Here is a 57,105-nt window from a genome sequence, read left to right as displayed (position 1 = left end):
ACCCGCCACCACAGCCGGCGGCGGACCGGCGGGCGGTTGCGGACGATGCCCAGCGGCTCGACGGTGATCCCGCGCTGCGCGAACAGGGTGACGAGCACGGCAGCGGCCGGAACGAGCACGGTGATCAGCGCGGCGGCGAGCGGACCTGGGGTCACATCGGCGGGGAAGACATTGATGTCCCACAGGGTGATGAGTGAGGCGCACTGCCGGCCGCCGAGGAACAGCGCGGCGCCGCCGAGCAGCCCCAGCAGGGAGCCGAACAGCGCCTCGCCGGAGGCGATCCGGCGGGTGGTCCGGACATCGGCGCCGACCAGGCGCAGCGCGGCCAGCCGGCGTTCGCGGCGCTCGTTGCCGAACCGTACGGACGTCCCGATGAAGACCATGACGGGCGTCAGCAGCGCCACACAGGTCATGACCACCAGCAGTACGGCCGGGGCCCGCATCGGCGCCGGCTCGAAGTCCTTGCCGAAGTGGTCGATGCGGTAGCTCCCGGAGTCGCTCAGGGTGGCGCTGTGGGCGAGGTAGGTGAGCTCCTTCGGGCCGAGCAGTCCGGCGTCGCCGAGGGTGCCGGCGATCTCGTAGTCGAGCCGCTTGCGCAGCAGGGCGCCTTCGGGGGAGTCGAGGAGTTCCCTGAGGGCCGGTGAGACCAGCATCCGCCCGGGGCCCGGGAGTTGGCGGACGCCGGGCGGCACCGGCGGACGGTCGCCGTCGGGGCGGACCAGCCGGCCGCGGACCGGGGCACCGTGGAAGACGGTGTCGGCCGAGGCGTAGCGCAGGGTGTGATCGCCCGGCCGGGGTTCATGGGCCTGGCCCAGGTTCTCGCGGGCCTTCTCCCGGCCGTGCCAGGAGTCCATCAGGGACGGTACGGAGGCGCCGAGGAGCAGGACCGCCACCCCCAGGGCGACGCCGGCCGCGGTCAGTGCCGTACGGATCCAGCCCTCCCGGCCGCCGCCGGCCGCGAACCGCATGCCCATCGCCAGGTCGCGGACCCAGACGGCGGGGCCGGTGCGCGCCCCGGCGAGCGGCCCTGGCCGGGCGTCGGCGGGGCGGCCGGAACCGTCACCGGAACCGTCACGGGGCCCCTTTCCCGCACGGCCCGCCGAGGAGCGCAGCAGGCTCATGCCATGCCCGCCAGCATGTCCTTCACCCTTCCGTCGCGGACCACGATCTCCCGGTCGGAGTAGGCGGCCACCCGCGCCTCGTGGGTGACCAGCACCACCGCGGCGCGGGTGTCGCGGGCGGCGTCGGTCAGCAGGGTCAGTACGCGTTCGCCGTTGAGGGAGTCCAGAGCGCCGGTGGGCTCGTCGGCGAAGACCATTCGCGGACGGGTGGCCAGTGCGCGGGCGACGGCGATGCGCTGGCCCTGTCCGCCGGAGAGCTCACCGGGCCGCTGGGCCGCGACCGTGTCCACCTCCAGACGCTCCAGCCACTCATGGGCCTGCCGTTCGGCGTCCTTGCGCTTGGCGCCGTTCAGCCGGAGCGGCAGTGCGACGTTCTCCAGGGCGGTCAACTCCGGTACCAGCTGGCCGAATTGGAAGACGAAGCCGAAGTCGGTGCGGCGCAGGGCGCTGCGCCGGGCGTCGCTGAGGGCGGTCAGTTCCTGGCCGTCGTAGTGGACGGTGCCGGAGTCGGGGGCGATGATGCCGGCCAGGCAGTGCAGCAGGGTCGATTTGCCGGAGCCGGAGGGGCCCATGACGGCGACGACCTCGCCGGGGTGGATGGAGAAGTCCGCACCGTCCAGCGCGGGCGTCGGGCCGTACGCCTTGTACAGCCCCTCCGCGGCCAGCAGGGAACCCTCCGGCGTCACCCGCGGACCGCTTCCGCCAGCTTGTCGAGCCGGGCGGCGGTCAGCTCCAGCCAGCGCAGATCGGCCTCGAGGTGGAAGAGGGCGTGGTCGCAGATCAGCTGGTCGGCGAGGTCGCCGCCGCGCTTGCGCTCGGTCAGTCCGCGCATCAGCCGCAGATGTTCGGTGCGCTGGGCGTCCAGCAGTTCGGCGGCGTTGCGGCCGGTCATCAGGGCCAGTACGACCTTGGTGTAGAGCGTCGACTGGAGGTACGGCTCGGGCTTCTCCGGGCGCGCCAGCCACTGGGCGACATCGGTGACACCGGCGTCGGTGATCGCGTACCGCTTGCGCTCCGGGCCGGCACCGGCCTCCACGGCGTCCACCTCGACCAGACCGTTCTTCAGCAGCCGGGACATCGTGGAGTAGACCTGGCCGTAGTGCAGCGGGCGGTCCTGGCCGAAGTGTTCGTCGAAGGTCCGCTTGAGGTCGTAGCCATGGCGGGGGCCGGACTCCAGGAGGCCCAGCAGCGTATGACCGATTGACATGCCGACCACCTTACTCATGACTCTGTCGCTCGTGTATACGCGCGATGTATAGAGGGGGTCTTCCCGTCTCCTCCGTGAGGCGTTCCGCGCCCGCCGTGGGGTGTCCGCCGGTCCGCCGCATGCCGTGCCGCGGGCACGCGACGTCAGTCCTCGTCGGGTTTCGGGGTCTTGGGCGGCCGCCCCCGTCGTGGGATCGCGCCCGCTCCCCGCGGCAGCCGCCCCGCGTCCGACAGTGCCTTGCGCAGCAGGAACTCGATCTGCGCATTGGCGCTGCGCAGTTCGTCCTCGGCCCAGCGCGCCAGTGCGTCATGGATCAACGGGTCGAGCCGCAGCAGCACCTGCTTGCGCTGCTGCGGCCGTCGCGCGGGGGTCCGCTCGCCGTCGGCGCCGGACCCCGCGGGGGTTTCGGCACTCACTGGTAGAGCGATCCGGTGTTCAGGACCGGCTGGGCGGCCCGGTCGCCGCACAGCACCACCATCAGATTGCTCACCATGGCCGCCTTGCGCTCCTCGTCCAGTTCGACGATGCCCTGCTCGCTGATCCGCTCCAGTGCCGATTCGACCATGCCGACCGCGCCCTCGACGATCTGCTTGCGGGCCGCGACCACCGCGCCGGCCTGCTGGCGCTGGAGCATCGCGGAGGCGATCTCCGGGGCGTAGGCGAGGTGGCTGAAGCGTGCCTCGATGATCCGCACGCCGGCGGCCTGGACCCGGGCGGTCAGCTCCAGGGCCAGCTTCTCGGTGATCTCCTCGGCGTTGCCGCGCAGCGACAGGGCGTTCTCGTCGTGGGCGTCGTAGGGGTACTCGATCGCGATGTGCCGTACGGCGGCCTCGGCCTGGGTGCCGACGAACTCCAGGAAGTCATCGACCTCGAACAGCGCCTGGGCGGTGTCCTCGACGTGCCAGACGACGATCGAGGCCAGCTCGATCGGGTTGCCGTAGGCGTCGTTGACCTTGAGGACCGCGGTCTCGTGGTTGCGCACCCGGGTGGAGATCTTCCGGGCGGTGGTCAGCGGGTTGACCCAGCGCAGTCCGTCGGTGCGGATGGTGCCGACGTACCGCCCGAAGAGCTGGATGACCCGCGCCTCACCGGGCGCGACCATCTTCACGCCGGTCATGCAGAAGAAGGAGCCGAGCAGCAGCAGGACGCCGGCGATGACCATCGGCACGGCGGCGGCGCTGTTGCCGCCATCGCCGAGTATGCCGCCGACGATGATCACGGCGATGCCCAGCGCCACACCGAGCACCGTCAGCAGCAGGGCGAGGCCGCCCGGGATGCTGTGCGCCGGCACCTCCCGGACCTGCGGACGGGGCATCTCGGGGGCGTCGACGGTGAGCTCGCCGTCGGTGCCGGTGGTGCGCTCGGCCGGTGTCTGATCGGTCATGGGGTCCCCGTTTCTCCAGGTACGGCGCGTGATGTCCGCCGCATTCGGTGCTTTCGCTGCTCTAGCAAAGTGCTATCACTTTAGCCCGGTGGCCGGCCTGGCGTCCAGTGCTCGTACGGGGTCCGATTTGCGGCATCTCCGCAGGTGGGGACGTGGCGACGCATAACACCCACCCCGGGGTTCCCTCGCCCCCGGGTGCTGTTTGTCACGTCGGGAAAAGCCTTGATCGATGAGTATTTGTTGACAGATGCGGTGTTAGCTTCAACAGCTGAGTTAGCTGGGGGCGGAACGACTGGAGTTGTCGAAGCGATGGGCCGAGCGGAAGCGAGACGGGCGCAACAGGGGAGCGCTCGCCGGGCCAAAACGAAACAGAAGAAGACCGGGATACGCCGCTTCTTCACCTGGAAGAAGCTCGTCGGGGCCTTCCTCGGGGTGTGCCTGCTGGGCATCCTCGGCTTCATCGGCCTGTATCTGTACGTGGACATCCCCAACGACGGCAACCGGGACGCGAAGCTCCAGAGCAACGTCTACAAGTACGCCGACGGCAAGGTCCTGGCGCGGGTCGGCCAGGTCAACCGGGAGAACGTCCCGCTCAACCGGATACCCAGGGCCGTCCAGCGGACCTTCGTCGCCGCCGAGAACAAGACCTTCTACCAGGACTCCGGCGTCGACCTGAAGGGCACCCTGCGCGGCATCCTCAACACCCTGCGGGGGCAGGGCAAGCAGGGTGGTTCGACGATCACCCAGCAGTACGTCAAGAACTACTACCTGAGCCAGGAGCAGACGGTCAGCCGCAAGCTCCAGGAGATCGTCATCTCGCTCAAGGTGGACAACAAGCTGGGCAAGGACAAGATCCTCGCCGGTTACATCAACACCAGTTACTACGGCCGCGGGGCCTACGGCATCCAGGCCGCGGCCCAGGCCTACTACCGCAAGGACGTCGAGAAGCTCACCGTCTCGGAGGGTGCCTACCTCGCGTCGCTGCTCCAGGCGCCGAACCAGTACGACTGGACCCTGGCGAGCAAGGCGGGCCAGAAGCGGGTCCAGGAGCGCTGGGCGTACACCCTCGACAACATGGTCGAGATGCACTGGCTCTCGGCGCAGGACCGCGCCAAGCAGAAGTTCGAGGTACCCAAGGACCCCAAGCCGCTGCCCGGTATGAGCGGCCAGGCCAGCTACCTGGTCACCGAGGCCAGGCGGGAGCTCTTCGCGCAGGGCGTCGACGCGAAGGACTTCGACAAGGGCGGCTGGACGGTCACCCTCGGCATCGAGAAGGACAAGCAGAAGGCGCTGGAGAAGGCCGTCAAGCGCAAGCTGACCGACGAGCTCGAGCCCAAGCGCCGCAAGGTCGACGGTGACGCCCAGCTCGGCGCCACCTCGGTGGACCCCAAGACCGGCCACATCGTCGCGATGTACGGCGGCGCGGGCTACCCGAAGCACTACACCAACAACGCCACGCGCTCGGACTACCAGCCGGCCTCCACCTTCAAGCCGCTGATCCTCGCCTCCGCGATGGAGAACAACGCGGTCACCCAGGACAGCCTGCCGATCAACCCGGACACGATCTACGACGGCCGTAACCGCCGTCCGGTCGTCGGCGGCACCATCCCCTTCGCGCCGCCCAACGAGGACGAGGAGCAGTTCGGGAAGATCAGCGTCCAGACGGCGACCAACAACTCCGTCAACGCGGTCTTCGCCCAGATGGGCCAGGACGTCGGCCTGGAGAAGGTCAAGCAGACCGCGGTCAGCCTGGGCATGGACGGCGCCAAGATGGACGTCAAGCCGGCCATGACCCTGGGCACCATGGGCGCCAGCCCGCTCCAGATGGCCGGCGCGTACGCCACCCTCGACAACCACGGCAAGAAGGTCACCCCGACCCTGGTGACCAAGGCCGTGCACAGCGTCAACGGTGTGGAAACCGAGCAGCCGGTGAAGAAGCCGATCGGCGAGCAGGTCCTCAGCCGGGAGACCGCCGACACCCTCACCTCCGTGCTGGCCGGCGTGGTCAACGACGGCACCGCCTCGGAGGCCGTACGGAACACCGCGTACCACGCGGTCGGCAAGACCGGCACCTCCGACGACAACAAGTCGGCGTGGTTCGTGGGCTACACGCCCAAGCTGGTCACCGCGGTCGGCATGTTCGGCGAGTCCCCCAAGGGCGGCGCCCAGGTGACCCTCAAGGGCACCGGTGGCGGCGGCCGGGTCAACGGCGGCGGCTACCCCGCCCGGGTGTGGGCGGACTACAACGAGCTGGTGCTCAACGGCAGCCCCGGTGCCGACTTCGACCTGGAGGCCGAGCGCGGCGCCGGAGTGCCGCCGACCGTCGCCCCGACGCCGTCCACCAGCCCGTCGCCGTCACCGTCCCCGTCCGACAAGCCGAGCGGGACCCCGTCGGCCCCCACGACACCGAGCGGCCGGCCGTCGAAGCCCGTGACCGAACCGCCGACGGATCCGACCACGCCGAGCGACCCGTCCTCGCCGCCGCCGGACGGTGGTACCACCGACGGCGGGGTGGACACCGGCGGCACCGATACCGGCGGTCCCAGCGACGGCACCGGCGGGCGCGGCAACAACAACCTGACCGGCTTCAACTAGGGCGCACAACCAGCGCGCACAGCACCGCGGCCCCCGCCATCGTGGCGGGGGCCGCGGTGCTGTGCGGGCGCGGCAGACGCTTGTGGCGTCTCAGCCGCCGTTCACCTTGTTGGCGATCCGGTCGCCCACGTTCTTGTCGATGTTGCGCCAGTACTGGAGCGCGCGGTCGAGCACCGGACGGCTGACACCGTTCAGCAGGTGCCCGGAGACGTTGTTGACCAGGCGGTCGCGGGCCGCGTCGTCCAGGACGTCGCGGACCATGGTGCCCGGCTGGCCGAAGTCGTCGTCGTCGCGGTGCAGCGTGTAGGCCTCGCGCACCATCTCACCGGCCGTCCGCCAGCCCGCCGGCTCCCCGTAGGTGAGGGTGTCGGCGGCCGGGCCGCCGTAGCCGTTCGGGGCGTACGGCCGGGCCACCCGGTTCGGCTCGAACCGCATCGGGCCGTCCTTCGCGTACGAGTGGACGGGCACATGCGGCCGGTTGGGCGGCAGCTGGGCGTAGTTCGGGCCGATGCGGTACCGGTGGGTGTCCGGGTAGGAGAACAGCCGGCCCAGCAGCATCTTGTCGGGGGAGGGCCCGATGCCCGGCACCATGTTGGACGGCTCGAAGGCCGCCTGCTCGATGTGGACGAAGAAGTCCTCGGGGTTCTTGTTCAGGGTCATCCGGCCGACCTCGATCAGCGGGTAGTCGCCGTGCGGCCACACCTTGGTCAGGTCGAACGGGTTGAACCGGTAGTCCGGGGCGTCCGCGAACGGCATGACCTGCACATACAGCGTCCACGACGGAGCATTTCCGCCGTCGATGGCCTCGTACAGATCGCGGCGGTGGCAGTCGCCGTCCTCGCCGGCGATCCGGTCCGCGTCCTCCTGGGTGAGGAAGTCGATGCCCTGGTCGGTCTTGAAGTGGTACTTGATCCAGAACCTCTCGCCGCCGGCGTTGACCCACATATAGGTGTGCGAGCCGTAGCCGTTCATGTGGCGGTAGGTCTTGGGGATGCCGCGGTCGCCCATCAGCCAGGTGACCTGGTGGGCCGACTCCGGCGACAGCGTCCAGAAGTCCCACTGCATGTCGTTGTCGCGCATCCCGTTGTCCGGGCGGCGCTTCTGCGAACGGATGAAGTCCTGGAACTTGATCGTGTCACGGACGAAGAAGACCGGGGTGTTGTTGCCGACCAGGTCGTAGTTGCCCTGTTCGGTGTAGAACTTCAGGGCGAAGCCACGGGGGTCGCGCCAGGTGTCGGGGGAGCCCTGCTCGCCCGCGACGGTCGAGAAGCGGGCCAGCATCTCGGTGGTCTTGCCCGGCTGGAAGAGGTCCGCCTTGGTGAACTGGCTGACGTCGTTGGTGACTTGGAAGAAGCCGTACGCGCCGCTGCCCTTGGCGTGCACCACCCGCTCGGGGACCCGTTCCCGGTTGAACTGGGCCATCTTCTCGATCAGGTAGTGGTCCTGGAGCAGGATGGGGCCGTCCGCACTCACGGTCAGTGAATGCTCGTCGCTCTCCACCGGAATGCCGGCGTTGTTCGTGGTGGGCGGAACGTTCTGCGCAGTGCTGGTCATGGAGGAGCGCCTCCTGGGTCGACGACGGGAGTAGGGGCCGGTCAGTCCCGTATTGGGGCGGTGAGTCCCTTACGTCCACCCAAGCAGTCAACATCGCCGACGGCACGTCGGCAAGAGTTGGACCCCGTCCGGTCCCAGACGGGGTCCAGCATGTGGGACACGGGCCCGGCCGCCCGCCGGACGTCAGCGGCGGTTGGCCCCCGGCGGCATCGACAGCTCGAACCAGACGACCTTTCCCATGCTCAGACGGGTCGCGCCCCAGCGCCGGGCCATCCGGTTGACGAGGTAGAGCCCCCGCCCGCCCTCGTCCGACGGCCGGGCCTGCCGCAGCCGCGGCAGCTGCGGAACGTCGTCGCCGACTTCGCAGCGCAGTACGTCCGTTCGTAGCAATCGCAGCGTGATCGGCCGCTCCGCATACCGCACCGCATTTGTCACCACCTCGCTGACCAGTAGCTCCAACTGGTCGGTCAGCTCGTCCAGACCCCAGCGCGCCAGCGCCCGCCGGGCCAGCCGGCGCGCCTGCCCGGCCGTCTGCGCCTTCGGGTCCAGGTACCAGTACGCGACATCGCTCGGCGCTATCCCGTCGAACCGGGCCGCCAGCAGCGCGATGTCGTCATCGCGGTCGCCGGGCCCGAGCATGTCCAGCACCTCGTCGCACAGCGGCTCCAGCGGCGGCGGATTGGGCCCGGTCAGCCGGGCGGTCTCCGCCAGCCGCTCCCGCAGCTGCTCGATACCGGTCCATACGTCCCGGATCCGCGACTCGACCAGCCCGTCGGTGTACAGCACGAGCGTGGCGCCCGCCGGGGCGTCCAGCTCCACGGCCTCGAAGTCCACCCCGCCGACACCGATCGGCGCACCCGACGGCACCCGCAGCACCTCCGCGCGCCCGCCGCGGTGCAGCATCACCGGCGGCGGATGCCCCGCGTTGGCGATGGTGATCCGGTGCGCGACCGGGTCGTAGACCGCGTACATACAGGTCGCCATGCGGTCCGTACCCAGCCGCTGGGCCTGCTCGTCGAGGTGGTGCAGCACCTCCTGCGGCGGCAGGTCCAGACCCGCCAGGGTCTGCGCGGTGGTCCGCAGCTGCCCCATGATCGCCGCCGAGGTCATCGAGTGCCCCATGACATCGCCGACCACCAGCGCCACCCGGCTGCCCGGCAGCGGGATCGCGTCGTACCAGTCACCGCCCACCCGGGCGGTCTCCGCGGCCGGCAGATAGCGGCTGGCCAGCCGCACCCCGGTCGGCTGCGGCAGCGAGTCCGGCAGCATCGTGCGCTGGAGCGCATCGGCGATGTACGCCTCGCGGCCGTAGAGCACCGCCTTGTCCACACCCAGCGCGGTGTGCGTCGCCAGCTGCGCCGCCACCAGCAGATCGTCCGGCTCGAACGCCGGCCGGTCCGGACGGCGCAGGAACACCGCCGCGCCGATCACCCGCCGCCGCCCGCGCAGCGGCGCCAGGATCACCCGATGGCCGCCGGGCAGCCGCGGATCCGGCCCCAGCAGCTCGGGCAGCGCGGTGCGCGCCGCCTGCGCCTCACCGAACAGCGGCCGCACGCCCCGCAGTACCTCGGCCAGCGGCCCGCCCGGCCGCACCTCGGCCAGCTCCGCCGCACTGCCGCCCATCGCCGGCCCGAGGTCCGGCTGCGCCGGCAGCATCGGAAGCCGCCCGCCGTTCGTGTCCGGCTCCTCCGGAATCCGGTCGGTACGCCGCAGCCGCAGCACCACCGGGCCGGTCGGCCGCTCGTCGCCCACCGGCAGCGGATCCCGCAGATAGACGAGGATCGCGTCGGCGAACGTCGGCACCGTCGCCCGGCACAGCCCGAGCACGATCTCGTCCAGGTCTATGCCGCGCGCGATCCGCCGGGTCGCCGCCCCGATGAACCGCAGCCGGTCACCGCCCGCCTGCCGGGCCGCCGCCACCTCACCGCTCTCGCCCGGATGCGCCGAGCGCGCCGGGGGAGCGGGCGGCAGCGGCAGCGAGGGCAGGCTCTCCGGAGGACCGGCCGGTGCCGGCACCCGGTCCCCGCCGCCACCCGGACCGCCGCCCTCGCGCGGCCGCCCGATGCCCTCACCGGCCGGCCGCGACCGCTGCCCGCGGTGCGGCTCCTCACCCGGCTCGGGCGCCTCGGCGCGGCCCACCGCACCCTGCGCCGTCCGCCGCCCGGCCCGGGCGGTCTCCTGCCCCGCATCCGGCGTGCCGCCCGGCCGACCGCTCGCCGGCATGGCCACCTCCCCGTATGAGTCACCGCCGTAAGGGTCCCCGTACGCCTCCCCGTACGGGAGGGCGGCATCGTCCCGTGCCGCGCCGTGGTCCGCGACGGGCTCGTCCCCGGAATGCCCGGCACAGCCGGCCGGCGGACCCGCCGAGGCCGTGACGGCGGCACCGGCCAGGCCGAGGTCGTCACCTCCGCGCACCGCGAAGCCGCTGCCCGGCACCGGGTTGTACCCGGTCGCGGGCTGATGCAGCGCGCTGCGCGGGTCGGGGACCGCGCCCAGCGGCGCCGTCCCGCCCGGCCCCCGCGCAGGGGACGCCGAGGGCGCGGCGGTCGAGGCCGACCGCCGCGATTCGTGGGAGGTGGGGTGCTCCGTCACGCGTGGGATTCCATCCGTCCGGGGCTGCGCGCCCGACGCGCCGCGTTCCGAGCGCGTCACCGGTACGGGACGCGCCCAACGCGCTGCGTCTCAGGCGCGTCGCAGGTGCAGAAAGAGCTGGATTTCGGGTGGTACGTCCGTACTCGCCGGGGCGTAGGCGTAGGCATCCTCCCCGACGACGTCGAAACCCGCGTCGTGCACGACCCGGCGCAGGTCGTCCCGCAGGTAACCCGATACCCGGATCGAGTTGCCCAGGAACGGAATCGTGAAGTCGTCCACATCCGCCTCGACCATCGACAGGGCCAGCAGCCCCTCGGGACGTAGCAGATCATGCAGCAGGCCCAGTGCGTAAGGGATTTCCGCACGGGGCAGCATCAGCAGGGAGAAATAAGCGGCGATTCCGTCGAAGGAGCCGGAGCCGCCGAGCCGGCCGCCCCGCAGATCGGCGAGGTCGAGCCGGTGGAATTCGGCGCCCGGGGCGTTGTCCCGGGCCAGTTTGATCATCGAGGGGGAGAGATCGATACCCACGACGCGGTGTCCGGCGTCGGACAGCTGACGGGCCGTCGGCAGTCCCGTCCCGCACCCGACGTCCAGGATGCGCGAGCCGGCGGGCAGGGCATCGGCCAGCCAGGCGCCGGAGGCGAGCTGCCCCTCCTTGTGCGGAAAGGCCTCGTCGTACCGGTCACCGATCGCGTCGAACGCCTCGGCCTGCCCGGCCCGGTCCAGCGCTAACCGCGTCAGACCTTCGTATTCGTCGTAGCTAGTCGCACTCACGACCTCGCCCCTCCTACGACCGCGGTCAAGTTCTTTTTCCAGTTCTGGAGTTGCGCCTGTGCAGTCTCGCGGAGGACGATCCTACGTTTGAAGACCGGGGGCGCAGCAAGGGGGCTCGGTCCCGCTCCTCGCCCCGCGAGGAACAGCTTTGCCCATAAGCGCACCTTTCCACGGTCGGCCTCCTTCACTCCCACCACACGTCCTCCGTTTCTTCACTCCCTCACGACCGCAAACGATCCGGTGCGCGGTCCCAGTTCTCCGGCAACCCCGGGACCTCCCAGGCCGGATCGGGCCGCCAGTCCTCCCAGCCGTCCGCGAAAGGCCCCCGCCAGGCGGAAATCTGTGCGATTGCGGCCCGGCCCGCGGACCTGACCTCCGCGGCCCGGGCCCGGCTCATCAGCCCGTCCCGCTGCGCCTGCGCGAACTCGTCCTCGTCCCGCCACTCCCAGTGCCGGTCCGGATAGACACAGATGTCGAGAAAGTGGTCCTCGGAGTCGATGCCGTCCGCCCAACGGCGGCGCGGCTCCTCCAGATTGACGTACCAGTTCTTGAACTGCCAGCCGCGCTCCCAGAACAGCCACACCGACCAGGGATCGCCCGGCCGGGCCAGCTTCAGCACCCCCGTACCGAACCACCGGTCGTGGGCGGTCCGCCGCGGCTTGGTGTAGCGGGTGGCCAGCGGTTCACGGTGCACGGGCGTCCCGTCGGCGAGCACCGGCTTGATGCACGGCGTACCCGGCGCCATCCACACCGCCAGCAGCTCCGTGGTGTCCTGTACGACGGTCATCGGCCGGCAGATGTGGAACTGCTCGGGATGGGCGTTGTCGCGATAGCGCCACAGGATGTGGTCCCCCGGCGCCCAGCGCCCCACCCCCCGCTGCGCCGGATTCCGCACCGCCCGCTGCGCCGGTTCCCGCACCGCCCGCCCGGCTTCGGCCGTTCCGCGTCCGCCGGCCGCCCCGCCTTCCGTCGTGTCCACCATGTCCGCTGTCATGCGCAGATCTTAGAGGCGCCGCATTACGACCGCCGTGACAGATGCCGCACCCGCCGTTACGGGCGCGGTAACGCGCGCCCCTGCGCCGTTACGTCCGCATGTGGGGTGCGGACGTTACGGATGTGTCATCTGTTACGGATGTGTCATCCGCAGCACATCCAGCGCCTCGTCCAGCTGTTCCTCGGTCAGCACCCCGCGCTCGACATAGCCGCCCTCGATGACCACCTGACGAATCGTCTTCCGCTCCGCGAGCGACGCCTTCGCGACCTTGGCGGCCTCCTCGTACCCGAGGTACTTGTTCAGCGGCGTCACGACCGACGGCGACGACTCCGCGTACTCCCGGGCCCGTTCGGCATTGGCCGTGATCCCGTCGACCGTCCGGTCCGCCAGCAGCCGCGCCACGTTCCCGATCAGACGCACCGACTCCAGCACGTTCCTGGCGATCACCGGCAGCATCACATTCAGCTCGAAATTGCCGGCAGCCCCCGCCGCCGCCACCGTCGCGTCATTTCCGGTGACCTGTGCCGCGACCATCAACACCGCCTCCGGAATCACCGGATTGACCTTCCCCGGCATGATCGACGACCCCGGCTGGAGATCAGGGAGATTGATCTCGGCCAGCCCGGTCCGCGGCCCCGAAGCCATCCACCGCACATCATTCGCAATCTTCGTCAGCCCCACCGCGACGGTCCGCAGCTGTCCGCTCGTCTCGACGATGCCGTCCCGCGCCCCCTGCGCCTCGAAGTGGTTACGGGCCTCCGTCAGCGGCAGGCCGGTCACCCGCGCCACCTCGGCGATCACCGCCGCCGAGAACCCGGGCGGGGTGTTGATCCCCGTCCCCACCGCCGTACCGCCCAGCGGCAGTTCCGCCAGCCGCGGCAGCGAACTCCGCAGCCGCTCGACGCCGTACCGCACCTGCGCGGCATACCCCCCGAATTCCTGACCCAGCGTCACCGGCGTCGCATCCATCAGATGCGTCCGCCCCGACTTCACGACGCTCGCGAATTCTTCCGCCTTGCGCTCGAAGGCCTCCGCAAGATGCTCCAGCGCCGGAATGAGGTCGTTCAGCACGGCCGAGGTCGCCGCGATATGAATCGACGACGGAAACACGTCATTCGACGACTGACTCGCATTGACGTGATCGTTCGGATGCACCGCCCGCCCCAGCCGCTCACTCGCCAGCGTCGCGATCACCTCATTGGCGTTCATGTTCGACGACGTCCCGGACCCCGTCTGGAACACATCGACCGGAAAGTGCTCGTCCCACCGCCCCTCGGCCACCTCGCCGGCCGCCTCCTGGACGGCCTCCGCGATGTCCTTGTCCAGCACCCCGAGCTCGGAATTCACCAGCGCTGCCGCGCTCTTGATCCGGGCCAGCGCCTCGATGTGCGCCCGCTCCAGCCGCTGTCCGGAAATGGGGAAATTCTCCACCGCACGCTGCGTCTGCGCCCGCCACTTGGCATGCGCGGGCACCCGCACCTCGCCCATGGAGTCGCGCTCGGTCCTGAACCCGTCCGCACCGCCGGATGCACTGTTGTCACTCATACCTATGACAGTGCCCGGGATCCCCGATCTGTTCCCGGGCACCGCCGCGATGTCACCTGCCTGCGGGGTGGTCATCCTTCAGACCCGCTATGAAGGCGCCCCAGGCGGCACGGGGGATGAGCAGGGCGGGGCCGTGGGGGTTCTTGCTGTCCCGGACGGGGACGAGGCCGGGGATGTTGTCGGCGATCTCGATGCACTCGCCCCCGTCGTCGTTGCTGTAGCTGCTCTTGCGCCAGCTGGCAGTGCTCAGGTCCCGCGTGGTCCGCATGGCGTCCAGTCCTCCATCGCCTCTCGGATCATCGCCTCGGAGTCGCGAGGCGAGAGGGCCATGGCCCTGAGCAGATCGTAGGAGTCGCGGCGTTTCGCGACAGCATCCGGGTCGTCGATGATCGTTCCGGACTGGCTTCCTTCCCAGTAGGCCAGCAGAGGCTGATGGGGCACCGTATAGAGCGTCAGGGAACCGCCTGCCTCCGGATGTTCACCAGCGGCGAACGGCAGGACCTGCAAGGTGATGTGCGGAGAGGTTGCCCGCTCGATCATGGCCGTCATCTGGTGATGCATCACCTCCGGTCCGCCGACCGGCCGACGCAGCACGGCCTCGTCGAGGATGAACCAGCAGCGGGGCGGCTTCGGGTCGTTGAGCCGCGCCTGCCGGTCCAGGCGAGCCTGCACCATGGCTTCGATCTCCGCATCAGGGGCATACGGGCGCCCACAGCGCAGCCGCCGCTCCGCCGTCCCCCGCGTCTGGAGCAGACCGGGCACGGTTGCCCCCATGTACTGCTCGATGACGGCGGCCTTCTGCTCGATCTCAATGACCCGCCGGTACTTCGCCGGAAACGACTCCTTCCGTGCCAGCGCGTACAGCCGGGCAAAGTGCCCGTCCGTGGCGAAGTAAGAATCCAGCTTCGCCGGTACATCCTCGTACGGCAGTTGTTCCGCGGTCTCGATCCGTGCCACGAACGACTTGCTGTAGTTCACGATGTCCGCCAGCTGTAGCAGCGACATGCCCGCCTTCTCGCGGTAGCGGCGGATCTCCGCCCCGAAGAAGTCGCGCGCGGAACGGTCCGGCTCGAGGTCGTTCGGCTGGAACTTCATGGGCCCATCCCTCCCCCGTCCCCGGAACTTGCGGGGGACGGCAACACTCTGTCGATCGTAGGCCGCACACAGCAACCATGAGGGCACAGACGGTAATTACTCCAGGAGCTTCCCCATGACAAACTCCGTGAGCGCCGACGACGGCACCCCGCCGGGCCCCGCGGGCGCCCGGCGGTCCCTGATGACCCTTCGGGTCTATACCGCGACCCGCGACGGCGTCGTGACCGAGGAGCGGGCGCCGGTGCACGTCACGGCGGGCGAACGGTGGGACGTCTACGGGCTTTCGCAGGTCTGGCCGCCCTGCGCCTGTCCGCGCCACCGTGACGGCCGCTGAAGGGTCAGGGGGCGAGGACCCCCGCGTGGGCGGAGGAGGGCAGCAGGGTGTCCGTGCCCGCGAACTTCGCGTCGTAGCCGCCGTTGGCGAGGATCAGGGGCAGGGTGAGGGTCTCGTCGAGCCGGGCGGTTCCCTGGGCGTCGGTGGTCGCCGTGCCCAGGACCTGGCTGCCGGTGCTGAAGGTGATGGTCCGGCCGGCCACGGGAAGTCCGGTGACCAGGTCGGTCAGTGTGGCGGTCAGGAAGGGGAAGTACACCTGCGGGGGCAACAGCTTGCTCAGGGCGGGGGTGGCGGTCAGCGATGTGGCGTGGCCGGTGACGAGGTAGGTGAAGCCGTTGACCAGGCTCGCGCTGCCACCGGGCGTGGTGACGGTGACGGTGGCCGGGCCGGCCAGTCCCGGCGGGGTGAGGGCGGTGAGCTGCGTACCGGTGGGATTGACGCTGACGCCGGTGGCCGGTTTGCCGCCGATGGTCACGCTCGCGCCGGTCAGATTGGTGCCGGTGAGGGTCACCACGGTGCCGCCCGCGGTGGTGCCTTGTGCGGGGGTGAGGCCGGACAGCGTGGGGGGATTCTGGATGACGCTGACCGAGTCCGACCCGTAGTTGGCGACGTAGATCTTCCCGTTGGGGGCCACCGCCACGCCGATCGGATTGCTGCCGACGGGGAGGGGGGAGCCCACGACGGTGTTGGTGCTGGTGTCGATCACCGTCACATCGTTCGTTCCCGAGTTGGCCACGTAGGCAAGGCCGTTGGGGGCGACCGCCAGCCCCTGCGGGTCGATGCCGACGGGGATGCTGGGGACCAGCACGGTGTTGGTGGCGGTGTCGATGACCGTCACGTCGTTGGAGAGGAAGTTGCCCACGTAGGCACGGCCGTTGGGGGCGATCGCCACCGGGTTGGGTTCGGTGCCGGCCGGGATGCCGGTGACGGTGACGGTGTTGGTGAGGGTGTTGAGCACCGTCACGTCGTTCGATGCGTCGTTGGTGATGTAGGCGTTGCCGTTGGGGGCGACGGCCACATAGGCCGGGTAGGTGCCGGGGAGGGGGATGCTGGGGATCAGGACGGTGTCGGCGGCGGTGTCGATGACCGTCAGGTCGTTGGTGACGAAGTTGGTGACGTAGGCGTTGCCGTTGGGCGCGATGGCCACGTCGACCGGATTGCTGCCGACGGGGATGCTGGGGACGAGGACGGTGTTGGTGACGGTGTCGATCACCGTCACATCGTCGGACGTCTGGTTGGCGATATAGGCCTTGCCGTTGGGGGCGATCGCCAAGTCGGTCGGGTTGGTGCCGGCCGGGATGCCGGGGACGAGGACGGTGTCGGTCGTGGTGTCGATCACCGCCACCGCGGCGGCGCCGAACCGGGTGACGTAGACGTTGCCGTTGGGGGCGACCGCCACGCCGACCGGCTGGCTGGGGACGGGAATCGACGTCACCGACAGGACCGCCGGTGCCGGTCCAGCGGCGGCAACTGCCCCTGCGGGCGCGGTGCGCCGCCGGAGGGGGAGGGGAGCGACCCATGGCGGCCCCTGTCGCCGGGCTTGCATGCTGGTACTCATGGAGACCCCTTCACATAGGGGCCGCCCTGGCCTGCCCCGCCGCCACACGGGCGTCGGCACCGGCCATGGATCCTCTCCGGGCACCACGACAACGGACCGCACGTCACCGGACGCACGGAGGCTGCCCACCCGGGAAAGGATGGGCAGCCCACCGGTTCGATTACCCCTGCGGTACCCACACGGCACGGCGACGAAACGCCCCACTTCGCGCCTCACCGGACGTCAGCTTGCCGGTGAGGGCGGTACGCCGCACCGCAGTTGAGGCCGGGTCAGCCGCCCTGGCGCACCGGAATGCTGGTGAAGGTCGGGGCCGGCGCGGGGTCCTGGAAGAAGTCGTTGCCCTTGTCGTCGACGACGATGAAGGCGGGGAAGTCCTCGACCTCGATCTTCCAGACGGCTTCCATGCCGAGCTCCTCGTATTCGAGGACCTCGACCTTCTTGATGCAGTCCTGGGCCAGGCGGGCCGCGGGGCCGCCGATGGAGCCGAGGTAGAAGCCGCCGTGGGCGGCGCAGGCGTCGGTGACCTGCTGGGAGCGGTTGCCCTTGGCGAGCATGATCTTGGAGCCGCCGGCGGCCTGGAACTGCTCGACATAGGCGTCCATACGGCCTGCCGTCGTCGGGCCGAAGGAGCCGGAGGCGTAGCCCTCGGGGGTCTTGGCCGGGCCCGCGTAGTAGACCGGGTGGTTCTTGAGGTACTCCGGCATCTCCTCGCCGGCGTCCAGCCGCTCCTTGATCTTGGCGTGGGCGATGTCGCGGGCGACGACCAGCGTGCCGGTCAGGGAGAGACGGGTCTTGACCGGGTGCTTGGTCAGCTCGGCGAGGACGTCGTCCATCGGGCGGTTGAGGTCGATGGCGACCGCGTCCAGGTCCGGGCCGGCGCCCTCGGTGAGCTCGGCGGCGGTGGTGTCGGGGAGGAAGCGGGCCGGGTCGGTCTCCAGCTGCTCCAGGAAGACGCCCTCGGCGGTGATCTTCGCGACCGCCTGGCGGTCCGCGGAGCAGGAGACGGCGATGGCGACCGGGCAGGACGCGCCGTGGCGGGGCAGGCGGACGACGCGGACGTCGTGGCAGAAGTACTTGCCGCCGAACTGGGCGCCGATACCGATCTTCTGGGTGAGCTCGAAGACCTTGTCCTCCAGCTCCTTGTCGCGGAAGCCGTGGCCCGTGGGGGATCCCTCGGTGGGCAGCTCGTCGAGGTAGTGCGCGGAGGCGTACTTGGCGGTCTTGAGGGCGTACTCGGCCGACGTACCGCCGACGACGATGGCGAGGTGGTACGGCGGGCAGGCGGCCGTGCCCAGCGAGCGGATCTTCTGCTCCAGGAACTTCATCATGGAGGCCTCGTTGAGGACCGCCTTGGTCTCCTGGAAGAGGAAGGACTTGTTGGCGCTGCCGCCGCCCTTGGCCATGAACAGGAACTTGTAGGCGCCGCCGTCGGTCGCGTACAGCTCGATCTGTGCCGGGAGGTTGGAGCCGGTGTTCTTCTCGTCCCACATCGTCAGCGGGGCCATCTGCGAGTAGCGCAGGTTCAGCTGGGTGTAGGCGTCGTAGATGCCGCGGGAGAGCGCTTCCGCGTCGCCGCCCTGGGTGAGGACGTTCTGGCCGCGCTTGCCCATGACGATGGCGGTGCCGGTGTCCTGGCACATGGGCAGGACGCCCGCGGCCGCGATGTTGGCGTTCTTGAGCAGGTCGAGCGCGACGAAGCGGTCGTTGGCGCTGGCCTCGGGGTCGTCCAGGATCTTGCGGAGCTGGGCGAGGTGGGCCGGGCGCAGATAGTGCGAAATGTCGTGCATCGCCTCGGCGGCCAGCTTGCGCAGCGCCTCCGGCTCGACCTTGAGGAACGTCCGCCCGTCGGCCTCGAAGGTGCTGACACCTTCCTTCGTGATGAGGCGGTACGGGGTGTTGTCCTCGCCCGTGGGCAGAAGGTCGGTATAGGCGAATTCCGGCATCGCGGCCAATCCTTACTCGACGATGGCTTCGGCTGACATCTGCGGCAGCGCCTGAACAGCGTAGAACCCCGGCCCGCCGGTGCGGTTGTGAGGTAAGGCTCAGTCGGCGGGCGCGACCGGACCTCGCGTTTCTCTAGTCGCGATCTATCGCGTTTCGCTACGCTTGGTTCGTGGATGCAGACAACGGGGGACGAGTGCGTCCCGAGACGCCGCAAGCGGTGAATCTGACCAAGACCGTGGCCGAGCGCACGGGGGCGCGTGTGGCCGAGGCCGACATCCGGGCCTCGGACGCGGACCGTGACCGGGTCGCGGAGATCCTCCGGGAGGCGCTGGCGGAAGGCCGGCTGGACCCCGAGGAGCACGCCGAGCGGATCGACACGGTCTACCGCGCCAAGACGATGGGCGAGCTGGAGCACGTCGTGCGGGACCTGCCCGCCGCGGCCGGCGGCCGGCCGCAGCCGGGGCCGACGGCGTATGACTACGGGTCGGGCACCCCGCTGCCCGACCAGAACCTGGTCGCCGTCTTCAGCGCCTCCGTCCGCAAGGGCCGCTGGCAGGTCCCCGCGCGGATCAACGCGGTGGCGTTCTTCGGCAGCGTCGAGATCGATCTGACCGAGGCGGTCTTCCCGCAGCAGCAGGTCCAGATCAACGTCACCTCCCTCTTCGGCAGTGTGGACATCCGGGTGCCGGAGAACATCACGCTGCGCAGCAGCGGCTCCGGCGTCCTGGGCGCCTTCGAGGTCGAGGACAACGAGGCGCCGGACGGCAACGCCCCGCAGGTCCAGGTCAGCGGCTACGCCGTCCTGGGCAGCGTGGATGCCAGGCCCAAGCGCGGCGCCTGGGTCCGCGATCTGCGCGACCGGCTGCGCGAGGGGCGCCGGGAGCTGCGCCGGCAGCTGCGCGAGGAGCACTGGGAGCACCATCAGCAGCTGCGGCAGGAGCACCGCGAGCGCCATCAGCAGCGGCGGGAGGAGCGGCAGGAGTGGCACGAGCGGATGCGTGCCGACCGGCATGAGCGCCGGGACCACTTCCGTAAGGGGCGGGGCGACTGAGGCCCTATTTTCGCGTTGTCGCGAAACCCCGTTTCCGCACGATCGCCACGGTGTGCATAAGCGTGCGCACAGCGGGTAGGGCTGGTGCATCGTCTCTCGTACGGCTGCGGGGTGCGGAAAAGGGCCGTGCGCAGCGAGACGGGCAAGGGTGATTCTCGCGCCGAAGCCGTCGTCAGGAGTAGACCGTGCTGCTACCGCATCAGCCCGTGCAGGATGCCGCTGTCGTTCCGTCCCCGCGAGTGCCTGCGCGCGATGAGGCCGGTCCCTGGCATTCGGAGGCGGTGTGCCGCCGGGATGAAGCCGGGCTGTTCTTCGCCCCGTCCAAGGAGCCGACCGCCGCGCGACTGGCCAGGGAGGAGGCGGCGAAGCGGGTCTGTGCCCGCTGCCCCGTGATGGTCGAGTGCCGTGAACACGCGCTCCTCCAGCCGGAGCCGTACGGCGTCTGGGGCGGCCTGACCGCGGCCGAACGCCGGGTCGTGCTGACCCGCCGCCGGCGCCGTGAGGCCGAGCTCCAGCGTGCGGCCCATATGCCGGCGGCGGGCTGACCGGGCCCGAACCGCGCGCCGTATGGGCCACTTCGCCCCCGCCGGAGACTCTCCGACGGGGGCGAAGTGTGTGTACACGGGGCGATCCGTGCGTACCGGACCTAGCTGGGGCGCTCGAAGTCCACCGAGCTGTACGCGCGCAGCTTGGACAGCCGGTGCTGGGAGTCGATCTGGCGGATCGTGCCGGACTTGGAGCGCATCACCAGGGACTGGGTGTAGGCGGTCTCGGCGCGGTAGCGCACCCCGCGCAGCAGCTCGCCGTCGGTGATGCCGGTGGCCACGAAGAAGACGTTGTCGCCGCGGACCAGGTCGTCGATCTCCAGGACCTTGTCCAGGTCGTGCCCGGCGTCCAGCGCGCGCTGCCGCTCCTCGTCGTCCTTGGGCCACAGCTTGGCCTGGAGCGTGCCGCCCAGGCACTTCATGGCGCAGGCGGTGATGATGCCCTCGGGCGTACCGCCGATGCCCAGCAGCAGATCGACGCCGGTGCCCTCGCGGGCCGCCATGATCGCGCCGGCCACATCGCCGTCCGCGATGAACTTGATCCGCGCGCCGGCCTCCCGGACCTCCTTGACCAGGCCCTCGTGCCGGGGGCGGTCCAGGATGACCACGGTGACGTCCTCGACCGCGGACTTCTTCGCCTTTGCGATCCGCTTGATGTTCACCGCCACCGGCGCGGTGATGTCGACAAAGTCCGCCGCCTCGGGGCCGGTCGCCAGCTTGTCCATGTAGAAGACCGCGGACGGGTCGAACATCGAGCCGCGCTCGGCGACCGCCATCACGGAGACGGCGTTGGCCATGCCCTTGGCGGTCAGCGTCGTACCGTCCACCGGGTCCACGGCCACGTCGCACTCCGGGCCGGTCCCGTCACCGACGCGCTCGCCGTTGTAGAGCATCGGGGCGTGGTCCTTCTCGCCCTCCCCGATGACCACGACGCCGTTCATCGAGACGGTGTGGATCAGCGCGCGCATGGCCTTGACCGCCGCGCCGTCCGCGCCGTTCTTGTCACCTCGGCCCACCCAGCGGCCCGAAGCCATGGCACCCGCCTCGGTGACCCGGACGAGTTCCAGGGCGAGGTTGCGGTCCGGGGCCTCAGGGCTGACCTCGAGTTGGGACGGGAGATGATGCTCGGTCATCGAGCGCACCTTTCTGTACGGCGACGGCCGCGAAGGATGAGGGTAGCTACGACCTTATCTGCCGACCGCCAAAATGAGCAGAGGGCCCTACGCATGAGCGGTGTGAGGACGGGCAGGAACCCGGGCGTTTGCGCAGGTGACGGCCGTCACCAGGGGGCCTGTCCGAGCCGCCGCGGGGATGGGGGACGATAGGGGCGTGGCAGGTATGCGAGGCAGGCAGACGGTGCGGGACATGGTCCTGTCGCTGGCGGTGATCGGCGTTCTGGTCGGGGCGATCTATGTGTTCATCCCGCACAACGACAGCGCCGACGCGGAGAAGAGTGCGGTCAAGGCGGTCGACTACCGCGTCGAGCTCATCACGGCCCGGCGGGCGGCACCGTACCCGGTCGCCGCGCCCGAGGGGCTGCCGAAGACCTGGCGCGCGACCTCGGTCTCGTACAAGGCGAGCGACGACGGCAAGGGCGGCGCCTGGCATCTGGGCATGCTCGACCCCGAGCAGGAGTACGCGGCCGTGGAGCAGAGCGATGCGCCGGCCCGGAAGTTCATCCGGGAGGTCACGCTCGGTGCCACCAAGGCCGAGGGCAAGCAGGCCGTCGGCAGCAAGAAGTGGGACCGCTACGTTGGCCACAAGTACCGGGCGCTGGTCCGCGAGGAGTCGGGTGTGACCACGGTCGTCACCGGCACGGCGCCGTACGGGCGGCTCGCGGACCTGGCCGCCGCACTGGTGGCGAAGAAGAGCTGAGGGTCCCGCCCGGTACGCCGGACGGGCACCGAACGACGAGGCCGCCGCACCCGGGCTGGATGCGGCGGCCTCGTCGTGTGCGGTCGCGGTGCCGGCTCAGACGCTGGCGACGGCGTCGGTGAAGTCCAGCCGCGGCGAGCGGGGGAAGAAGGCGTCGGTGCCCGGCTTGCCGATGTTGATGACGAGGAACGACTTCTGCTTGCCGTCGCCGAAGAACTCCTTGTCGATGCCGGTGAAGTCGAAGCCGGTCATCGGGCCGGCGGCCAGGCCGGCGGCGCGGATACCGACGATGAAGTAGCCGGCCTGGAGCGTGGCGTTCTGGGTGCCGGCGACCTCACGCCGGGCGGCCTCGGAGAAGAAGGTGTCCTTGATGCCCGGGGCGTGCGGGAAGAGGTGCGGCAGCTTCTCGTGGAAGTCCAGGTCCACGGAGAGGATCGCGGTCAGCGGGGCGGTCAGGGTCTTCGGGCCGTTGGCGCCCATGGCGTGCTGGACCAGGCGCTGACGGGCCTCCTCGGAGCGGACCAGGGTGATCCGCAGCGGGGACTGGTTGAAGGCCGTCGGGCCGTACTTCACCAGGTCGTAGATCGCCTGGACCTGCTCGTCCGTCACCGGCTCGTCCGTGAACGTGTTGGCGGTCTGGGCCTCGCGGAACAGCAGGTCCTGAGCGGCGGCGTCAAGGGCGAGAGTCATGAAGGCACCTCGGTGGGTCGGTGGGGTCAGGTTCAGGACCCACCCTAAAGCAGATAGATTAAGTTTCAACTAAATTCGGAGGTCGGTGTGAGCCGGTTCACAGCGACCCCGAGGTCCCCGCGGGTTCTCCGCCCGCCGGGGGACGGGCACGCAGCGCACGGTCCGCCGTGACGTTCCCCATAGGAAAATCCCGGGAAGCAGGGACAACTGCCCTGATTGACGGAGATCCTCCCCTGTCGGACACCCTGCCGCCCACAGATGACCGGCGGGCGAACTCTGGGCGTCCGGCCTGCTCAGCCTTACGATCAGCGCCTGCCGCACCGCGCACCCCCATACCGCGACGGCCTCTCATGTGCTTTCCCCTCTCCTTTTCACCAGAAGAAGGCTTCATGAAGCTTCGTCGTGCCCTGACGACGGTCGTCACGCCCGCCGTGCTGTCGCTCGCCCTCGCCGGGTGCTCCTCCGGCGGCACCGGCAACCCCTCGACGTCCGACTCCTCCTCCCACAGTGCCGCGAAGGACGCGCGGTCGGCGGACGCCCCCGATGCCGGCCTGCTCAACGGCGCCCGACTGAAGGGCCTGCTGCTTCCGGTGGGGGAGTTGCCCAAGGGCTACAAGACCGACCCGCAGGCCACCCGCGACTCGGGCAAGGTCTTCGCGGCCCCGTCGGCCAAGGCCCTCGACCTGGACGGCGCATGCCCCAAGCTGGAGGCCAGTGCCTGGATCCAGACCAGCGGCATCGAGGGGGCCTCCTTCGCCCAGGCGGACTTCGTCAACGCCTCCCAGGAGGAGTTCAACCAGGAGATCGACAGCTTCCGGGGGAACGACGCCCAGACGGTCATGAAGCGCCTGGAGAAGGTGCTCACCCACTGTGCGCACTTCACGGACACCACCGGTGGCACCTCCGCCGCCGTGACGATCAAGACCACCAAGCCGAAGATGGGCGACCAGGCCCTCAAGGCCGTGCTCACCGCACCTCAGTGGGAGGGCGGCACCACTCTGGTGGCGACGCGGGTCGGGAAGGCCGTCATCACCACCTTCTACAGCGTCCAGTCCAGTGACCTGGGCGCCGCCGGCCTCGGCCTGACCGAGAAGCTCGTGGCACGGGTGCGGGCCGCGAAGTAACCGACCGGGCGAGCCGCCCCGGGACCGCCGTCACGGGGCGGCGGTCACGGGGCGGCGGACCCCTGCCGCCGACCGTGATGCGGGCCGGGGTGCGACGACGCGGCCTAGCTCTCCTCCGCCAGCGCCGCATCCAGCCGGGCCCGCGCGCCGTCCAGCCAGCGGCGGCAGACCTTCGCCAGTTCCTCGCCGCGCTCCCACAGCGCCAGCGACTCCTCCAGTGTCGTGCCGCCCGCCTCCAGGCTCCGGACGACCTCGATCAGCTCGTCCCGCGCCTGCTCATAGCCGAGCGTGGACTCCACCGGGCCCACGTCCGCTGCATCCGCGTCCGGCCGGGACTGCGCATCGGCCGCCCCGGTGCCCGCACCGGCCGCCGCCTCCTGCTCGATGTCCGCCACGCCGTCCGTCTCCGTCCTCGCCTGCGCCTTCGCCATGTCTCCCACCCTATTCGGGGGCACCGACAGCGCCCTGGACGCCGCCCACCCGCACCCTGAATTCGCCCTCGGCCACCCGGGCCCGCAACTCCTCGTCCGCGCTGACCTCTTGTGGGGAGCGGACCGCCGCACCGTCCCGCTTCTGGAGCACCGCATAGCCGCGCTCCAGCGTCGCCTTGGGGGATAGCGCGACCACCCGCGCGAGGGTGTGCACCAGCTCCGAGTCGGCGCGGTCCAGCAGGTGGCCCAGCGTCCGCCGGCCGCGCTCCAGCAGGGCCGTGATCTGCTCCTCGCGCTCCTCGACCATCCGCTGCGGCCGCTGTATGCACGGCCGCTGGAGCGCCGCGGCCAGCCCCCGCTCCTCCCGCTGGAGAATGCCGTCGACCGCGCGCAGCGCCCGCTCCCGCAGCTGCCGCACCCGGACCAGCTCCTCGCCCACGTCCGGCACCACCTTCTTCGCCGCATCCGTCGGCGTCGAGGCGCGCAGATCGGCGACCAGGTCCAGCAGCGGGGTGTCCGGCTCATGCCCGATCGCCGAGACGACGGGCGTCGACGCCGCGCCCACGGCACGGACGAGCTGCTCGTCGGAGAACGGCAGCAGATCCTCCACGCTGCCGCCGCCCCGCGCCACGATGATCACGTCCACCTCGGGCAGCGCATCCAGCTCCTCGACCGCCGCGATCACCTGCGGCACCGCATGCACGCCCTGCACCGGCACGTTGCGCACCTCGAAGCGGACGGCCGGCCAGCGGTGCCGGGCGTTCTCCAGTACGTCCCGCTCCGCGGCGCTGGCCCGGCCGCAGACCAGCCCGATCAGCTGCGGAAGGAACGGCAGCGGCTTCTTGCGCTCCGCCGCGAACAGCCCCTCCGCCGCCAGCGACTTCTTCAACTGCTCCAGCCGGGCGAGGAGTTCACCGATCCCCACCGGCCGGATCTCGGCGGCGCGCAGCGACAGCTGGCCACGCGGCGCGTACCACTCCGGCTTGGCGTGCACCACCACCCGGGCGCCCTCGCTGATCACCTCGGCGACCTTGTCGAAGACCTGGCGGTAGCACGTCACGCTCAACGAGATGTCGTACGACGGATCGCGCAGCGTCAGAAAGACGACGCCCGCGCCGGGCCGCCGCGAGAGCTGGGTGATCTGCCCCTCGACCCACACCGCGCCGAGCCGGTCGATCCACCCGCCGATGAGCCGGGACACCTCGCCGACGGGGATCGGCGTTTCCGGGGACGTTGAGACAGCCATACGAGCGAGCGTAGCGGCGGGCACTGACAGTGGCCGCCGCCTCGCCCTCGGTCGCACACGACGCGGACGGGCCGTACGCCGCCGGCCCGTCCGCCCTCAGTGCCCTGCGCCGTCGGCCCCCGCTCGCTTCCCGTACTGCGCCGCCAGCACCACCAGCCCCACCACCAGCCATCCGCCGCCCACCACCTGCGCGGTCGGGGACGCCGCCACGAGCACCGCGGCCACCACCGCGAGCCCCAGCATCGGCGCCACCACATGCTTCAGCACGCTCGGCGCCGCGGCCCGCCCGCGGACCCGGAACCAGCCGATCACCGAGGCGTGCAGCAGCCCGAACGCGGTCAGCGCGCCCACATTCACGATCGACGACAGCTCGTCGAGCCCGTCGTCCCTGCGGGCCGCCCACACCGCCGCCACCAGCGTCACCAGGGCCGCCCCCAGCAGCGCCCGGCGCGGCACCCCGCTGCCCGCGTCCACCTCCGCCATCGCCCCCGGCAGCCGCCGGTCCCGCGCCATCGCGAACAGCAGCCGCCCGGCCGCCGCCTGCCCCGCCAGCGCCGCGAAGGCCGCCCCGATCGCCTTGCTCGCCGCCACCAGCTTCTGCAACCACACGCCCACCGCCGCATGCGCCGTCGTATAGAAGGCGTCCCCCTGCTCTCCCGGATGGGCCGCCAGTTCGGCCGCCGTCATCGGGGCGAGCAGCGCCGCCAGATACGTCTGTACGGCGAAGAGCAGCCCGGCCACCACCAGACAGGTCAGCACCGCCCGCGCCACCCGCTGGGCTCCTCCGGCGGCCTCCTCGGCGAACGACGCGATCGCGTCGAAGCCCAGATACGACAGCACCGCCACCGAGACCGCCGCCAGCACCGCGCCCGGCGAGAAGCCGCCCTCGCCCGTGAACGGCGCCGTCCAGCTCCGCTCGGGCCCCTGCGTGACCAGCACCCACACCGCCGCCACCACGAACACCACCAGCACCACGAGCTCCATCGCCAGCACCGCGAACCCGACCCGCGCCGCGGTCCGTACGCCCCACAGGTTCAGCAGCGTCGTCACCAGCACCGCCAGCGCCGTCCACACCCACTGGTGCACCGACGGCACCAGCGCATGCAGCGCGATCCCGGAGAACAGATACGCCACCGCCGGGATCAGCAGATAGTCCAGCATCGCCATCCAGCCGGCCACGAACCCCGCGCCCTCGCCCAGCCCCACCCGCGCATACGTATAGACCGACCCGGCCTGCGGGACCACCTGCACCATCTGGGCGTACGAATACGCCGTGAAGGCCATCGCGACGGTCGCCACGGCGTAGACGACGGTGACCGCGCCGTGCGAGGTGGCCTGGAGCGTGCCGAAGATGCCGACCGGCGCCATCGGGGCGATGAAGAGCAGGCCGTAGACGACCAGGTCCCGGAACGTCAGCGTCCGCCGCAGCGCGCCGTTCCCGGGCTCCTCGGTCCGCCGCAGCGAGCCCATCCCTGCCTCCTCGGTACGTTTCCGCCCCAGTCTGGGCCCGCGACCCGATCTTCCCGGCAGGAGGCGCGGCCTTACGATGGACCGCATGACTGCAACGCCCGGCCCGTCATCCGCCCGCAAGGTCCTGCTCGCCGCCCCCCGTGGCTATTGCGCGGGTGTGGACCGCGCCGTGATCGCCGTCGAGAAGGCCCTTGAGCAGTACGGCGCCCCCGTCTACGTGCGCCACGAGATCGTGCACAACAAGTACGTCGTGAAGACCCTGGAGAAGAAGGGCGCGATCTTCGTCGACGAGACCGAAGAGGTGCCCGAGGGCAACATCGTCATCTTCTCGGCGCACGGTGTCGCGCCCGTCGTCCACGAAGAGGCCAAGCGCGGCAAGCTCGCCACCATCGACGCGACCTGCCCGCTGGTCACCAAGGTCCACAAGGAAGCCGTCCGGTTCGCCAACGAGGACTACGACATCCTCCTGATCGGCCACGAGGGCCACGAAGAGGTCATCGGCACCAGCGGTGAGGCCCCCGACCACATCACCCTCGTCGACGGCCCCGAGGACGTCGCCAATGTCGAGGTCCGCGACCCGGAGAAGGTCGTCTGGCTCTCCCAGACCACGCTCTCGGTCGACGAGACCATGGAGACCGTGGACGCCCTCAAGGGACGCTTCCCCAACCTCCTCTCCCCGCCCAGCGACGACATCTGCTACGCCACCCAGAACCGCCAGACCGCGGTGAAGCAGATGGGCGCCGAGGCCGACCTGGTCATCGTCGTCGGCTCCAAGAACTCCTCGAACTCGGTCCGCCTCGTCGAGGTGGCCCTGGGCGCCGGCGCCCGCGCCGCGCACCTGGTCGACTACGCCGAGGAGATCGACGAGGCCTGGCTGGAGGGCGTCAGCACGGTCGGGGTCACCTCCGGTGCCTCGGTCCCCGAGATCCTCGTCCACGGCGTCCTGGACTGGCTCGCCCAGCGCGGCTACGAGGACGTCGAGACGATCACCGCCGCCGAGGAGTCCATCGCCTTCTCGCTGCCCAAGGAGCTCCGCCGCGATCTGCGCGCCGAGGCCAAGGCGGCCACCGGGGGCACCGAGAGCTGACACACCGGATCCGCCGTCCCCCGGGCGGCGGGGCCCGTACCCGCCTAGCCTTTTCCCCATGAGGGTCTTCGGTGTGGACATCGGCGGATCGGGCATCAAGGGCGCCCCGGTGGATCTGGAGCGCGGCGACCTCGCGGAGGAGCGCTACAAGGTACTGACCCCGCACCCGGCCACCCCGGATGCGGTCGCGGACTGCGTCAGACAGGTCGTGGCCCACTTCGAGTGGTCGGGGCCGGTCGGTGCGACCTTCCCCGGCGTGGTCACCGACGGCACGACCCGCACGGCCGCCAATGTCGACAAGGGCTGGATCGACACCGACGCCGCCGCCCTCCTCACCGGCCGGCTGGGCGGCGAGGCCGGCGGCTGCCCGGTCACCCTGCTCAACGACGCGGACGCGGCCGGCCTCGCCGAGATGCGCTTCGGCGCCGGCCTCGACCGGACCGGCACGGTCATCGTCCTCACCTTCGGCACCGGCATCGGCAGCGCCGTCTTCACCGACGGCCGGCTCGTCCCCAACACCGAACTCGGCCACCTGGAACTGCACGGCCACGACGCCGAGAAGCGCGCCTCCACCAAGGCCAAGGAGGACGAGGGGCTGAGCTGGCAGCACTGGGCGCACCGGGTGCAGAAGTACCTCGCCCATGTGGAGATGCTCTTCTCGCCCGAACTGTTCGTGATCGGCGGCGGGGTGTCCCGCAAGGCGGAGAAGTTCCTGCCGCTGATCGAGGGCATCAGGGCCGAGATCGTGCCGGCTCAGCTTCAGAACAATGCGGGGATCGTGGGGGCCGCGATGGCTGCCCATGCCGCTCGGGCTGGCGCGCCACCTGCCGCGGACGGTTCCCCGGCCGTGGCCGCACCCGCTCCGCCGCCTGCGCCGCCGGCCGGCCGTGCGGCCCGTCCTGCCCGCTCCGCGGTCGACTCACCCGTCGGCTGGCCCGACGCCGCGCGATGACCAGCACCCGCCGGACGAGCGCGATCAGCGCGCACACCAGCGTGCCGGCGTAGAGCCAGCCGGCGTCCAGCGCGAGGACGGTGAAGACGCCCATCACCAGCCCGCCGAACCCGTCGCCGCCGCGGTGGAGCGGCAGCGCGCCGAGCGTGAAGGCGATCGGCAGGGTGACCGGCGCGCAGATCAGGTCGTACGGCCTGACCCACAGCGCCGCGGCCACGCTCACCAGCAGGAAGAACACGCCGTACGGGCCCTGGGCGCCGCCGAGGACCAGCCGGTCCAGGAAGGCGAACGCCAGCAGCGCCAGCGTCGCCAGCAGCCAGCAGCCGAGGCCGGTCAGCTTGGCGGCCGGCAACCGGCGCGGCCGTCCGCCCGTCGGGGCGGGGGCGGGGTGCCGCGGGGGACGGGGCCGCCGGACCGCAGGGGATCCGCCGCCGTCCGGGGGCGCCACGGTGCGGCCCGGCGCCCGCGGTGCCGGGGCCGGCCGGGTGGGCCCCCGGACCGCGGCCGCCGCCGGCGCCGGGCCGCGTACCGGGGCGTGTACGGAGGCGGGCGCGGGGGCGGATGCCGGTACGGAGGCGAACCCGGAGGCCCGCATCGCGGAGAGAAAGGCGTCGTCGGGGTCGGGGGCCACGGCCTCCGCGGGGCGCGGGAGCCGGGTGTCCGTGTCCGTGGCCGGGCGGCCCGGCCGTGGCGGACCGTACTGGGGGGTGCGCGCTTCGTGTTGCTCCACGCGGCAACGGTAGGCCGCTAAGTGGTATTAACCGGTTACGGGACACGCGCTTTGTTCCGACCTTGGGACCGCGTTTTGTGCCGGGCTTGGGGCTGCGTTCGATACCCGGCCGGTGCGCGGGGCGGGCGCGGCCGGTGTGCGGGGCGGGGCGGCAGCTCCCGCTGGCGGCCGTTTGCCGCGGCCCGCCCCGTAGACTGGTGGATCGGCCCTCCCAGGACCCGGATCCGCTCTCCCGGATCAGGCCCCGGAGCGGCTGCCCACCCACCACCATCCTTCGGAAGTCGAGTCGCCACCGTGTCGCTCACGATCGGAATCGTCGGTCTGCCGAATGTCGGCAAGTCGACCATGTTCAACGCCCTGACCAAGAACGACGTGCTGGCGGCCAACTACCCGTTCGCCACCATCGAGCCGAACGTCGGCGTCGTCGGTGTCCCCGACCCCCGCCTCGCCAAGCTCGCCGAGATCTTCTCCTCCCAGAAGATCCTCCCCGCCACCGTCGACTTCGTCGACATCGCGGGCATCGTCCGCGGCGCCTCCGAGGGCGAGGGCCTGGGCAACAAGTTCCTCGCGAACATCCGTGAGTCCGACGCGATCTGCCAGGTCATCCGCGCCTTCAAGGACGAGAACGTCGTCCACGTCGACGGCAAGGTCTCGCCCAAGGACGACATCGAGACGATCAACACCGAGCTGATCCTGGCCGACCTCCAGACCATCGAGAAGGTCCTGCCGCGGCTGGTCAAGGAGTCCCGGATCAAGAAGGACGTGGCCCCGAAGGTCAAGGCCGTCGAGGAGGCCAAGGCCATCCTGGAGAGGGGCGACACCCTCTTCTCCCAGGGCATCGTCCAGGGCTCCGGCAACGAGGAGCTCCTCCACGACCTCCACCTCCTCACCACCAAGCCCTTCCTCTACGTCTTCAACGTCGACGAGGACGAGCTCACCGACGAGGACTTCAAGAACGAGCAGCGCGCCCTGGTCGCCCCGGCCGAGGCGATCTTCCTCAACGCCAAGCTGGAGGCCGACCTCGCCGAGCTCGACGACGACGAGGCCCTGGAACTCCTCCAGTCCGTCGGCCAGGACGAGCCCGGCCTCGCCACCCTCGCCCACGTCGGCTTCAACACCCTCGGCCTCCAGACCTATCTGACGGCCGGCCCCAAGGAAACCCGCGCCTGGACCATCAAGAAGGGCGCCACCGCCCCCGAGGCCGCCGGAGTCATCCACACCGACTTCCAGAAGGGCTTCATCAAGGCCGAGGTCATCTCCTTCGACGACCTGGTCGAGACCGGCTCGGTCGCCGACGCCCGCGCGGCCGGCAAGGCCCGCATGGAGGGCAAGGAGTATGTGATGCAGGACGGGGACGTGGTGGAGTTCCGGTTCAACGTGTAGCGCACGCCGCAGTATCGACATAGCGACCTGGCAGATGCTCAGGTCGGGCGGGGTCGGTCCCCTTCGGGGCCGACCCCGTTGCCATGCCCGTGTCTGTTTTTGCCCGTGTGGCAGTGATTTCTGCCCGATGGGGAGCGATTCCGCTTCCGATTGCCGTAATCGCGTCCTTCGTCTTGTCGCTCCGCCGTTGGTGTGCTTCAACTCACTTTCACATGTCACCAACCGCATAGGAGTCGATCACGGTGATCCGCACCGTCTGCACAGAACACCGGATGCGCGCTGCCGTCGTGGCTTTGGCGGTGGGGGCGCTGCTCGCGGGGTGCGCCGGTGGCGGCGGTGACGGTGGGTCTTCCGGGAGTCGTGTCCTCAACGTGCTGATGGTGGACAACCCGCAGATGCTCCAGCTGCGGAAGCTCACCGCGGACCATTTCACCGAAGAGACGGGCATCAAGGTCAACTTCACCGTGCTGCCGGAGAACGACGTCCGGGACAAGATCAGCCAGCATTTCTCCAGCCCGGCCGGGCTCTACGACGTCGCCACCGTCAGCAACTACGAGGTGCCGTTCTACGCGAAGAACAAATGGCTGCGGCCGCTGGACGGGTACGCAGCCAAGGACAGGACGTTCGACCAGGCCGACATCCTCGCGCCGATGCGGCAGTCGCTGACCGCGGACGACGGCAAGCTGTACGGCGAACCGTTCTACGGTGAGTCGTCCTTCCTGATGTACCGCAAGGACGTCTTCGCCGCCGAGGGCCTGAAGATGCCGGCCCGCCCCACGTGGCGGCAGGTCGCCGGCCTGGCAGCGAAGACCGACGGCGCGCAGCCGGGAATGAAGGGCATCTGTCTGCGTGGCCAGCCGGGTTGGGGGGAGGTGACCGCTCCGCTCACCACGGTCGTCAACACCTTCGGCGGAACGTGGTTCACCAAGGACTGGCGGGCGCAGCTCACCTCGCCCGCCTTCGAATCCGCCACCGAGTTCTACGTCGATCTCGTCCGGAAGCACGGCGAGTTGAACGCCGCCGAGTCCGGGTATGCCGAGTGCCTCAACGACTTCACCCACAGCAAGACCGCCATGTGGTACGACTCCACTGCTGCGGCCGGTTCCCTGGAGGCCCCGGGCTCCCGGGTGAAGGGCAAGGTCGGCTACGTCCCCGCCCCGGTCGACAAGACCGACCACTCGGGCTGGCTCTACACCTGGGCCTGGGGGGTGCGGAAGACATCCGACCAGCCCGACGACGCCTGGAAGTTCATCTCCTGGGCCTCGGGCAAGCAGTACCAGCGTCTCGTCGGACGGGTCAACGGATGGGCCAACGTGCCTGCCGGTACCCGCGCCTCCACCTACGCCAACCCCGACTACCGCGCCGCCGCAGCCGCGTTCGCGGACGTCACCCGCAACTCGATCAGCAGCGCCGACCCGCGTCACCCCGGCCTCCAGCCGCGGCCGACGATCGGTATCCAATTCGTCGGCATCCCGGAGTACTCCGATCTCGGCACCAAGGTTTCCTATGAGATCAGCAACGCCATCGCCGGAGCCCAGTCCGTCGACCAGGCCCTGCGCACCTCTCAGTCGTTCGCCGAGCAGGTCGCCGAGGAGTACCGGAAGCCATGAGCGCCGAGCCCGCGCCGTCAGGGCGGGGCCGGCGGTCGGATCCAGCCGAGTGAGCGCTCCACCGCCCGCTTCCAGTTCTCGTACTCCGACCGCCGCCGCTCGGGGTCCATGTCCGGCAGCCACTGGGCGGCCCGGTGCCAGTTGCGGCGCAGGACCTCCAGGTCGGGCCAGTAGCCGGCGGCGAGTCCGGCGGCGTAGGCGGCGCCCAGGGAGACCGTTTCGACGGCCATGGGGCGCACCACGGGAACGTCGAGCACATCGGCCAGGATCTGCATGAGCAGGTTGTCGGACGTCATGCCGCCGTCCACCTTGAGCATCTTCAGGGTGAGTGAGGAGTCGGCGTTCATGGCGTCGACCACCTCCCGGGTCTGCCAGCCGGAGGCCTCCAGCACGGCCCGGGCCAGGTGCCCCTTGGTGATGTACGAGGTGAGGCCGACGATGACACCGCGGGCGTCGCTGCGCCAGTGCGGCGCGTACAGGCCGGAGAACGCCGGGACGATGTAGCAGCCGCCGTTGTTCTCGACGCTGCGCGCGAGCGTCTCGATCTCGGGGGCGGTGCTGATCAGCCCCAGCCGGTCGCGGAACCACTGGACCAGCGCGCCGGTGACGGCGATCGGGCCTTCGAGTGCGTAGACCGCGGGCTGGTCCTCGATCTTGTAGGCGACGGTGGTGAGCAGCCCGTGCCGGGACCGTACGAGGTCGGTGCCGGTGTTGAGCAGCAGGAAACTGCCGGTTCCGTAGGTGCACTTCGCCTCGCCGCGGGCGAAGCAGGTCTGCCCGAACAGCGCCGCCTGCTGGTCACCGAGCGCCGCGGTGATACGGACGCCCGGGAGGACGGAACGGGCGGTTCCGTAGGTCTCGGCCGAGGAGTGGATCTCCGGGAGCATCGGGCGGGGAACCCCGAAGAACTCCAGCAACTCCTCGTCCCAGTCGAGGGTGCTGATATTCATGAGCATGGTGCGGCTGGCGTTGGTGACGTCGGTGAGGTGCATACCGCCGGCCGGCCCGCCGGTGAGGTTCCAGATCAGCCAGCTCTCCATCGTGCCGAACAGCACCTCGCCGTCCTCCGCGCGCTGCCGCAGCCCGTCGACATGGTCGAACAGCCAGCGGATCCGGGGGGCGGAGAAGTACGTGGAAGGCGGCAGGCAGCAGCGCCGGAGGAAGAACTCGTCCCCGGGCCGGTTTCTGAGCTCCTCGACCAGCGGAGCCGTACGGGTGTCCTGCCAGACGATCGCCCTGCCCAGCGGCGTGCCCGTACGCCGGTCCCACAGCACGGTCGTCTCACGCTGGTTGGCGATCCCGATGGCGGCGACCTCACCGGGGCTGACATCGGCGTCGGAGAGCGCCTGCGGCACCACGCGCTCCAGGGTGTGCCAGATCTCGACGGCGTCGTGCTCGACCCACCCGGGCCGGGGGAAGTGCTGCTGGTGCTCCCGCTGGGCGACCGACACCAGCCGCCCCTGGTGGTCGAACAGGATGCACCGGGTGGAGGTGGTGCCCTGGTCGATGGACATCACATACCGCTCAACCATGATCAGCCTTCCGTTCGGTGCAGAGGGCGGCGGGGCTCACCAGCGGGCGGCCCCCAGATCTCTGGAGATCGCCCGGGCGGCGTGGCGGACCTGGGTGACCAGGGCCGGCTGCGGGACCCCTTTGGAGTCGCAGATCCGCTCGATCGTGCCGGAGACGCCGATGGCGCCCACCACGAGGCCGCCGTGGCCCCGGATCGGCGCGGCGACGCCGGCCTCGCCCGTGATCATCTCTTGTACTTCGGCAGCCCACCCGAGCTCCCGGACCTCGGTGAGCGCCTGCGTCAGGAGCTCCGGGGCGACCAGGGTGTGCCGGGTGTACGCCTCCAGCCCGGCCTCCACCGCCGGCTCCAGGGGCATGCTGCCGAAGGCCAGCAGCACCTTGCCGAGCGAGGAGGCGTGCAGGGGCAACAGCGCGCCCACGTCCAGGGTCTGGAGGGTGTCGTCGGGGCGGAAGACGTGGTGGACGATGAGCACCTTGCCCTCCAGGGGAGCGCCCAGGCGGACCGCCTCCCCGCTGCGGGCGGCCAGGGCGTCGGCCCAGTTGATCGAGCGGGACCGCAGCTCGTTCACGTCGAGGTAACTGGTGCCCAGGTGCAGCAGCGCGGCCCCGAGCTGGTACTTTCCGGTCGCCGGGTCCTGCTCGACGAAGTCGATGTTCTGAAGGGTGCGCAGGATGCCGTGGGTGGTGCCCTTCGCCAGCCCGAGCGATGCGGCCACCTCACCGAGCCCGAGCCGACGGGGCCCACTGGCGAGCAGACGCAGGATTGCCGCCGCCCGTTCGATCGACTGGACCGGGCCGGCCATGAGGCAATCGTAGTCCCGCGGTCGGCATCTGCCGGGTGGGACGGCCCTTCGCAGACCGGCGTTCGGTAATGCCGACCGGCGTTCATTGACCGCCCCCACCGTTCCCCCTAGCGTCCTTCTCAAGGCCGGCGTCCAGCCGGCAGGGGCCTCGGAGGAGGCGGCATGACGGCACAGCTTGAAGCAGTGGTGGGGGAGGCGGCGGAACATGTCTTTCCGCTGCCGCACATCCCCGAGGCTGTCTCGGTCGTACGCCGGCGGGTGCGTACGGTCCTGGCCGACTGGAACCTGGCCCCGGACCTCACCGAGGACGCGCTCCTGGTGATCTCGGAGCTGATCACCAACGCGGTCGTGCACGCTCTGCCGCCGGCGGTGCTGCGGCTGTCACGGGACGCCGACGGACGCGACGCCCTGCGCGTCGAGGTCACCGACGCGGGGCCCGCGGCGGCGGACCGGCGGCCGGCCGTCGAGCTCTGCGCGGGCGAGCACGGCCGCGGGCTCGGCATCGTCACCGCCCTGGCGGCCCGGTGCGGCACCCGGGTCCACGCGGGCGGTATCACCTGGTGGGCGGTGCTCCTCGCCGCGTGAGCCGTGCGGCGTGAGCCGTGCGGCCACGGCCGGCCACGGCCTTCGCGACCCCGCTGCCGGTCGTCGTCGCCCTCCGCGCCCGTGGTTGGCTGCGTCCACCCGGTGAGTCATGCTGGACCTGTGGACACGTGCCCGTCATACGGACACGAACCGACCGTCCTCACCTCGCGACAGGGCCTGCCCGACGAGCCCGTGAGGGCCGGTATGAACCTTCTCCGCGGGTACGGCGCTGTGGGCCCTGCTCGCCCCTGCGCAAGGCCCTGGGGCGAGGGCCGCGACGTACGGCGTCGTGGCCCTGGACGAAGCCCCCTGTCACCTCGCCGCAGCTGTCCGACAGCCTCGCCGGTCCTGCGCGGAGGGGACGGTCCACGGAGGTGGATCATGTTCAAGGCCATCAGATGCAGCCGCTGCGAACGGCGTTACCGGAAGTGGTCCGCCGATGCGGACCGCTGGAACATGGTGTTCGACCGCGGGTACTTCACCGGTACATATCTGTGCCCCAAGTGTCAGACGCCCGAAGAGAACATGGAGGCCGAGGTCCAGGAGTCGATGCTGGACTACAGCCGGCAGACCACCGACGAGGAAGGGCGTTGGCGGATACCGGTGAAGGGCGCGGTGGACCGTCAGATCGGGATGCTCGACGTCGGCGAGGAAGGGACCGCCGTTCAACTGATCGCCGTACGCGAGGAGGACACGGTCCGGGTGGGCGTCACCAAGTTCAGCGACGCTCGGGTCGCGGCGTTGCTGTGCGACGGACTGGTCCCGGCGGCACGGCAGCTCCTCAGCAGCTCCGGCGAGGCGGAGGGCGAAGGGCCCGGGCCCACCATGATGACGGTGAGCGATGATCTGGAGCCGGACACCATCGCCGTGGAACGCACGGAGACGCCCGACCACCAGGAAGCGGACATCATCCGCGTGCCCCATGAGGTCGACTGCGAAGTGCTGACGGCCTTCGCGCCCGAGATCGCCGAACAGCTGCGCGCGGAGTCGTACCGGCATTGACCACCCGCCTGTGTGGGGTCGCCACTCATGTCGGAATCGCCACCCACCGGTCCTCCCACCGGCCCGCTGTCGAAGCCGCCACCGGGAGGGCGGAGACCGGCGCGCCCGCACTCCCGCCGCAGACAACTGATCATGATCCTGGTCGGGCTGCTCTCGTTCGCCGTGGCGGCCGCGCTCTTCCTCCACACCCGGCAGGAGCAGCAGGAACGGCAGCAGCAGGGGGAGATCCTCCTCCAGCCGGCCACCGATCCGGGCCCCGGCCCGTTCACGGCTTCGGTGGCACGTCCTGCCCCTGCCGTCTCGGCCCCTGGTGACACCCAGCCGCCCGCGGGCGGCGGAAACGTGGTGGTCGCCAGCCGGCGCGGCGGCGAGCCCGGCCTGTTCGGCGGGACCAGGAAGGTCTCCCACTGCGACGCCCGCCGCCTGGTGGACTTCCTGGTCGAGCACCCGGGCAAGGGCCAGGCATGGGGCGCGGCCCTCGGCCTCACCGTTGCCGACATCCCCCGCTACGTCGCCGGCCTCACCCCGGTGCTGCTGACCGCGGACACCCGGGTCACCAACCACACCTACCGCGCCACCCGGGCGACGCCGTACCAGTCGGTCCTCCAGGCCGGCACCGCCGTACTGGTGGACCGGTACGGGGTGCCGCGCGTGCGCTGCTCCTGCGGCAACCCCCTGCTCCCGCCCACGGCGGTCCGGGCCAAGCCGGTCTACACCGGTCCGCGCTGGCCCGCGTTCCAGCCGGGCAGAACGATGCTGGTACTTCCCGCGCCCCGGCCCCTGGAGGCCCTGGTGCTCACCGATGTCACGACCCGGGAGCGCTTCATCCGACCGGTGACCGGCACCGGCTCCACCGACCGGAACGCCCCCGCGGCCACGACCGAACCGCCGGGCTCCCCGTCGGAGCCGCAGTCGCTGCCGAGCGCTCCGGCACCCCCTGCCACTCCCCGGCCACCCGAGCCACCACCGCCCGCCCCGCCCGGGGCCACGGACCGGCTGCTGAAGATCAAGCTGGTCACCACCCAGGCGTGCAGCGACTCCGGCAACGCCGACCCCAAGCCGTACGCCACCGTCCGCATCGGCGACACGGAGCTCAGTACCGGCCCGGACGGAACGGGGCGCGGCACCATCGCCCCCGGAGCGCACGAGGTGACCGGTACACCGCCGCCGGTGCTCTCGGTCAACGTGAGACTCACCGCCGGCGCCGGCTCGGGCACGCACGGCCCGAACGGGGCGACCGCGGTCTTCACCCCCACCTCCGAGCCCCCGGCCGCCGCGAGCGACTACGAGGTCGCGGTGCGCTTCGAGAAGACCGACGGCACCTGCGGCACCCCAGGGGCGGCCGGCTCGCCGTAAGCCCCGCCGCGCCAGGAACGGTCGGGGTGCCCCACTGCCCCCCGCACCGCCCAGGAAGCCGCACGTCACCACTACACCCGCCCACCCCCCGAAGGGGGGTGGGCGGCGGGGAAAAAACCAACAGGGCCAGCGGAACACCAACGGGGCGAACAGGACCGCAACGGCTAACGGGGCCAACGCAACCCGGCCCAGTGCACCCCCTGTTGATCCATTCTCACCCGGATCAGCCCCCCTCGGCATCCTCTTCGGGGACGAAAATGCCGGGTTTGCCGGCGCCTAGCGTGGACGCATGACCGAGAGCGTGAGCAGGACGGAAACGGTGGGCGGCGTCGGCGCGGTGCGTGCGGCGGGGCGGGATCTGGTGTGTGTCGCCGGGGACGGTGTGGAGCTGGCGGTACGGGACCACGGTGGGGACGGGGTCCCGGTGTTGTTGCTGCACGGGGCGGGGCGGACCTTGGCGGACTGGGCGCGGGTGGCGCCACTTCTGGCCGTGGGGCACCGGGTGTTGGCGATGGACCTCCGGGGGCACGGGCGGTCCGGGGACGGGACGGTGCCGTGGACGTTCGAGGTGGCCGTGGCGGACGTCGCGGCGGTACTGGCGGCGTGCGGGGTGCCGGAGGCCGTGGTGGTGGGGCATTCGATGGGCGGCATGGTGGCCGCGCTGTGCCTGGAGCAGCTGGCCGGGCCGCCCGCCGCGGTGAACCTTGACGGGCACGGGATGGGGCGGCCGGAGCAGTACGTGGGGCTGGACGCGGCGTATGTGCGCGAACGGCTGGCGGAGGCCAGGAAGTTCGCCGAGGAGGCGGGCGGGCGGCCCTTCGACGCCGCGGCGTTGGAGGGTGTGCTCGGGTATCAGGCGGCCATGGCCGCCGAGTTGGGGATTCCCGGTGAGCTGATGGCGGCCGGGGTGCGGCGGTCGCTGGGCGAGACCGGGGACGGGCGGCTGTTCCTGCGGCCGGGGCGCGGGCAGGCGGCGGAGGCGCAGGAGGCCATGGCGGGGCTCGATCTGTTCGCGCTCTACCGGCGGGTGACGCGGCCGTTGCTGATCGCACGGGCGCTGCGGCCCAACCCACCGGTGCCGGGCGTGCCGCCGTGGTTCGACGAGCTGATGGCGGCGTACGGGGAGGGGCTGCGGCGGGATCTGGCGGAGCTGGGGCGGACGCAGCCGCAGGTGACCGTCGCGGGGGTGGACGGTACCCATGCGATGCTGCTGGAGCGGCCCGAGGAGGTCGCGGCGCTGGTGGCCGGGTTCGTGGCGGAGTCGGCCGGATCCTGAGGTCCCGGGGCGGGCGCCGGCGTCAGCGGGGAAACAGCTGGAAGAGCGTGGCCGGGCGGCCTCGGTAGCGTTCGCCGCCGGCGCGCAGCGTCTGCTCGATGAAGGTGCGGGCGTACGTGCGCGGGTCCTGCTCCGGGCCGCCCAGGCCCTTGATGTACGCGGCGTGGGCCGCCAGTGAGGCGACCGCACGGTCGATCCCGGGGCCCACCTCGGCGGCGTGGGTGGGGTACGGCGAGCCGGCCACGGCCACCCAGCGGACGCCGTTCCAGGGGGCCAGCCCCTGCGCATCGACGAGTTCGGGGAAGATCCAGCGGTTGCCGGCGTCGCCCGCCGCGTCCAGGACGGCGCGGCCGACCACCCGGTGGTCGGGGGTGTTCCACTGCACTCCGCCCCAGGTGTCGTGGTGGTTGAGGGTGATCAGAAGCTCGGGGCGGTGGCGGCGGATGGCGGCGGAGAGGTCGCGGCGCAGCGCCGTACCGGCCTCGATGGTGCCGTCGTGGTGGCCGTCGAGGAACTCGACGGTGTGGACGCCGACGAGCGCCGCGCCGACCCGCTGTTCGGACTCGCGGAGCCGCGCGCACTCCTCCGGTACCAGCCCGTCGATACCGGCCTCGCCGCGGGTGACCAGGAGGTAGCTGACCTCGCGGCCCGAGGCGGTCCATTCGGCGATCGCGGCCGCGGCGCCGTACTCGAGGTCGTCGGGGTGGGCGACGACGGCGAGGGCCCGCTGCCAGTCCTTGGGCATGGGGGAGAGGTGGGTTTCGGCGGGCATGGTGACGTTCTTCCCTTCCGGGTCCCGTTCGGCGAGCCGGAACCGGTTGTCGGGTGGGTCCCGGTCGATCGTGACATGGAGGGCGCGTGTGCACGGGGAGGCGGGTGAGGGGCGTGGGGCGTGGGTGAGGTGAGAGGAGCGGGTTGAGGGGGGTCGGAGCACGCTCCATGCGGGGCTGAACTGGGTTTCATCACATCAGGTGAATATCTGGCCCGAGGTTGCGGGCGGCAACGCGCGGTTGCCACGCTGTTGCTGACTGTCAAGCTGTTGGGAGGGGCACGTGCCTTTCGGTGAGCAGCCCGCGTACCTCCGCGTCGCCGGCGACCTGCGCCAGAAGATCGTCGAAGGGGTGCTGCCGCCGCACACCCGCCTCCCCTCCCAGGCCCGCATCCGCGAGGAGTACGGCGTCTCGGACACCGTCGCGCTGGAGGCGCGCAAGGTCCTGATGGCGGAAGGGCTGGTCGAGGGCCGCTCGGGGTCGGGGACGTACGTACGGGAACAGCCCGTCCCGCGCCGTATCGCCCGGGCCGGATTCCACTCGGTCGGCGGCTGTACGCCCTTCCGGCAGGAGCAGACCGACGAGCGGGTGCGCGGCACCTGGGAGTCCAACAGCGAGCAGGAGGCGGCGAGTTCGGCGGTCGCGGCCCGGCTGCGCATCCCGCCGGGGGGCAAGGTGATGCGGACCCGCTATCTCTTCCGGGCCGAGGGTGAGCCGGCGATGCTCTCGACGTCCTGGGAACCGTTGGAGGTGACGGGGCGGACGCCGGTGATGCTGCCGGAGGAGGGGCCGCTGGCGGGCCGCGGGGTCGTCGAGCGGATGGCGGCCATCGACATGGTGGTGGACAACGTCGTCGAGGAGGTCGGCGCGCGGCCCGCGCTGGCCGAGGAGGCGATCGCGCTGGGTGGGGTGCCGGGGCATGCGGTGCTGGTCATCTCGCGTACGTACTGCGCGGGCGGCCTGCCGGTCGAAACGGCCGATGTCGTCACGCTCGCGGACCGCTACCGGGTCGCCTACCACCTGCCGGTGAAGTAACCGGCAGGCGGGGAAGGCCCTTCGCCCGCGGTCGCGCCTCCCGGTGTCCGCCCGTCAGGCCTGTCGTGTCCTTACGTCTTGCCGCCTTACCGTCCTGCCGTCCCGACGCCCCGTACTGGATCCGCAGCGGCTTTCGGCCTCAAGTCCGATGTCCCCTTTGCGGGGGTCTGGCGTCAAATGTTGGCTGGATCTTGGTGTTGGAAACCTCACAGACGCTCAATTGGGCGGGTCTTTTCGCCATGAGCGGGAAGCCGATCTTCGAATTCGCTCTTACGATGGCGAAGTTTGTGCACGGCACGGGGGAAGACCAGGAGACCAGCACGTGAGCACGACGAAAACCCCGGCTGCGGAGCAGGGTTCGCATTCGAATTACCGCCGGTCCCTCGGGACCATTGCCCTGACCGCCACGGGTCTCGGGTCCATCATCGGCTCGGGATGGCTCTTCGGGGCCGAGCGGGCCGCCGCCATCGCAGGCCCGGCCGCGATCGTCGCCTGGATCATCGGCGCGCTGGTCGCGCTCACCATCGCGCTCACCTACTCCGAGCTCGGTGCGATGTTCCCGAAGGCCGGCGGCATGGTCCGTTACGGCCAGTACTCGCACGGCTCGCTCGCCGGCTACCTCGCGGCCTGGGCGAACTGGATCGCGATCGTCTCGGTGATCCCCGGTGAGGCCACCGCCTCTGTCCAGTACATGAGTTCCTGGGACTTCGGCTGGGCGAAGGCCCTCTACGACGGCAAGGAGCTGAGCGGCACCGGTGTCGGGCTGGCCAGCGTTCTGCTGATCTTCTACTTCTTCCTCAACTGGTTCGCCATCTCGCTGTTCGCGAAGACCAACACCGCGATCACGGTGTTCAAGGTCGTGGTGCCGGCGCTGACCGCCGCGGCGCTGATGGCGGCGCACTTCGACACCGGCAACATCACCCACCACGGCGGCTTCACCCCCAACGGCTGGAGCTCGGTCTTCACCGCCGTCGCGGTCTCCGGCATCGTCTGGGCCTACAACGGCTTCCAGTCCCCGCTGAACCTGGCCGCCGAGGCCCGCAACCCCGGCAAGTCGCTGCCCAAGGCGGTCGTTTCGTCGATCCTGATCGCGCTGGTCATCTATGTCGCGCTCCAGGTCGCGTTCCTGATGGCGGTGCCCGGCGACAAGCTGGCCGCCGGCGGTGGTTGGGCCGGCCTCGGCTTCAACTCGCCGCTCGCCGACCTCGCCGTGGCCTGGGGCCTGAACTGGCTGGCGCTGCTGCTGTACGCGGACGCCTTCGTCTCGCCGTCCGGCACCGGCATGATCTACGCCGCCACCACCTCCCGCATGATCCACGGTGTGCAGGAGAACGGCCATCTGCCCGGCGTCTTCGGCAAGGTGGACAAGAAGACCGGTGTGCCGCGCCCGGCGCTGCTGCTCAACCTCGTGATCGCCTTCCTCTTCCTCGCGGTCTTCCGCGGCTGGGGCTCGCTCGCCGAGATCGTCTCGGTCGCCACGGTCATCTCGTACATCACCGGCCCGGTCGCCGTGATGTCGCTGCGCCGTATCTCGCCGGACCTCAAGCGCCCGGTGAAGCTGCGCGCGATGCCGTTCGTCGCGCCGGTCGCCATGATCTTCGGCTCGCTGGTCCTGTACTGGGGCCGCTGGCCGCTGACCGGCAAGGTCATCCTGATCATGGCCGCCGGACTGCCGGTCTGGGCCTGGTACGAGATCGGCAAGCCGCTGACCCAGGGCCGCAAGCCGTGGGCCTCGCTGCGCCCGCATCTGAAGGCCGGTGCCTGGATGGTGGCGTACCTGCTGGTCATGGCCGCTGTCTCGTACGTCGGCGGCAAGGAATTCGGCGGTAAGGGCTATCTGCCGGAGGGCTGGGACATCCTCCTGGTCGCCCTGATCGGACTGGCCTTCTACTACTGGGGCGTGCGCAGCGCCTGGCGCAACCCGTCGCTGGTGCAGGTCGAGGCCGAGATGCGCGCGGCCGACGAGGCCGAGGCGGCGGACGACGCCGGCGCGGCCGAAGGGGCCAAGGCACCCGTAGGGGCCTGAGCCCGCCCGGCATCTCCTTCCTCCGCCCGGGGTATCGGGCACAACCGGCCACTCGCGGCCGCTTCCGGCTACGCCGGGGGCCGCGGGTGGCCGGTTCGGTATCTCTTTGTGCTATTCCATATCCGCTGAGTAAAGGTCGGGCGTACGCTCGGGCATATGCGGATTGCGATTTCGGCATCAGCAGACGAGAGGCGCGTGACGGCGCGCTACGGGGCGGACGGAGGGGCGCAATGACCGACGGTGGAGCGGTGCTCCCCTGGCTCGTCATCCGCCAGGACGAAGGGGGCAACCGGTATCGCGTCGGTCGCTATGCCACCCGGGCGGAGGCGGAGCGGGTGGCCGACCGGCTCGACACGCGTGGCCGCGGGCAGCTTTACGTGGTCGAGAAGGTCGACCGGGCGACGACCTGAAGGGGCGAGGGGAAGAAGCGGGACGGGGACGAGGGACGTAGGCTGCCGCGCATGACGACGGTGCGCGTAGTGGTGGGCGGAGCGGTGTGCGAAGGCGGGCGGCTGCTGGCCGCACGCCGCAGCGCGCCGCCCGTGCTGGCCGGCCGCTGGGAGCTGCCGGGCGGCAAGGTGGAGGACGACGAGACGCCCGAACGGGCGCTGGAGCGCGAGTTGCGCGAGGAGCTGGGCATCGAGGCGGTGGCCGTGGACCGCATCCCGGGGGAGTGGGTGCTGCGGCCCGGCTATGTCCTTCAGGTGTGGACGGCCCGGCTGGTGTCCGGCGTGCCGCGGCCGCTCCAGGACCATGACGAGCTGCGCTGGCTCCTGCCCGGTGAAGAAGGGCAGGTCGACTGGCTGGACCAGGACCGCCCTGCGGTGACCGAGGCGATGCGCCGGCTGGCCGCGACGACCGGCGTACGGCGGTAGGTTCCGGCAGGCCGCGGGCCGGGTCCCCGGATTGCGTGCAGGGCGCGCGGCGGCCGGCCCTGGGGCACGCGCCCCGCGTGCCCCCGTACCCTCCGCCGCGCACCGGCGCTCGCCCGTAGGATCCGCGCGGACACGCCTTCCCCATATGAGCCATTTGTGCCACAGTGCACCGTTGAAGGCGGTACTCCGGACCCGATACCGGGTATGTCCTGATTGACCCCTTCGGTATGGGTGAGACGAGGGGGGAGGCCATCGGGCTGGGATGTGATCGGCGTGAGCGACAGCGCAGCGGCAGGGTCCCCGGAGTCCGGCCCCCACCACGCCCGCCGGCGCCGTATGGCCACCGGCGCACCGGTCGCCGAATGGAGCTTCCCGGCCGACCCCGGAGCGGTCCGCACCGCCCGCCGCGCCGTCCGCCGCGTACTCGACGACTGGGGACTGAACGGCGCCGCCGATGTAGCCGTACTACTCGTCAGCGAGCTCGTCACCAACTCCCTGCGCTACGCCAGCGGGCCGATCGGTGTCCGCATGGTGCTGCTCAGTGCCGGCGGGCTGCTCGTCGAGGTTTCCGATCCGCTGCCCGACCCGCCGCTGGAGCGCACCGCCGCCCCCGACGACGAGGGAGGCCGCGGATTGCAGCTGGTCGCGTGCACCTCGCGCCGCTGGGGGACCCGGCGCGGAAAGAGTGGCAAGACAGTGTGGTTCGAGCTGTCCGTGGCTGGTTAGGAGACATGTGGAGTCCTGATCGTTGCCATTTCATCGACATTCTGTCGATGGCCTGCGATCGAGACTGTGCTGTGATCGTGAAGACCGTGTTCCGGAAAGCCGAGGTGCTGGATACTCAGGTTGGTCCGGTCCGGGCACGATGAGCTGGAGGGGACGGGGCTCGTGAGCGAGATGTCATCCGGCGGGGCAGAACCCGCGCAGGCCGACGGTGGACAGGGCGGTGCGGACGGCCCCGGTGACCCAGGCGGCCGGCCGCACGTGCGTGACCTGCACGGTCCGCCCGTATGGCAGAGCAGCCGGCCCGGATCGATCTACGACTACATCCGCGTGGCCTCCTTCTCCCTCGGCCCCGACGGCCGGATCGACCAATGGAGCGAGCGCGCCGAGCAGCTGCTCGGCATCCCCGCCCGGTACGCCCTCGGCAAGGACCCCGTGGACGCCTTCGTCCCCACGGAGTTGCGCGAGACCGGACACCGCAAGGTGTCCGAGATACTCGACGGCCGGGAATGGACCGGCCTGGTGCCCTACCGCAGGGCCGAGGGCGGACCGGCCGACGGGCTCGCCGAGATCTATGTGATGCCCTCCCGCAACGAGGAGGGCGAGCGCGCCGCGGTCTGTATCGTCGTCGATGTCCGGGCGCTGCGCGGCATCGAGACCGACCTCGCCGCCTCGCAGGCCGTTTTCGGTCAATCTCCCATCGGTTTCACTCTGTTCGGCACCGACCTGAAACTGCTGCGGGTCAACGAACGCTTCGCCACGGTCTTCGGCGGCCCGGCGAGCAAGTACCGCGGCCGCACCCCGCACGACTTCCTGCCCCGCTCCGAGGCCGACCGGATGACCGCCGCGCTGCGCCGCGTCCTGGACACCGGCGAGCCGGTCACCGAGATGCAACTGGTCGGCCTGGTACCCGGAGAGGAGGAACGCCGCCGCTGGTCGATCTCGCTCTACCGGCTGCACGGCGCCAGCGGCCGCCCCATCGGCGTCGCGGCCCTCGCCGCCGACGTCACCGGCCGCCGCCGCGCCGAGCGCGAGGCGGCCAACGCCCGCCGCAACCTCGCCCTGCTCAACGAGGCCGGCGCCCGGATAGGCAACTCCCTCGACCTGGAGACCACCGCCCGCACCCTGCTCGACGTCGCCGTACCGCAGTTCTGCGACCTGGCGTCGGTGGACCTCTACCAGGGGCTGCTGTCCGGGGACGAGGCGCCGCCCGGCATGAGCGACGGCAGCGCCGAGCTGCGCCGGGTCGCCTTCGCCAGCGCCGTCTCCGACGCCCTGTTCGCCGGCGCCGCCGGCGGCTCCCCCGAGGACGCGCCGGTCGCGGTCGGCGCCGTCCACCGCTACCCCTTCAACTCCCCCTGCGCGGGCGCCCTGCGCACCGCCCAGGCACAGATCATCCCGGGCCGGGAGAGCGACGACGGGCCGGAGCTGGGGGCGGTGGTGCACTCCACCCTCGCCGTGCCGATGGTCGCCAGGGACACCGTCGTCGGACTGGTGCAGTTCTCCCGTACGAAGGGCAGCGAGCCGTTCGGCGAGCGTGACACCGCGCTCGCCGTCGAGCTGGCCGCGCGCGCCGCGGTCTGTATCGACAACGCCCGCCTCTACCGCCGCGAGCACGAACGCGCCCTGATATTGCAGCGCAGCCTGCTGCCGCCCGGCGACCCGGAGGCCGCCGGCCTCGACATCGCCTGCCGCTATCTGCCCGGCACCACCGCCACCGAGGTCGGCGGCGACTGGTTCGACGTCATCGAACTCCCCGGCCACCGCACGGCGTTGGTCGTCGGCGATGTGATGGGCCGCGGACTGCGCGCCGCCGTCGCGATGGGCGAACTGCGCACCGCCGTACGGACCTTGGCACTGCTGGACCTGGAGCCGGCCGAAGTCCTCTCGGCGCTGGACGAGATCGCCCGCGGCCTCGGCGGCAACGCCGAGGGCCGGTCCACCGCACGGGCCACCCGCGGCCGGCCCGGAGCCGCCCGCGGCGCGCTGGAGTCCGGCCGCTCCGCCCGTACCGCCGACCTCTCCGAGGTCTACCTCGCCACCTGCGTCTACGCCGTCTACGACCCGGTCACCCGGCGCGCCACCTTCGCCAACGCCGGCCATCTGCCGCCGGTGCTGGTCGAGGAGGGCGAGGACGCCCTGCTGCTCGACGTACCGCCGGGGATGCCGCTGGGCGTCGGCGGTGAGCCCTTCGAGGAGATCGAGGTCGAACTGCCGGACGGAGCGCTGCTCGCGCTCTACACCGACGGCCTGGTGGAGTCCCGCCACCACCCCCTCGACGAGGGGCTGGAGGCGTTCCGGTCGGCCCTCTCGGGCGCCGACCGCCCGCTGGAGGACGCCTGCGACCATGTGCTGAGCGCGCTGGACACCTCGCACGGCGAGGACGACATCGCACTGCTGATGGCGCGGGTGCACGGGCTGCCCAAGGACGCGGTGGGGGACTGGAGCCTGGCGCCGGAGGCCCGCTCGGTGGCCAGGGCCCGGGAACTGGCCCGCGACCAGCTCACGGACTGGGGCCTCCAGGGGCTGGTGGACACCACGGAGCTGCTGGTCAGTGAGCTGGTGACCAATGCGCTCCGGCACGGCCACGGCGAGATCCGGCTGCGGCTGCTGCTGGACCGCACACTGGTCTGCGAGGTCTGGGACGCCGATCTCGCCCAGCCGCGCCGCCGCCGCGCCCGCGACACCGACGAGGGCGGCCGCGGACTGCAACTGGTCGGCCTGCTCAGCGAGGGCTGGGGCAGCCGCCGCACACCGCGCGGCAAGACGGTCTGGTTCGAACTCGCCCTCCCGGACGGGGATGCGCCGGTGGCCGACCCGACGGAGGCGCTGCTGAGCCTGTTCTGAACGCGGCGCGGGACGCGGGGCCGGTGCCCCGCGTCCCGCGGACCGTTCAGCGGCCCGGACCGGAAGCCCGGGCCGGCGCCGTCACCGGCTCATTCGCCGCGCCGCCGGATCTTGTTCCCCAGCCACACCAGCGGGTCGTACTTACGGTCCGCGGCGCGTTCCTTCAGCGGGATCAGCGCATTGTCGGTGATCTTGATGTGCTCGGGGCAGACCTCCGTACAGCACTTGGTGATGTTGCAGTAGCCCAGCCCGTGATCGTCCTGCGCGGTGGTCTTGCGGTCGACACCCGACTCCTCCGCCGCGTCCAGCGGATGCATATCGAGCTCGGCGATCCGCATCAGGAAGCGCGGACCGGCGAAGGCGGCCTTGTTCTCCTCGTGGTCGCGCACCACATGGCAGGTGTCCTGGCACAGGAAGCACTCGATGCACTTACGGAACTCCTGCGACCGGCCGACGTCCTCCTGCCGCATCCGGTACTCACCGGGCGCCAGCTCGGCGGGCGGCACGAACGAGGGGATCTCCCGCGCCTTGGCGTAGTTGAAGGACACATCGGTGACCAGGTCACGGACGACCGGGAACGCCCGCATCGGGGTGACCGTGATCGTCTCCGTACGGTCGAACACCGACATCCGGGTCATGCACATCAGCCGCGGCCGCCCGTTGATCTCCGCGCTGCACGAACCGCACTTGCCCGCCTTGCAGTTCCAGCGCACCGCGAGATCCGGCGCCTGGGTGGCCTGGAGGCGGTGGATGATGTCGAGCACCACCTCGCCCTCGTGCACCTCGACCGTGAAGTCCGTAAGGCTCCCGGCGTCCGCATCGCCCCGCCACACCCGGAAGTGCGCCTGGTAGGCACCGGACTGCCCGGCCGGCCCGGTCGTCTGCTGTGCGCTCTGCGGCTCGCTCACCGGCTCAGCTCCTCGTCGGTCAGATACTTCGCCAGCTCGTCCTTCTCGAACAGTTCCAGCAGATCGCGGCGGATCGGCGGGGTTTCGCGGCGGGAGAGCCGGATCTGGCCCAGCGCCGGGTCGGCGGCCCTGGAGTCGCCCTGCGGGTCGGCCATCCGGCAGACCAGATTGACGTTCCGCCAGCCGCGGTCCATCGCCGGATGATCGTCGCGGGTGTGCCCGCCGCGGCTCTCCTCGCGTTCCAGCGCCGCCCGCGCCACACACTCGCTGACCAGCAGCATGTTCCGCAGATCGATCGCCAGGTGCCAGCCCGGGTTGTACTGCCGGTGCCCCTCCACGCCGGCCCGCCGGGCCCGTACCCGCAGCTCGGCCAGGCGTTTGAGCGCCTCGTACATCTCGCTCTCCCGCCGGATGATGCCGACCAGGTCGTTCATCGCCTGCTGGAGCTCCTGGTGCAGGGTGTACGGGTTCTCCGCCGGGCCCGGCTCGCGCCCGCCGCCGTCCGCCCCTTCGACCAGCTCGGCGCTGAAGGGGCGCAGCGCCTCCGCCTCCGCGGCGTCGATCTGCACCGGGTCGACCTGGGGGCGTTCGGTCAGCGACGCCGTGTACTCGGCCGCGTGCAGTCCCGCCCGGCGGCCGAAGACCAGCAGGTCGGAGAGGGAGTTGCCGCCCAGCCGGTTGGAGCCGTGCATCCCGCCGGCCACCTCACCGGCCGCGAACAGCCCCGGTACGCCGGTCGCCGCCGCGCTGTCCGGGTCCACCTCCACCCCGCCCATCACGTAGTGACAGGTCGGGCCTACCTCCATCGGCTCGGCGGTGATGTCGACATCCGCCAGCTCCTTGAACTGGTGGTGCATCGACGGCAGCCGGCGTTTGATCACCTCGGCCGGCATCCGGGTGGAGACGTCCAGGTAGACCCCGCCGTGCGGGGAGCCGCGGCCCGCCTTCACCTCGGCGTTGATGGCGCGGGCGACCTCGTCACGGGGCAGCAGTTCGGGCGGGCGGCGGTTGTGGTCGGGGTCGTCGTACCAGCGGTCGCCCTCGTCCTCGGTCTCGGCGTACTTCTCCTTGAAGACGTCCGGGATGTAGTCGAACATGAAGCGCTTGCCGTCGCTGTTGCGCAGCACCCCGCCGTCGCCGCGTACCGACTCGGTGACCAGGATGCCCTTGACCGACGGCGGCCAGACCATGCCGGTGGGGTGGAACTGCACGAACTCCATGTTGATCAGCGGCGCACCGGCGAGCAGCGCCAGCGCATGCCCGTCGCCGGTGTACTCCCAGGAGTTCGACGTCACCTTGAAGGACTTGCCGATACCGCCGGTGGCCAGCACCACCGCGGGGGCCTCCAGCACGAAGAAGCGGCCGGACTCCCGCTCGTAACAGAACGCGCCGGAGACCCGGTTATCCGTCTTGAGCACGCGGGTGACGGTGCACTCCTGGAAGACCTTCAGCCGGGCGTCGTACGCGCCGAGCTCCCGCTCGTCCTCCTGCTGGAGCGAGACGATCTTCTGCTGGAGGGTGCGGATCAGCTCCAGGCCCGTACGGTCGCCGACGTGCGCCAGACGCGGGTACTCGTGGCCGCCGAAGTTGCGCTGGGAGATCCGGCCGTCGGGCGTACGGTCGAAGAGCGCGCCCCAGGTCTCCAGCTCCCAGACCCGGTCGGGCGCCTCGCGGGCGTGCAGTTCGGCCATCCGCCAGTGGTTGAGAAACTTTCCGCCGCGCATGGTGTCGCGGAAGTGGACCTGCCAGTTGTCGTGCTCATTGGCGTTGCCCATGCTGGCCGCGATACCGCCCTCGGCCATCACGGTATGGGCCTTGCCGAACAGGGACTTGCAGATCACGGCCGTTCGCATGCCGGCCTCGCGGGCCTCGATGGCGGCGCGCAGACCGGCGCCGCCCGCGCCCACCACGACCACGTCCCATGCCTGCCGGTCCACATGCGCCATCGGAGGGCACACCTTTCCTCAGTAGTAGCTGTCGTCAGAAGAAGCGGGGGTCCTCGAAGGCCCCGCTGGCCAGCAGGAAGACATAGAAGTCCGCCAGCGCCACGCTGATCAGGGAGGTCCACGCGAGCAGCATGTGCCGCTCGTTGAGCTTGCCGATCCAGCCCCACAGCCGGTAGCGCACCGGGTGCTTGGAGAAGTGCCGCAGCCGGCCGCCGACGATGTGCCGGCAGGAATGACACGAGAGGGTGTACGCCCAGATCAGCACGATGTTGACGAGGAACACCAGGGAGCCCAGGCCCATGTGCCCCCAGGCGTAGTGCTCGTCGCGGAAGGTGAGTGCGGTGTCGTAGGTCAGCACGCCGGCGACCAGCAACGCGAAGTAGAAGAAGTAGCGGTGGATGTTCTGAAGGATCAGCGGGAAGCGGGTCTCACCGGTGTACTTCTTGTGCGGTTCGGCGACCGCGCAGGCCGGCGGTGAGGCCCAGAAGCCGCGGTAGTAGGCCTTGCGGTAGTAGTAGCAGGTCAGCCGGAAGCCCAGCGGGAAGATCAGGATCAGCAGGGCGGGGGACAGGCCCCACCAGCTGCCGAAAATCTCCCAGTTGGGCCCGCCGCGCATGGTGTGGCAGTTCTCCGCCAGGCACGGCGAGTAGAACGGCGAGACATAAGGCGCGGCGTAGTAGTCGGCGTTCGCGAACGCCCGCCAGGTCGAGTAGACGATGAAGGCGAGCAGCCCGGCGGCGGTCGCGGCCGGCGCCAGCCACCAGCGGTCGGTGCGCAGATGGCGGGCGGGGATGGCGGCGCGCGAGGCGGTGTGCACACCGCTCGCGCCCGTGTGTGATGAGGGTTCGGTGCCAGTGGCCAACGTCGGTCTCCGTGAAGGGCGCTCCGGCCGGAATGCTTCCGTGACGCTTCCGTCAAATGCTTCCGCCGGGGCGGCAACGGGGTAGGGGTCTGAGTGGGGCGAGGGCACCCCCTAAGGGGCCTCCACCAGGGGCTTTCCCCTAGGGGGCATGTCCGTTGCGGGAGCCGAGGCCCTCGTCCTCGGCGTCGGCCCACAGCGTGGCGTCGTAGGGGGCGTCGGGGATCGGCACCAGCTCGTCGGCGGCGGCGCCCTGGCGTGCCGCGGGGCCGGCCGCCGCGGTCTGCTTCAGCAGGGCCAGGCTCTGGCGCAGATGGTCCGTATCGCTGCGCACCCGGCGGATGTCCAGGCCGGCGCCGAGCCGGGTCTCCAGTCGCCCCACCGACCGGACCAGGTCGTCCAGGCTGCGTTCAACCGCCGTCAGTTCGTCCTGAAGGGACATACGCGTGCCCTCACTTTTGAAGGTGTGGTGGGCGATCTCATGCGCCCGAGAGTGTCGCGCGTCACAGTAGGCGTTGGGAAGGGGTCCAACGCGATTACGACTCGAACCGGTGCGTTTCGGCAACCATGCGCCGCGGCGGGGGTCGAACGCCGGTACGGACCGGGGCTGATGTGCGGTCCGCGGGCCACCCCGCGCGGCCGCTCTCGACCGCTCACGACGGCTTACGACGCGCTCCGTGTTGCGCCGGGCGGGTGGCCTTCGCCCGGCTTCCGCCGTGTCGGGCGGCCGGGCGCGGACCGGTCGCCTTCAGTAGGGGCCAATAGATGTGATGAGCCGCAAAGTCGGCCGAACGTGGTGTGCCGGAGAGGGACCGGCCAAGCGGCGCGACGCGGGCGAGCCCCGGAGGTAAGAGTCATGACCGACCACGACAACCCCGCCCGCGCGGCCCGCAGACGCCGCATCGCCGCGCTGGTCACGGCGGGCGTGCTGCTCCCGGTGCCGGCCCTGGCCGGATGCAGCGACAGTCAGGAGACGTCCGCCACGGCGTCCCAGGACATCGCCCCGGCCCCCCGCAGCGAGATCAGGAGCGGCGGCACCCTGCGCTGGGCGATCGATGCGCTGCCCGGCACCCTCAACGCCTTCCAGGCCGACGCCGACGCGACCACCACCCGGATCACCGGCGCGGTACTGCCCAGCATGTTCACCGTCGACGCCAACGGCGCACCGCAGCGCAACGCCGACTACCTCGACGCGGCGGACATCAGCGCCCGCGACCCCAAGCAGGTCGTCACCTACAAGATCAACCCCAAGGCGCGGTGGAGCGACGGCACCGCGATCACCGCGGCGGACTTCATCGCCCAGTGGACCGCGCTGCGCGGCAAGGACAACGCGTTCTGGACCGCCCGTAACGCCGGCTACGACCGGATCGGCAAGGTCACGCAGGGCGCCAACGCCCACGAGGTCAAGGTCACCTTCGCCCGGCCCTACGCCGACTGGCAGTCCCTGTTCACACCGCTCTACCCCAAGAGCGTGATGGGCAACGCCAACGCCTTCAACGACGGTGCGCGCGAGCAGCTCAAGGTCGGCGCGGGCCCGTTCCGCGTCCAGAAGCGGGACACCGAGGAGGGCCGGGTGGTCCTCGTACGGAACCCGAAGTGGTGGGGCGCGCCCGCCAAGCTCAAGAAGATCGTGCTGGAGTCGCTGCCCGGGGACAAGCGGGCCGCGGCGCTGGCCAACGGGTCCGTCGATGTCGCCGCGGTCGACCCGGCCGCCGCGAAGCGGGTCGCCTCCGCCCTCGGCCCGGCCCACAAGCCCGGCACCGGCAACGCGGGCCCCCAGGGCGATGAGGCCGCCGGCCGCTCCGGCGCCCGGGCCGCCGCCGCGCAGAGATCCGCGCTGCGCGGCTACGCCATCCGCAAGGCCCTGGAGCCCGCCTACACCCAGCTCGCCCTCAACGGCAGCAGCGGCCCGCTGGCCGACGACCGGGTGCGCCGCGCGGTGGCCCGCGCCATCGACCGGCAGGCGCTGGCCGACACCGTCCTCAAACCGCTCGACCTGCCGTCCAGCCCGCTCGGCAGCCATCTGCTGATGGCCGGGCAGCGCGGCTACGAGGACCACAGCGACGCGCTCGGCGAGCAGGACACCGAGGCGGCCAAGGGGCTGCTCGCCGACGCCGGCTGGAAGCCCGACGGTGCGAGCCGTCAGCAGGCCGGCGAGAAGGCGGGCGCACCGGCCCCCGGAGCCTGGCGCGACGGCGACTACGGCGACTACGGCGACGAGGACCGGGACGGCGAGGAGGGCGGCGACGGCTTCGGCGACGGGTTCACCGGCGACGGCTACGACGCGGGCGCCGACGGCGAGTACGACGGCCGCAACCCCGGACGCCCGATCCCCGGCCACGCCGGCGTGCCCGCCAGGGCCCACCACGGAGAGGGCGCCCGCCCGGCCGCCGCCGAGGCCCCGCTCTCCTTCACCGGCGCGGTCGGCTCCGAGGTACAGCAGTCCGCCCTGCTGCGGCAGAGCGCCGCGTTCTACAAGGAGGCGGCCGCGGACCGGAAGGAGGAGGCGGACGGGGACAAGGAGTCCGCGGCGTACGCCAAGTACAAGCAGTACAAGAAGCGGGCGGCACAGGCGTTGAGCGCCGCCGAGCGGATCGAGACCGGACAGGCCCCGGACCTGCCCGGATCCGGCGGCCACCCGGGCGCCCGGCACCTGGCGGCGCCGCTGCGCGCGGGGCAGCCGGCCGGTGAAACGGGAGCCAGGGCAGCCGCCGTCAAGAAGAACGGCAAGCCGCTGACCCTCCGCTTCGTGCTCCCCGACGGCGCGGCCTCCGAGCAGCTGCGCACCGTGGGCCGCAAGATCGCCGCGATGCTCTCCAAGATCGGCGTGCAGACCGCCGTCCAGCGGGTCTCCGACGCCAGCTACTTCCAGGACCACATCGCCGCCGGCGACTACGACCTGGCGCTGTACTCCTGGCCCGGCACCGCCTACCCGGCGACCGACGCCCGCCCGATCTACGCCAAGCCGCAGCCCGCGCCCGACGGCTCGCTGACCGTCGAGCAGAACTACACCCGGGTCGGCAGCGACCACATCGACCAGCTCTTCGACCAGGCCGCCTCCGAGCTGGACGAGGACGCCGCGCGCTCGCTCGTGGCGCAGACCGACGCCCGGATCTGGGCGGCCGCCGGCTCGATCCCGCTCTACCAGCGGCCCGAGCTGGTGGCGACCAAGAAGTCGCTCGCCAATGTGGGTGCCTTCGGCTTCTCCACGCCCCGCTTCCAGGACATCGGGTACAAGAAGTGACCCTCACTCGACGCAGAGGTCTGGCCAAAGCCAACAATCGGTAAGAAAGTGCAGGTCAGCGGTGCTACGTACGGGCTGGGGCGGCCTTTGTCGCCCCGGCCCCGTACCATGGGGTGAGGCCGTGGCTTCTTCTGCCCGGCGGGCGCGCGTACCGGACCGTACGCGCCGCCATCCACGATTCCGGGAGAAGCACCGCTAGTGCCCACGCGCCACGACATTCGTAATGTAGCCATCGTCGCCCACGTCGACCACGGCAAGACGACCCTCGTCGACGCCATGCTCAAGCAGGCCGGAGCGTTCGCCGAGCACGCCGCCGAAAAGCTCGACGACCGGATGATGGACTCCAACGACCTGGAGCGTGAGAAGGGCATCACGATCCTCGCCAAGAACACGGCGGTGAAGTACCACCCCAAGGACGGCGGGGAGCCCATCACGATCAACATCATCGACACCCCCGGCCACGCCGACTTCGGCGGCGAGGTCGAGCGCGGTCTGTCGATGGTCGACGCGGTCGTCCTGCTGGTCGACGCCTCCGAGGGCCCGCTCCCGCAGACCCGCTTCGTGCTGCGCAAGGCCCTCGCGGCCCGTATGCCGGTCATCCTGTGCATCAACAAGACCGACCGCCCCGACTCCCGGATCGACGAGGTCGTCAACGAGACCTACGACCTCTTCCTGGACCTGGACGCGGACGAGGACCAGATCGAGTTCCCGATCGTCTACGCCTGCGCCCGTGACGGCGTCGCCTCGCTGACCAAGCCGGAGGACGGCACCGTCCCGGCCGACAGCACCAACCTGGAGCCGTTCTTCACCACGCTGCTGGAGCACGCCCCGGCGCCCGAGTTCGACGCGGAGGCCCCCCTCCAGGCTCACGTCACCAACCTCGACGCGGACAACTTCCTCGGCCGTATCGCGCTGCTCCGCGTCGAGCAGGGCGAGCTGCGCAAGGGCCAGACCGTCGCCTGGATCAAGCGTGACGGCAGCATGGCCAACGTCCGCATCACCGAGCTGATGATGACCGAGGCCCTCACCCGCAAGCCCGCCGAGGTGGCCGGCCCGGGCGACATCTGCGCCGTCGCCGGTATCCCCGACATCATGATCGGCGAGACCCTGGCCGACCCCGAGAACCCGGTCGCGCTGCCGCTGATCACCGTCGACGAGCCGGCGATCTCGATGACCATCGGCACCAACACCTCCCCGCTGGTCGGCCGCGGCGGCACCGGCAAGGGCGCCGACGCCAAGTCCGCGGTCAAGGACCGCAAGGTCACCGCCCGCCAGGTCAAGGACCGTCTGGAGCGCGAGCTGATCGGTAACGTCAGCCTCCGCGTCCTGGACACCGAGCGCCCCGACGCCTGGGAGGTGCAGGGCCGCGGTGAGCTGGCGCTGGCCATCCTCGTCGAGCAGATGCGCCGCGAGGGCTTCGAGATGACCATCGGCAAGCCGCAGGTCGTCACCAAGCAGGTCGACGGCAAGACCTACGAGCCCGTCGAGCGCATGACCATCGACGTGCCCGAGGAGCACATGGGCGCCGTCACCCAGCTCATGGGCACCCGCAAGGGCCGGATGGACAACATGTCCAACCACGGCTCCGGCTGGGTCCGCATGGAGTTCGTCGTGCCCTCCCGCGGTCTGATCGGCTTCCGCACGGAGTTCCTGACCAACACCCGCGGCACGGGTATCGCGCACTCCATCCACGAGGGCCACGAGCCGTGGTTCGGCGAGCTGAAGACCCGTAACAACGGTTCGCTGGTCGCCGACCGCGCCGGTGCGGTCACCGCCTTCGCGATGACCAACCTCCAGGAGCGCGGTGTGCTCTTCACCGAGCCGGGCACCGAGGTGTACGAGGGCATGATCGTCGGCGAGAACTCGCGCGCGGACGACATGGACGTGAACATCACCAAGGAGAAGAAGCTCACCAACATGCGCTCCTCCTCGGCCGACTCGTTCGAGGCGATCGTCCCGCCCCGCAAGCTCTCCCTGGAGCAGTCCCTGGAGTTCTGCCGCGACGACGAGTGCGTCGAGGTCACTCCGGAGTCCGTGCGCATCCGCAAGGTCGTCCTGGACCAGAAGGAGCGGGGGCGGACGGCTTCTCGCGCCAAGCGGTGACGCTGCGCTTGGCTTGACCCCCACGTTGTTGGCTTTCCCGCCGTGCCTCGTCTCGCCGTTGCGCCTGGCGGCGGGCGTGGGTTGTCGGGTGCGGTGCCGCTCCTCCGGACTTCGTCCTGCGGCGCGGCCCCTCCCGTAGGTGGGTGATCAAGGCCGGTGGGGGTGCACGTAGCTGGTTACGTGCACCCCCACCGGCCTTTTCCTTTCCCCCAACGGGAGGGGACGGGCCGGAGGGGCCTGGTGTGTGGACGTAAAGCGAAGCAGTCCACACACCAGGCCCCGGAGGTCCGTCACCGCACCCGACAACCACCTGGCCCGCCGCA

Annotated in this window: 48 protein-coding genes and 1 pseudogene (1 of these 49 only partly in view); 22 read left to right on the top strand and 27 right to left on the bottom strand. The window is 70.9% G+C overall.

The window, feature by feature from the left end; all coding sequences use genetic code 11:
- The 5 genes from ACZ55A_RS35650 to ACZ55A_RS35630 form a co-directional block, all read right to left on the bottom strand.
- A protein-coding gene (locus ACZ55A_RS35650) for an FtsX-like permease family protein (protein ID WP_468849058.1) crosses the window boundary here: on the bottom strand, positions 1 to 1,121 show its 5' end (the start). The gene continues 1,330 nt to the left of window position 1, outside the view; the window shows 1,121 of its 2,451 coding nt (coding positions 1-1,121); it begins with the start codon at positions 1,119 to 1,121; its stop codon lies off the left edge, out of view.
- On the bottom strand, positions 1,118 to 1,807 hold the full coding sequence (locus ACZ55A_RS35645; protein WP_468849057.1) for an ABC transporter ATP-binding protein: 690 nt from the start codon (positions 1,805 to 1,807) through the stop codon (positions 1,118 to 1,120). The genes ACZ55A_RS35650 and ACZ55A_RS35645 overlap by 4 nt, the downstream gene beginning before the upstream one ends.
- The gene (locus ACZ55A_RS35640) at positions 1,804 to 2,328 is read right to left on the bottom strand and encodes a PadR family transcriptional regulator (RefSeq protein WP_468849055.1); all 525 of its coding nucleotides are present in this window, start codon (positions 2,326 to 2,328) and stop codon (positions 1,804 to 1,806) included. Before ACZ55A_RS35640 ends, ACZ55A_RS35645 begins: the two co-directional genes overlap by 4 nt.
- Before the next feature lie 143 nt (positions 2,329 to 2,471).
- A complete protein-coding gene (locus ACZ55A_RS35635) occupies positions 2,472 to 2,744 on the bottom strand; it encodes a type II toxin-antitoxin system antitoxin (RefSeq protein ID WP_468849053.1) in 273 nt (90 codons plus the stop codon).
- Positions 2,741 to 3,712 carry an SPFH domain-containing protein gene (locus ACZ55A_RS35630; protein ID WP_468849052.1) on the bottom strand — a complete coding sequence of 324 codons (972 nt, stop codon included), beginning with the start codon at positions 3,710 to 3,712 and terminating at the stop codon, positions 2,741 to 2,743. Before ACZ55A_RS35630 ends, ACZ55A_RS35635 begins: the two co-directional genes overlap by 4 nt.
- 309 nt (positions 3,713 to 4,021) lie before the next feature.
- Between ACZ55A_RS35630 and ACZ55A_RS35625 the strand changes: the two genes are divergently transcribed.
- The gene (locus tag ACZ55A_RS35625) at positions 4,022 to 6,307 is read left to right on the top strand and encodes a transglycosylase domain-containing protein (RefSeq protein WP_468849050.1); all 2,286 of its coding nucleotides are present in this window, start codon (positions 4,022 to 4,024) and stop codon (positions 6,305 to 6,307) included.
- A 90-nt stretch (positions 6,308 to 6,397) separates the two neighbouring features.
- Here the strand turns inward: ACZ55A_RS35625 and ACZ55A_RS35620 are convergent, their stop codons facing one another.
- The 7 genes from ACZ55A_RS35620 to ACZ55A_RS35590 form a co-directional block, all read right to left on the bottom strand.
- Positions 6,398 to 7,861, bottom strand: a complete 1,464-nt coding sequence (locus tag ACZ55A_RS35620; RefSeq protein WP_468849048.1) for a catalase — start codon at positions 7,859 to 7,861, stop codon at positions 6,398 to 6,400.
- A 183-nt stretch (positions 7,862 to 8,044) separates the two neighbouring features.
- On the bottom strand, positions 8,045 to 10,453 hold the full coding sequence (locus ACZ55A_RS35615) for a SpoIIE family protein phosphatase (RefSeq protein WP_468849046.1): 2,409 nt from the start codon (positions 10,451 to 10,453) through the stop codon (positions 8,045 to 8,047).
- Positions 10,454 to 10,543: 90 nt separating this feature from the next.
- The gene (locus ACZ55A_RS35610) at positions 10,544 to 11,227 is read right to left on the bottom strand and encodes a class I SAM-dependent DNA methyltransferase (protein WP_468849044.1); all 684 of its coding nucleotides are present in this window, start codon (positions 11,225 to 11,227) and stop codon (positions 10,544 to 10,546) included.
- A 220-nt stretch (positions 11,228 to 11,447) separates the two neighbouring features.
- Positions 11,448 to 12,221, bottom strand: coding sequence for a cytidylyl-2-hydroxypropylphosphonate hydrolase (gene fomD, locus ACZ55A_RS35605; protein WP_468849042.1), 774 nt, complete (start codon positions 12,219 to 12,221; stop codon positions 11,448 to 11,450).
- 132 nt (positions 12,222 to 12,353) lie between these two features.
- Positions 12,354 to 13,766, bottom strand: a complete 1,413-nt coding sequence (locus ACZ55A_RS35600; RefSeq protein ID WP_468849040.1) for a class II fumarate hydratase — start codon at positions 13,764 to 13,766, stop codon at positions 12,354 to 12,356.
- 52 nt (positions 13,767 to 13,818) lie between these two features.
- Complete coding sequence (locus ACZ55A_RS35595; protein WP_468849038.1) at positions 13,819 to 14,034, bottom strand: DUF397 domain-containing protein; 216 nt, start codon at positions 14,032 to 14,034, stop codon at positions 13,819 to 13,821.
- Entirely contained in the window at positions 14,013 to 14,861 is an 849-nt protein-coding gene (locus ACZ55A_RS35590) for a helix-turn-helix domain-containing protein (protein ID WP_468849036.1), read from the bottom strand. The genes ACZ55A_RS35595 and ACZ55A_RS35590 overlap by 22 nt, the downstream gene beginning before the upstream one ends.
- 115 nt (positions 14,862 to 14,976) lie before the next feature.
- On the opposite strand from ACZ55A_RS35590, the gene ACZ55A_RS35585 reads away from it, so the two are divergent.
- Complete coding sequence (locus ACZ55A_RS35585) at positions 14,977 to 15,195, top strand: hypothetical protein (RefSeq protein WP_468849034.1); 219 nt, start codon at positions 14,977 to 14,979, stop codon at positions 15,193 to 15,195.
- A gap of 4 nt (positions 15,196 to 15,199) precedes the next feature.
- Here ACZ55A_RS35585 and ACZ55A_RS35580 read toward each other — a convergent pair whose 3' ends face one another.
- Both ACZ55A_RS35580 and ACZ55A_RS35575 read right to left on the bottom strand, forming a co-directional pair.
- Positions 15,200 to 16,630 carry a virginiamycin B lyase family protein gene (locus ACZ55A_RS35580; RefSeq protein WP_468849032.1) on the bottom strand — a complete coding sequence of 477 codons (1,431 nt, stop codon included), beginning with the start codon at positions 16,628 to 16,630 and terminating at the stop codon, positions 15,200 to 15,202.
- Between the two features lie 392 nt (positions 16,631 to 17,022).
- A complete protein-coding gene (locus ACZ55A_RS35575) occupies positions 17,023 to 18,696 on the bottom strand; it encodes a fumarate hydratase (protein ID WP_468849031.1) in 1,674 nt (557 codons plus the stop codon).
- 170 nt (positions 18,697 to 18,866) lie between these two features.
- Between ACZ55A_RS35575 and ACZ55A_RS35570 the strand changes: the two genes are divergently transcribed.
- A complete protein-coding gene (locus ACZ55A_RS35570) occupies positions 18,867 to 19,748 on the top strand; it encodes a DUF1707 SHOCT-like domain-containing protein (RefSeq protein ID WP_468849030.1) in 882 nt (293 codons plus the stop codon).
- A 185-nt stretch (positions 19,749 to 19,933) separates the two neighbouring features.
- Positions 19,934 to 20,293 (top strand): WhiB family transcriptional regulator, encoded by a 360-nt coding sequence (locus ACZ55A_RS35565; protein WP_468849028.1) that lies wholly within the window; start codon positions 19,934 to 19,936, stop codon positions 20,291 to 20,293.
- Positions 20,294 to 20,394: 101 nt separating this feature from the next.
- Here the strand turns inward: ACZ55A_RS35565 and glpX are convergent, their stop codons facing one another.
- Complete coding sequence (gene glpX / locus ACZ55A_RS35560) at positions 20,395 to 21,426, bottom strand: class II fructose-bisphosphatase (protein WP_030412197.1); 1,032 nt, start codon at positions 21,424 to 21,426, stop codon at positions 20,395 to 20,397.
- Positions 21,427 to 21,631: 205 nt separating this feature from the next.
- Between glpX and ACZ55A_RS35555 the strand changes: the two genes are divergently transcribed.
- Entirely contained in the window at positions 21,632 to 22,168 is a 537-nt protein-coding gene (locus ACZ55A_RS35555; RefSeq protein ID WP_468849077.1) for a DUF4245 domain-containing protein, read from the top strand.
- Between the two features lie 96 nt (positions 22,169 to 22,264).
- On the opposite strand, the gene ACZ55A_RS35550 is transcribed toward ACZ55A_RS35555, so the two are convergent.
- Positions 22,265 to 22,858, bottom strand: a complete 594-nt coding sequence (locus ACZ55A_RS35550; protein ID WP_468849027.1) for a malonic semialdehyde reductase — start codon at positions 22,856 to 22,858, stop codon at positions 22,265 to 22,267.
- 389 nt (positions 22,859 to 23,247) lie between these two features.
- Between ACZ55A_RS35550 and ACZ55A_RS35545 the strand changes: the two genes are divergently transcribed.
- A complete protein-coding gene (locus ACZ55A_RS35545; RefSeq protein WP_468849025.1) occupies positions 23,248 to 23,982 on the top strand; it encodes a hypothetical protein in 735 nt (244 codons plus the stop codon).
- A gap of 104 nt (positions 23,983 to 24,086) precedes the next feature.
- Here ACZ55A_RS35545 and ACZ55A_RS35540 read toward each other — a convergent pair whose 3' ends face one another.
- The 3 genes from ACZ55A_RS35540 to ACZ55A_RS35530 form a co-directional block, all read right to left on the bottom strand.
- Positions 24,087 to 24,290 (bottom strand): exodeoxyribonuclease VII small subunit, encoded by a 204-nt coding sequence (locus ACZ55A_RS35540; protein ID WP_468849076.1) that lies wholly within the window; start codon positions 24,288 to 24,290, stop codon positions 24,087 to 24,089.
- Positions 24,291 to 24,423: 133 nt separating this feature from the next.
- The gene (xseA, locus tag ACZ55A_RS35535) at positions 24,424 to 25,659 is read right to left on the bottom strand and encodes an exodeoxyribonuclease VII large subunit (protein ID WP_468849024.1); all 1,236 of its coding nucleotides are present in this window, start codon (positions 25,657 to 25,659) and stop codon (positions 24,424 to 24,426) included.
- 96 nt (positions 25,660 to 25,755) lie between these two features.
- Positions 25,756 to 27,129 (bottom strand): APC family permease, encoded by a 1,374-nt coding sequence (locus tag ACZ55A_RS35530; RefSeq protein ID WP_468849022.1) that lies wholly within the window; start codon positions 27,127 to 27,129, stop codon positions 25,756 to 25,758.
- A 76-nt stretch (positions 27,130 to 27,205) separates the two neighbouring features.
- Here ACZ55A_RS35530 and ACZ55A_RS35525 point away from each other — a divergent pair, with 76 nt between their 5' ends.
- Complete coding sequence (locus ACZ55A_RS35525) at positions 27,206 to 28,216, top strand: 4-hydroxy-3-methylbut-2-enyl diphosphate reductase (protein ID WP_468849020.1); 1,011 nt, start codon at positions 27,206 to 27,208, stop codon at positions 28,214 to 28,216.
- Positions 28,217 to 28,274: 58 nt separating this feature from the next.
- Entirely contained in the window at positions 28,275 to 29,168 is an 894-nt protein-coding gene (ppgK, locus tag ACZ55A_RS35520) for a polyphosphate--glucose phosphotransferase (RefSeq protein WP_468849019.1), read from the top strand.
- 13 nt (positions 29,169 to 29,181) lie between these two features.
- Here the strand turns inward: ppgK and ACZ55A_RS35515 are convergent.
- Positions 29,182 to 29,763: pseudogene (locus tag ACZ55A_RS35515) on the bottom strand (DUF6542 domain-containing protein); the annotation flags it as partial.
- A gap of 429 nt (positions 29,764 to 30,192) precedes the next feature.
- Here ACZ55A_RS35515 and ychF point away from each other — a divergent pair.
- Positions 30,193 to 31,281: a redox-regulated ATPase YchF gene (gene ychF, locus ACZ55A_RS35510; protein WP_468849017.1), complete on the top strand. Its 1,089-nt coding sequence runs from the start codon at positions 30,193 to 30,195 to the stop codon at positions 31,279 to 31,281.
- Positions 31,282 to 31,553: 272 nt separating this feature from the next.
- Positions 31,554 to 32,891 (top strand): ABC transporter substrate-binding protein, encoded by a 1,338-nt coding sequence (locus tag ACZ55A_RS35505; RefSeq protein WP_468849074.1) that lies wholly within the window; start codon positions 31,554 to 31,556, stop codon positions 32,889 to 32,891.
- 17 nt (positions 32,892 to 32,908) lie between these two features.
- On the opposite strand, the gene glpK is transcribed toward ACZ55A_RS35505, so the two are convergent.
- Together glpK and ACZ55A_RS35495 are read right to left on the bottom strand one after the other, a co-directional pair.
- Positions 32,909 to 34,423 carry a glycerol kinase GlpK gene (gene glpK, locus ACZ55A_RS35500; protein ID WP_468849016.1) on the bottom strand — a complete coding sequence of 505 codons (1,515 nt, stop codon included), beginning with the start codon at positions 34,421 to 34,423 and terminating at the stop codon, positions 32,909 to 32,911.
- 36 nt (positions 34,424 to 34,459) lie between these two features.
- Complete coding sequence (locus ACZ55A_RS35495; RefSeq protein ID WP_468849015.1) at positions 34,460 to 35,227, bottom strand: IclR family transcriptional regulator; 768 nt, start codon at positions 35,225 to 35,227, stop codon at positions 34,460 to 34,462.
- 162 nt (positions 35,228 to 35,389) lie between these two features.
- Between ACZ55A_RS35495 and ACZ55A_RS35490 the strand changes: the two genes are divergently transcribed.
- From ACZ55A_RS35490 to ACZ55A_RS35475, 4 genes are all read left to right on the top strand, one after another.
- Complete coding sequence (locus ACZ55A_RS35490; RefSeq protein WP_468849014.1) at positions 35,390 to 35,812, top strand: ATP-binding protein; 423 nt, start codon at positions 35,390 to 35,392, stop codon at positions 35,810 to 35,812.
- A gap of 381 nt (positions 35,813 to 36,193) precedes the next feature.
- Positions 36,194 to 36,814, top strand: coding sequence for a hypothetical protein (locus tag ACZ55A_RS35485; protein WP_468849013.1), 621 nt, complete (start codon positions 36,194 to 36,196; stop codon positions 36,812 to 36,814).
- A 132-nt stretch (positions 36,815 to 36,946) separates the two neighbouring features.
- Positions 36,947 to 38,170 carry a DUF6777 domain-containing protein gene (locus tag ACZ55A_RS35480; protein ID WP_468849011.1) on the top strand — a complete coding sequence of 408 codons (1,224 nt, stop codon included), beginning with the start codon at positions 36,947 to 36,949 and terminating at the stop codon, positions 38,168 to 38,170.
- A 289-nt stretch (positions 38,171 to 38,459) separates the two neighbouring features.
- Complete coding sequence (locus ACZ55A_RS35475; protein WP_468849008.1) at positions 38,460 to 39,446, top strand: alpha/beta fold hydrolase; 987 nt, start codon at positions 38,460 to 38,462, stop codon at positions 39,444 to 39,446.
- Positions 39,447 to 39,468: 22 nt separating this feature from the next.
- Here the strand turns inward: ACZ55A_RS35475 and ACZ55A_RS35470 are convergent, their stop codons facing one another.
- Positions 39,469 to 40,218, bottom strand: coding sequence for a PIG-L deacetylase family protein (locus tag ACZ55A_RS35470; protein ID WP_468849006.1), 750 nt, complete (start codon positions 40,216 to 40,218; stop codon positions 39,469 to 39,471).
- Positions 40,219 to 40,498: 280 nt separating this feature from the next.
- Between ACZ55A_RS35470 and ACZ55A_RS35465 the strand changes: the two genes are divergently transcribed.
- The 6 genes from ACZ55A_RS35465 to ACZ55A_RS35440 all read left to right on the top strand — a co-directional run bounded on the left by ACZ55A_RS35465 (position 40,499) and on the right by ACZ55A_RS35440 (position 47,722).
- Positions 40,499 to 41,251, top strand: coding sequence for a GntR family transcriptional regulator (locus ACZ55A_RS35465; RefSeq protein ID WP_468849004.1), 753 nt, complete (start codon positions 40,499 to 40,501; stop codon positions 41,249 to 41,251).
- 322 nt (positions 41,252 to 41,573) lie between these two features.
- Positions 41,574 to 43,277 (top strand): APC family permease, encoded by a 1,704-nt coding sequence (locus ACZ55A_RS35460; protein ID WP_468849003.1) that lies wholly within the window; start codon positions 41,574 to 41,576, stop codon positions 43,275 to 43,277.
- Between the two features lie 230 nt (positions 43,278 to 43,507).
- Complete coding sequence (locus ACZ55A_RS35455; protein ID WP_468849001.1) at positions 43,508 to 43,687, top strand: SPOR domain-containing protein; 180 nt, start codon at positions 43,508 to 43,510, stop codon at positions 43,685 to 43,687.
- A gap of 51 nt (positions 43,688 to 43,738) precedes the next feature.
- Positions 43,739 to 44,152 carry a (deoxy)nucleoside triphosphate pyrophosphohydrolase gene (locus tag ACZ55A_RS35450; protein ID WP_468848999.1) on the top strand — a complete coding sequence of 138 codons (414 nt, stop codon included), beginning with the start codon at positions 43,739 to 43,741 and terminating at the stop codon, positions 44,150 to 44,152.
- A gap of 264 nt (positions 44,153 to 44,416) precedes the next feature.
- Complete coding sequence (locus ACZ55A_RS35445; RefSeq protein WP_468848998.1) at positions 44,417 to 44,878, top strand: ATP-binding protein; 462 nt, start codon at positions 44,417 to 44,419, stop codon at positions 44,876 to 44,878.
- A gap of 171 nt (positions 44,879 to 45,049) precedes the next feature.
- Positions 45,050 to 47,722, top strand: coding sequence for a SpoIIE family protein phosphatase (locus ACZ55A_RS35440; protein ID WP_468849072.1), 2,673 nt, complete (start codon positions 45,050 to 45,052; stop codon positions 47,720 to 47,722).
- An 89-nt stretch (positions 47,723 to 47,811) separates the two neighbouring features.
- On the opposite strand, the gene ACZ55A_RS35435 is transcribed toward ACZ55A_RS35440, so the two are convergent.
- The 4 genes from ACZ55A_RS35435 to ACZ55A_RS35420 all read right to left on the bottom strand — a co-directional run bounded on the left by ACZ55A_RS35435 (position 47,812) and on the right by ACZ55A_RS35420 (position 51,877).
- A complete protein-coding gene (locus ACZ55A_RS35435; RefSeq protein ID WP_468848996.1) occupies positions 47,812 to 48,630 on the bottom strand; it encodes a succinate dehydrogenase/fumarate reductase iron-sulfur subunit in 819 nt (272 codons plus the stop codon).
- Positions 48,627 to 50,576 carry a fumarate reductase/succinate dehydrogenase flavoprotein subunit gene (locus ACZ55A_RS35430; protein WP_468848994.1) on the bottom strand — a complete coding sequence of 650 codons (1,950 nt, stop codon included), beginning with the start codon at positions 50,574 to 50,576 and terminating at the stop codon, positions 48,627 to 48,629. Before ACZ55A_RS35430 ends, ACZ55A_RS35435 begins: the two co-directional genes overlap by 4 nt.
- Positions 50,577 to 50,610: 34 nt before the next feature.
- Positions 50,611 to 51,438, bottom strand: a complete 828-nt coding sequence (locus ACZ55A_RS35425) for a hypothetical protein (RefSeq protein ID WP_468848992.1) — start codon at positions 51,436 to 51,438, stop codon at positions 50,611 to 50,613.
- Positions 51,439 to 51,577: 139 nt separating this feature from the next.
- Entirely contained in the window at positions 51,578 to 51,877 is a 300-nt protein-coding gene (locus ACZ55A_RS35420; RefSeq protein WP_468848991.1) for a hypothetical protein, read from the bottom strand.
- Between the two features lie 414 nt (positions 51,878 to 52,291).
- Here ACZ55A_RS35420 and ACZ55A_RS35415 point away from each other — a divergent pair, with 414 nt between their 5' ends.
- Positions 52,292 to 54,679 carry an ABC transporter family substrate-binding protein gene (locus ACZ55A_RS35415; protein ID WP_468848990.1) on the top strand — a complete coding sequence of 796 codons (2,388 nt, stop codon included), beginning with the start codon at positions 52,292 to 52,294 and terminating at the stop codon, positions 54,677 to 54,679.
- A 198-nt stretch (positions 54,680 to 54,877) separates the two neighbouring features.
- Entirely contained in the window at positions 54,878 to 56,782 is a 1,905-nt protein-coding gene (typA, locus tag ACZ55A_RS35410) for a translational GTPase TypA (RefSeq protein WP_468848989.1), read from the top strand.
- The last annotated feature ends 323 nt before the right edge of the window (positions 56,783 to 57,105 follow it).

This window comes from Streptomyces sp. NPDC034111, from assembly GCF_055575375.1.
The sequence above is the reverse complement of the archived record's forward strand: the minus strand, read 5'-3'. Positions and strand labels throughout refer to the sequence as shown.

Bases quoted from the DNA above. Each gene is read 5' to 3' on its own strand.
- xseA (WP_468849024.1), bottom strand. From the start codon at position 25,659: ATGGCTGTCTCAACGTCCCCGGAAACGCCGATCCCCGTCGGCGAGGTG.
- ACZ55A_RS35545 (WP_468849025.1), top strand. From the start codon at position 23,248: ATGAAGCTTCGTCGTGCCCTGACGACGGTCGTCACGCCCGCCGTGCTG.
- ACZ55A_RS35450 (WP_468848999.1), top strand. From the start codon at position 43,739: ATGACGACGGTGCGCGTAGTGGTGGGCGGAGCGGTGTGCGAAGGCGGG.
- ACZ55A_RS35555 (WP_468849077.1), top strand. From the start codon at position 21,632: ATGCGAGGCAGGCAGACGGTGCGGGACATGGTCCTGTCGCTGGCGGTG.
- ACZ55A_RS35440 (WP_468849072.1), top strand. From the start codon at position 45,050: ATGTCATCCGGCGGGGCAGAACCCGCGCAGGCCGACGGTGGACAGGGC.
- ACZ55A_RS35420 (WP_468848991.1), bottom strand. From the start codon at position 51,877: ATGTCCCTTCAGGACGAACTGACGGCGGTTGAACGCAGCCTGGACGAC.
- ACZ55A_RS35505 (WP_468849074.1), top strand. From the start codon at position 31,554: ATGCGCGCTGCCGTCGTGGCTTTGGCGGTGGGGGCGCTGCTCGCGGGG.
- ACZ55A_RS35495 (WP_468849015.1), bottom strand. From the start codon at position 35,227: ATGGCCGGCCCGGTCCAGTCGATCGAACGGGCGGCGGCAATCCTGCGT.
- ACZ55A_RS35485 (WP_468849013.1), top strand. From the start codon at position 36,194: ATGTTCAAGGCCATCAGATGCAGCCGCTGCGAACGGCGTTACCGGAAG.
- ACZ55A_RS35525 (WP_468849020.1), top strand. From the start codon at position 27,206: ATGGACCGCATGACTGCAACGCCCGGCCCGTCATCCGCCCGCAAGGTC.
- ACZ55A_RS35620 (WP_468849048.1), bottom strand. From the start codon at position 7,861: ATGACCAGCACTGCGCAGAACGTTCCGCCCACCACGAACAACGCCGGC.
- ACZ55A_RS35640 (WP_468849055.1), bottom strand. From the start codon at position 2,328: ATGTCAATCGGTCATACGCTGCTGGGCCTCCTGGAGTCCGGCCCCCGC.
- ACZ55A_RS35455 (WP_468849001.1), top strand. From the start codon at position 43,508: ATGACCGACGGTGGAGCGGTGCTCCCCTGGCTCGTCATCCGCCAGGAC.
- glpX (WP_030412197.1), bottom strand. From the start codon at position 21,426: ATGACCGAGCATCATCTCCCGTCCCAACTCGAGGTCAGCCCTGAGGCC.
- fomD (WP_468849042.1), bottom strand. From the start codon at position 12,221: ATGACAGCGGACATGGTGGACACGACGGAAGGCGGGGCGGCCGGCGGA.
- ACZ55A_RS35430 (WP_468848994.1), bottom strand. From the start codon at position 50,576: ATGGCGCATGTGGACCGGCAGGCATGGGACGTGGTCGTGGTGGGCGCG.
- ACZ55A_RS35585 (WP_468849034.1), top strand. From the start codon at position 14,977: ATGACAAACTCCGTGAGCGCCGACGACGGCACCCCGCCGGGCCCCGCG.
- ACZ55A_RS35415 (WP_468848990.1), top strand. From the start codon at position 52,292: ATGACCGACCACGACAACCCCGCCCGCGCGGCCCGCAGACGCCGCATC.
- ACZ55A_RS35575 (WP_468849031.1), bottom strand. From the start codon at position 18,696: ATGCCGGAATTCGCCTATACCGACCTTCTGCCCACGGGCGAGGACAAC.
- ACZ55A_RS35590 (WP_468849036.1), bottom strand. From the start codon at position 14,861: ATGAAGTTCCAGCCGAACGACCTCGAGCCGGACCGTTCCGCGCGCGAC.
- ACZ55A_RS35490 (WP_468849014.1), top strand. From the start codon at position 35,390: ATGACGGCACAGCTTGAAGCAGTGGTGGGGGAGGCGGCGGAACATGTC.
- ACZ55A_RS35600 (WP_468849040.1), bottom strand. From the start codon at position 13,766: ATGAGTGACAACAGTGCATCCGGCGGTGCGGACGGGTTCAGGACCGAG.
- ACZ55A_RS35625 (WP_468849050.1), top strand. From the start codon at position 4,022: ATGGGCCGAGCGGAAGCGAGACGGGCGCAACAGGGGAGCGCTCGCCGG.
- ACZ55A_RS35595 (WP_468849038.1), bottom strand. From the start codon at position 14,034: ATGCGGACCACGCGGGACCTGAGCACTGCCAGCTGGCGCAAGAGCAGC.
- ACZ55A_RS35480 (WP_468849011.1), top strand. From the start codon at position 36,947: ATGATCCTGGTCGGGCTGCTCTCGTTCGCCGTGGCGGCCGCGCTCTTC.
- ppgK (WP_468849019.1), top strand. From the start codon at position 28,275: ATGAGGGTCTTCGGTGTGGACATCGGCGGATCGGGCATCAAGGGCGCC.
- ACZ55A_RS35630 (WP_468849052.1), bottom strand. From the start codon at position 3,712: ATGACCGATCAGACACCGGCCGAGCGCACCACCGGCACCGACGGCGAG.
- ACZ55A_RS35470 (WP_468849006.1), bottom strand. From the start codon at position 40,218: ATGCCCGCCGAAACCCACCTCTCCCCCATGCCCAAGGACTGGCAGCGG.
- glpK (WP_468849016.1), bottom strand. From the start codon at position 34,423: ATGGTTGAGCGGTATGTGATGTCCATCGACCAGGGCACCACCTCCACC.
- ACZ55A_RS35475 (WP_468849008.1), top strand. From the start codon at position 38,460: ATGACCGAGAGCGTGAGCAGGACGGAAACGGTGGGCGGCGTCGGCGCG.
- ACZ55A_RS35550 (WP_468849027.1), bottom strand. From the start codon at position 22,858: ATGACTCTCGCCCTTGACGCCGCCGCTCAGGACCTGCTGTTCCGCGAG.
- ACZ55A_RS35530 (WP_468849022.1), bottom strand. From the start codon at position 27,129: ATGGGCTCGCTGCGGCGGACCGAGGAGCCCGGGAACGGCGCGCTGCGG.